Origin of the sequence: Paenibacillus sp. PvP094, from assembly GCF_040546835.1 — a bacterium.
GTDB classification, from domain to species: domain Bacteria; phylum Bacillota; class Bacilli; order Paenibacillales; family Paenibacillaceae; genus Paenibacillus; species Paenibacillus illinoisensis.
On record NZ_JBEPOM010000001.1, the window covers coordinates 6,002,129 to 6,059,799 of the forward strand.

A 57,671-nucleotide genomic window follows, 5' to 3' on the forward strand; every position below is an offset into this window, starting at 1 on the left:
GACAGGGATCTTTTCCCCCATACTTTCCAGGTGGAAGCATCGGCGGACAGCCACCGTTCTTTCCAGGAGGCGGTCAAGGTACGGTTCCAGGCGTTCCCGCACAGTTGTCGCAAGGCAATCTGCCTACCCTGTTAAGCGCCTATCCACGTCCGGTTGGGCAGCCACCAGCGGAGATGGTATTTCTCTACAATCTGATCAAAAGCAGCCCCGGGCTTCTGCCGTTGTTTATCCAGCAGCAACCACAGAATTTGACCCAGGCTTTGCAATTCGCCCAAACAGGCGTAGCTGCCCCAAGGGATCAGAATCAGCGTGTACTGCAGAACTTTTGTTACAACCGTTGGTCCCTTGTATTCACCTACAATGACGTTTTTCTCATGTGGCCTGTCACTAATATCTTTGGTTTTGTCATCGGTTACTTCTATCCGTTCCTGACCCCTGGCATTTTGCTCAATACGCAAATCTTGTTCGCTCTTTGCTAACACACAAGCGCCCCACCCGAAGTTTAGACCTTCGAATGGGGCGCTTAGATATTTATATAGGATTAACGGGTCTGCTGACGGTGCCCACGCTTACCGACCATAACCAGATAGAGCAGTAAAGCCCCAAGGTCGGCACATGCGATAACGATCCCCATTGGCACCGCGGTTCCCTCTCCTCCCAAGCCTACGAGCGGAGCTACAATCCCGCCAAACAGGAATGTCATGACCCCTATAAGTGCAGAGGCACTGCCAGCTGACTTCTCCTGGTTGGCCATGGCCAGCGCGAAGGAAGCCGTGTTGACGAGACCCACACTGGAAACGACAAGAAATAACGGAACCAGGATGGAGAACAGATTTCCTCCCAATAGGATCGCAATGAGCAGAGATGTGCCTCCCACAGCTGCCGCAACGAGGCCAGCTATGAGCAAACGCGTTTCGGACACTTTACCCGCCAATCTCCCGGCAATCTGGCTTGCCAGAATGATTCCGAGTCCATTAACGGCAAAGCAGATACTGAACATTTGCGGAGAGACGCCGTAAATCTTTTGCAGTACAAATGGGGAACCCGATATATACGCGAACATTCCCGCTGCCACAAATCCTTGAGTCAATGCATAGCCCATGAACAGACGGTCGGCTGCGATTTGCCGGAATGTGACCAAGGTCTGCTTCAACCCTCCGCTGGATCGTCGTTCGGACGGCAGGGTCTCTCCAAGTCCAAATATAACGGCCAGTAACGTAAGCACCCCAATAATACTCAATAAGATAAAGACACCACGCCAGGAAGTATAAGCGAGCAGCTGCCCACCGATAATCGGTGCTGCGATAGGCGCTACCCCGTTAATAAGCATCAGCAGGGAGAAGAACCGGGTTAACTCCGGACCCGAATACACATCTCTTACCACTGCACGGGAAATAACAATTCCGGCTGCGCCCGCAGCCCCCTGAATAAAACGCAGCACAACAAAAGAACCCATTGTCGGACTCACCAGACATAGTATGGAAGCAATCGTATATAGCACAAGTCCTGCAATAAGCGGCGTACGTCGTCCTCGTACATCACTAAGGGGACCTGCCAGCAGTTGCCCTGCAGCAAGCCCGACCATACAGGCTGTTAAGCTGAGCTGTGCATACGAAGGAGAGGAACTGAAATCCTCAGCCAGTGTAGGCAGTGCGGGCAGATACATATCCAGAGACAACGGACCGAAGGCAGACAGTGTCCCCAATATTAAGGCCATACGCACACGTGATGATGATTGATTATTTAAGGATGCTGATGAACTATTCATAGGGATTAAACTTGTTCCTTTCCTTACGATGTTTCCTGTTTACTTAGTGTTCTCCGTCACCAAGCAGACGAAGCAGGTTGGATGGCAGTGTAAACTGCTGATTGTTAATGATAATGCGGCGCAGCTCCTCCTCATCCCGTTCATTCTCTGCATCCTTGATCTCTTGAATCTCCCGATGAAGCCTCTCCATCTGTTGATCAAGGGCATTGGCGGAATCTGCTGCACTTTTTAATTCCTTGGTCAGATGTTCAGGAACGTCCTTATTGTATTTATAAAAGATTTTATGTTCAAGGCTCGCCCAGAAATCCATGGCAATGGTACGGATCTGAATCTCAACGCAGGCACGCTCTTCACCATTGGACATATAAACAGGTACATCTACCAAAAGGTGCAAGCTTTGATATCCATTGGGCTTCGGATTCTGGATATAGTCCTTCACTTCAAGCACACGCAGATCGCTCTGATTGCACAGCATATCCTTGATCCGATAGATGTCCGAGATAAAGGAGCATGTGATACGAACGCCGGCAATGTCCTTGATATTTTTCTTGATGCTTTCGAAGGTCAGCTCGTGATTTTTGCGAAACATCTTATTCATGATGCTTTCAGGAGACTTCAATCTGGATTTCGTATGCTCAATCGGGCTGTAATCATGCAAGGACTGAAACTCTTCCTTTAAAACTTCAATTTTGGTTTCCATCTGATCGAGAGCAAATTTATAAATCATCATGAATCTGGTAATTTCGTATTTGAATTTCTTGAATTGGTCAATCGGATGTGGAGCGTTCATCATGGTTTTCTTCCTTTCTTTTATGCGCACTTGAGTATTTTACAGGTATAAGAATTCAGGCTGTCGCACCTGTCTCTGATTCATTATAAAACATATGGAGCCAATAAACGAATTTGTGACACGTGGACAGTTAGCAAGAACGAGAGGTATGGGATCAGATTTTTGACACATGCTACATGGTATTCCATGTTCTACATCTTGTCATATTCACATCTATTGACCATGAAAGAGGCTGATTTTTTCTTGCTGTATCAAGTGACCTATTCCTCTAATGAATTCCGGGTTAAAGCGTATATGTATCTGCCCGAAGGCTGTATAATCTCTTCTCCTTGCCCCAAGCAAGAAACGGAAGAACGTATTGGAACTTATAACACGAGCTCATTACATGATGTGAAATTCCGGCTGCTGGCAAGTCGTTATCCTCCAACGCAAATCGATAACCATAAGCAAGAAAGTTGGCCTGTTCTTATCTACTGTCGCGGAGGCCTTGGCAGCTATGGCGGCGTAAAAACGGCCTGGGTGGAGCAGTTTGCGCACAAAGGCTACATCGTGTTCGCTCCCTCCTATCGCGGCAATGAGGGCAGCGAAGGCCGGGACGAGTATGGTGGACATGATATTGAAGACGTGCGAGCCGCATACCGGCTAGTACAAGCACTTCCATATGCCGATTCTTCGCGTATTTCGCTTATGGGATTCTCCCGCGGGGCCATCAATGCTGTGCATACAGCTACCTTTTTCAACGAAGGCCCCTACCATGTACATAAACTTGTGCTTTGGAGCGGTGTTGCCGATGTCGAACGGACATATCAAGAGCGAACCGACCTGAGACGCACATTGAAACGTATTCTGGGCGGATCGCCCCGTGCTGTTCCCGAAGCCTATCTTGCCCGTTCTCCGCTGGCTGCCGTCTCCAAGCTCCGCTGCCCAGTGTTGATCATGCACGGTACAGAAGATACTCAAGTCAACTATAGTCATGGAACCCGTATGTATCATTGGTTGAAACGAAGAGGAATCGAAGTAACCTTTCATGCCTATGGGGGACAGAATCACTGGTTCCATGACAGTATCCATGCAGCCGCGGTAAACAACATGTTTGATTGGCTTGCTTCACCTTAGTTCCACACCATAAGTGAACGTACCGTCTTTATTTTATGAGATGATGCTGTATACTTGAGGGGTTGAGCATTTCTTGAAAGGACGGATTCACCATGCAGCAACCTCTGCAAAAGTATTCACTTCTGCTTCTATGTCTAGCGGCCGGAATGGTCGATGTCATTGGATATCTGGGACTGGGGCATGTACTTACTGCGAATATGACCGGTAATATCGTACTGCTGGGAATCGCGATTGCCCGTGCGCAGGAATTCATTGTGCTGCGTTCCCTTATTGCTCTGGCGGGCTTCATTGCCGGCAATGCCATTGCCGCACGCATGATCGGTACCCAACAGACCAAAAACGGATGGTCACCCCGTGTAACCCGTGTTTTTGTTGTCGAAAGCATCCTGCTTCTGATATTCGCGATCGTTATGATTAGCCCTTATTCAGAACAGTTTGCCTATCTGTTAATCGCCATACTGGCTGCTGCTATGGGAATGCAGACTACAGCTGCGCGGCGGATCGGCATCGCCGGGATCTCCACCACCGTACTGACAAACAATCTTGCCGCAGTCATCGAAGATGCCGTAAGCATTATGCAGCGTCTCCGGCACACGAGTATAGGTTCATTGATGAAGGCTTCATCCAATGATTCGTACTTGCGGGTGTTTGCCGTAATCATTTATCTGATTGGTGTCATTGTCGCGGCACTTATGTTTCATAACATTCCTATGATTGCGGTCTGGATACCTGTTGTCGTGGTTGGAGGCGTGACTTTGCTTGCCCTATACCGGTTTAACGATCAGCAAGGTGGTACAGCAGAACGTTAACATTCGGGTTTGATATGCCATGTCAATCTTCATACGAAACATTCTGGGAGGCATGTCGTGTTCGTTTCCATTTCAGATATCCTCCATTCGTTTATCGGATATCATCTCCGATTATCCGGGATGCCTCCTGCCGAATTAGCTGTACCAGATGCTGCGCTGCAGGTGATAACACTTCACCAGCTCGGGTACACACGGCAATCTTATTTTTCAGATGAATTCCTCGGACATATACACGTGAAAGACGGCCCTCACGAACATCCTCCTTCACGACCAATGAGGATATAAAATTGGCTCCGTAACCGGCCTTTACCGCACTAATCGTTTCATTCAACCCGTTGAACTGCAGCGCAATTCGAGGGGCAGCCACGTTGTTCATACTGCATAGTGAGATTAGCCGCTCACGCGTCGCACTGCCTTCTTCACGCATGATGAAGGGTTCTGCTACCATCTGGGCCAAGTCCACTTCCCGATCAGCATACGGATGCGCTGGATGCACGACAAACCACATGTCATCCTCAAACAATTCATCCCAATGTACGCCTTGATGTGTAACCCCGCTCCCACCGTATACGGCAATCTCAGCCTCATATCGCAGCAGTTGATCAAAGGCCATCCGGGTATTGGTTGTACTGACCACAAGTTCCACATCTTCGTGTGATTGCTTGAACTTCGCAATCCATCCAGGCAGCAAAAAATTAGAAGGCAAGTACGTTGCCGTTAATCGAATGATGCCTTTTTTCCCTTCCCGCATATCCTGCACAAAGTTCTCCACATCCTGTTCAAGCAAAAACAGACGTTCTGCGTATTCTTTTAACTGCACACCTACATCAGTAAGAACCAGTCGTCTACCCTCTGTAACAAATAAACGAATGCCCAGTTCATGTTCAAATTTCTTCACCTGTGACGAGACCGCAGGCTGGCTAATATTCAGTTCTTCTGCGGCGCGCGTAACGCCACCATATCTTACAATGGCATGGAACAATCGTAGTCCGTGCAAATTCATTTCCGTCACTCCTATGTCCGCAATATATAACTTTAATTTATGATTTTATACATAATATATATTTTATTTATGCATCTGTAATCATTATAGTTGAATTATGAAATTCAAACTATCGTTTTTGGAAAGGACGAAACCTTTATGAAAAACAATGATTATTCTTCTCTTGAGCACACTTGGAGTCAGGTCGACGACTATTTGAATCAGTTGCTTATTCCCTCGGATCCTCTGCTGGAACAAACGCTTAGTAGGAACACGGAAGCCGGATTGCCAGCCCATGATGTTGCTCCTAACCAAGGGAAATTCCTTCAGCTCCTGCTTCAAATCCACGGATCAGCACGTGTGCTTGAAATAGGTACGCTGGGTGCTTACAGCACGATCTGGATGGCAAGAGCACTGCCTGAGCACGGAAAAATCGTAACGCTTGAAGCTGATCCACATCATGCGGAAATCGCACGCACCAATCTGGTGCAGGCTGGGCTAATCGACAAGGTTGATCTGAGGATTGGACCTGCATTAACAACCCTTCCTGACGTTCAAGAAGACTACAGGGAGCCTTTTGATCTGATCTTCATTGATGCAGACAAACCGAGTAATCCCGATTACCTCCGATGGGCGCTCCGTCTGTCCCGGCCGGGAAGTCTGATTATCGGGGATAACATCGTCAGAGACGGTGAAGTGATCCATGCTGAGAGTACGGACCCCAGAGTTCAGGGCGTACGTCAATTTCTGAAGCTGATCGCCGATCACCCTCGTCTTGAAGCAACTGCACTGCAAACGGTAGGCAGCAAAGGGTATGATGGATTGGTGATCGCTCGTGTAATTGCGTAATTCAGCCTTATGACAAAATAAACAGTGGTCAATTCTTCCGCAAATCCCCCTTTCCTGTTACACTGGAATCACTGCACTGGTACGACTGGGGGATTACACTTGAGAGTTTTACGACAGATTCATGCTGAGATTCGGGGTTGGTCCCGAAATATTCAACTCTTTTTTCTGGCAAGCATCCTGTATCAGATCGGAAATGGCATGTTCTCGGTTTTGTACAATCTGTACATTCAGGGTCTGGGCTACAATGATACAATGAACGGCCAGATCGTAAGTATACAATCGTTAGCCACAGCGATCATGTTTGTACCTATCGGGCTTGGTGGTGATCGTTTCAGCCGAAAGAGACTGCTAATCGCAGGCGCTTTATTCAGCGGAATCTTCCTGATCGGCCGGTCGTTTGATTATTCGGCGAGTGGCCTGATCTGGTTTGCTGTATTTTCAGGGCTATTCGCAGGCGTCTTTCAGGTCCTGGCCATTCCTTTTCTGGCCGAAAATGTGAAGAAGAGTCAGCGGTTGAAGATGTTCAGCTACTACTCCTCCCTTGTGCTCGCCTCACAGGTGCTTGGAAGTCTAGGCGGCGGAGTGTTTGCCGACCTTCTGCACACACTGGGAATCGCCAAGGTTACTGGACTGCAAACCGTATTGTTCATTGGGGGTGCAGCAACTTTGGCAGCATTTATTCCGATGCTGTTTGTATCCGATGATAAGACTCCCGCACAGACTGTCACTACTGGTGCTGTTCCTGCGGTGGTTGCCTCTGAGGATAAGAATCTGTCTGCTACCGAACAGCCTGGGAATTTACAGGACAAAAAGAATGACTCCCGACTGATTGGTCAGTTTGTTATTACTCAATTACTGATTGGGTTCGGTTCCGGGCTGGTCGTCCCTTACCTGAATTTGTATTTTACCAACCGGTTTTCCGTTTCGCTAAGTGCGATGAGCTTACTTATTTCGCTTGGACAAATTATGACAATCGTCTCCATGCTGATCGGGCCGACGCTTGCCGCCAAAGTTGGAAGTGTCCGAGCTGTAGTCATATTTCAGGTGTTTTCCCTTCCATTTTTGTTGTTGACCGGCTTCACTAACGTACTTTTCATTGCTTCGGTCAGCTTTTTGTTCAGACAAGCTTTGATGAATGCAGCGAATCCGATTCAATCTGCCATTCTGGTAGACAGAGTTTCCGACAAGCGTCGCGGAATCGCCAATTCGCTGATGCAAACTGCATTTATGATTGGGTGGGCAACGATGGGACCTGTTCAATCCTACCTCGTAACCACATACGGCACGTACTGGGGATACGCCATTACGTTTAGTATAACGGGCGGTTTATACGTGATTTCCTCGCTGATGTACTATATGATGTTTAAAGAACCCAAACCTTCAGCACGTGTTCAGTTAAACGAATCAAGCACGCTGTAGCAAGTTCGCTTAACATGTCGTAGTTCGGGATGGCGAATCTTACAGGGGACGTATTTTATCATCAGGAGTGATCACACTTGGTTTATACTCTTAATTCAGACTCATACTTACTGTCGATACAACCTGATCCAGCAGAAAGACCAAGCGGATGGAACTGATGCATAAGCTCAGTCCCTCCGCCTTTTTCCGATTCATTCTCAGTCTGTGCGTCTCGGTACTCGGCGGACTTCTGTTCACAGCCATCCACACCCCGATTCCCTGGCTGCTCGGCCCCATGGTATTTATGCTGCTTGGGTCTCAGGTCGTTAAACTGCCGCTCCTGTGGCCTACGTCCATCCGGGATTATGGAATTCTGATCGTCGGTTATTCTATCGGGTTGTCACTGACAGCAGATGCATTGCAGGGCATTCTCCACCAGCTTCCCGTGATGCTGCTCATGACCCTGCTGTTGATTGGATTATGTACGTTAACCGCATACATCGCATCCAAGCTGACTGATTTTGACTTCCCTTCTCTCCTGGTCGGTAGTATTCCAGGCGGGTTGTCCCAAATGGTTTCGCTTGCGGAAGAAATGAAGTCCATTAATCTGACGCTGGTCACCTTCCTGCAAGTGACTCGGTTGATCTTGATTGTATTCTGTGTGCCTTTCCTGGTGTTCAGTCCATGGATTGGCGGTGCGGCGGGCGCTGCAGCTGATCCGCAAGCGGCCCAGGCGGCGTCATGGATGAATCTCTTTCCGGAGATCCTGCTCTATGGTCCGCTCTGTGTAGCTGGTGCCTGGGTTGCTCGTAAGCTTCGTTTTCCTACAGCGTTTATGCTTGGGCCAATGATTGTTATGTGTGTCATTCATCTGACTACAACAATGCAAACATCACCCTTGCCTTCCTCCTTGCTGAATATTTCGCAGCTGATGATTGGCAGTCATGTGGGTCTCATGCTAAGGCCTCAGCATCTGCAGCGCAAAACACAGACCATTTCCCTCGCTGTGCTCAGCAGTGTTCTCCTCATTGCCGGCTCGCTTGGGTTAAGTTATGTACTCATGCAGCTGTTCTCTCTTTCAGCCGCTACCTCCCTGCTCAGCATGGCGCCAGGTGGAATGGATCAGATGAGTATCATGGCTCATGAAGTAAATGCCAACTTGTCCGTGGTGTCAGGGTATCAGCTGTTCCGGATCCTTTTTATTTTCTTCATAGTATCCTCTGTGTTAAAGCTGCTTCTCACACACATGCTGAAGAAAAAGGAAGAGCGTGTTCATTCCTCCAGACCCTGAGGGACAAGCACACCAAAAAAAGAGTATCCCTTGGTTGTTATCCATGGATACTCTTGGGTTTGATTTTACACGTTGAGCTTGTTTCGTGCAGGGTTCATTCTTCTTAGACACTTATGAGTACATACGATTATACATCCAGCTGACAATACCTACTGCAACCACCGCAGCAGTAATTACAAAAACATAATAGCCCGTTTTACTCTTCGATCCAGAAGTTTGCTTATCATAGAAGTCCGAGTTTCGTCGATAGAATCCCATCCACAGTTCAGCGATCATATTCGCTGTCACGACCAGAAATTGTTTGACCAGATGCATTAATCCCATGCTCCTCTCTACTCATACAACTTCTATAATAAGTGTAATTACCCTTTTTCAATAAAACAACTTCACGTTAGAATCCGGGTTTCGTTTCTTCCTCCAACCAGTTCAGAATATTAAAAGCCTCCTGATCCGAATCTCCACACATATCAACCGAAGCCTGTAATCCACTGCAAACAGCCGGACGATCCGGATGACCAAAGATGCTGCATCGATTATCGGCTGTCAGTTGTACGCAGCGTACACCTGCCGGTTTACCATCTTCCATGCCTGGTATCGGTGAAGAGATGGATATGGCGATACAACATGCGGCACAGCCTGTCCTGCATTCCAAAGTAACTCCCCCTTCCAACAGTTGTATCCTAATACATAGATATCATTCACGATTCACCCAAGTCCAGGTACGTGCCAGTCCTTGGGCAATCCTGCGGTTCATGGCACGATTGACGAAGTATCCCCCATGACTGAGCGGATTCCAGCTCCCAATCAAACCACCTGAGTTAAGTTCTATATCTTCCTTGACCGCGGCTTCATAAGCCGGATCGATAGGTCGTAATGGATATCCAAGAATATCGTCCCGATCATAAAAATTAACCCATTCCCCCTCCAGCCCGGGAAAGTACTGCTGTGCAGCCATGGAGGATGGCACCTGAATCGGACTGCTAAAGTCATGATAACGTAGACTCCAAAGTGGCAGCGTCGTTCCGAACGAATAGAAATTGGTTAACGTATCTCCCCGCTCCAATGCAGAGGTTACATCCACGATCGATGGAACGCGGCTCGATGGAAACTGGAGATCATAAAAAAAATTGCTAGCAATGACAGCACCCAGGCTATGAGCAATCACGCAGAGCGGAGTTTCGGGACCGTTGCGCTGTGCGAGTACGTGCATGGCTCGGTTGAGGGTGCTGTGTACAGCGTCATAATTATGGCCTTGATGCTCAACAGGCTGATAGGCGACGGCATCCGCCAGATAGTGGATCACAAATCTGCGCAGCACCTGATAATTCAACCTCTGAGAGCTTACCAGCTGTTGGAACAGCGCCTCTTCCCTCTCTTCAAAGACATCCGCCCAGAAGACCGGCTCAATGTCCAAATATTTCTCCGCTGCACCACGCATGACCATCACTTGGTCAAATTCCTTATGCAAACGTGAAATCAATTTATCCGCATAATCATCCTTTTGCATACCCAGTCCATGTATAACCATCACTGCTACACGCGTCATGGCTCTCCTCCTATCGTTCTTAGCACTAGGAACTCTCCTCAGAACCATATGAATAATTCATCCGTAACATGCATACACGCGGAGATCAACGATAGTCTATTTCAAATTTTAGTTATACATAGTGTATCATGACCCCAAAGAAAAACGAACCAGTTCCAGGCTCGCAGACCTGTACTGGTTCGTTTTGAATAGAAGAAAGCGAATATTTTTATAAGCTCAGGTGGGTAATTATCCCTTCAAATGAACGGTTAGTATACCATTGCGATTCGATGTAACGTCACCTGTAGTAACTTCCACCCGATCAACCATATCCTGCCCATCCGGAATAATGATTGGTGTAATGAGCGGATGTCCAGCAGCTTCAATGACATTACGATCAAATTCGAGCAGCGTCTGTCCGGCTCTAACATGTTCACCAGCTTCGACGTGCATGTTGAAGCCCTCGCCTTTCAGCGATACCGTGTTGATCCCAACATGGATCAAAATTTGCAAGCCGCTTGCATGCTCCAGAATGACCGCATGTTTGCTTTTGATAACATGTGCAACCTGGGCATCAAACGGGGCAACCACTCGATTGCCTGAAGGTTCAATGGCTACCCCTTCACCCATCTGTTTCTCGGCAAAAGCTGGATCCGGTACCTGGTCCAGCGGAACCGCTGTTCCTGTTAATGGGGCCATGACTTCCAGCGTGTTCACCGGTTCGTCTCCCACTTGTGCGTTTGTGCGTGTCCGTTCGGCTGCGGCTGCTTCCTCACCCGAAACCGCTGTATTGCTCGCGGAAACTGCGGTTGTTTTACTTTCGGTTACCGCTTCAGCATGGGTACTGCGATCTTGCTTTCTCAACTTCGCTCTGCCGAAAATCACCGTCAGGACGAATGGAACGATGAGCACAATTGCCATGCCGATAAAGAATACTCCCCATTTGTTAGGGAAGATCGACAGGAATCCGGGAACCCCACCTACACCGATGGAGGTCGCCTGGACATTATTCATGGTCAACAGCACGCCACCTATGGCAGAACCAACCATACCGAAGATAAACGGATAACGATAACGGATGTTTACCCCGAAGATTGCAGGCTCCGTAACACCAAGGAAAGCTGATACGGATGAAGTAGCCGCAAGTCCGCGCATCTTCTGTTCGCGCAGAACGAGCATCATTGCAAGTGCCGCAGAACCTTGGGCGATATTGGACAGCGCCAGCATCGGCCACAAGAAGGTACCTCCCTGACTACCAATCAATTGCACGTCTACCGCCAGGAACGTATGGTGCATACCGGTAATAACCAGCAATGCATATAGACCACCATAGATTAGACCACCAAGTGCCGCATAGGATTCATAAATATAAATCAGGCCAGATGTAATCGCATTCGCAATGGCGAACGTAACAGGACCAATGATGGTAAATGCAAGGAATCCGGTAACAAGTAACGTTACAGGGGCAACGACAAGCAGCTTGACGGAGTCATGCACTCTTTTGTTCAGGAAAATCTCAAGTTTGGCCAGCAGATAGGCCGAAACCAATACGGGCAGAACCTGTCCTTGATAACCAATTTTCTCAATGTGCCAGCCGAAGAGATTCCAGGTTGGTACGGTGCCTTCATTTACTGCATTCGCATAGCTGTAGGCACTCAGCAGATCAGGGTGCACCAGGATCAGCCCAAGCACAATCCCCAGCAGCGGACTTCCGCCGAATCTTTTTACCGCTGACCAACCAATTAAGGCAGGAAGGAAGGTAAAGGCTGTGCTCGCAATGGTATTAATGATGGACGCAAGGTCCTTCCATGCCGGGTAGACATCAACCAGCGATTGTTCATCAAAGAATATGCCCGGCCCTGTCAAAATATTGTTGATTCCGAGCAGAAGACCGGCCGTAATTATGGCAGGCAGGATCGGAATAAAAATGTCTGACAGCGTTTTGATTGCGCGTTGGATCGGATTTTGCTTTTTGCCGGCAGCTGCCTTCACATCGTCCTTGGAGGCACGGTCACCGCCTGTTATCTGGATCATCTCATCGTATACCTTATCGACAAGTCCAGGTCCGATAACAACCTGGAATTGACCTTGCGATGAAAATTGCCCTTTGACCAGATCATTCTGGTCCAGACCTTCCGTATCCACTTTACTCTCATCATACAAGGCAAACCGGAGTCGTGTGACACAGTGCGTCGCAGCTTCGATGTTTTCTTTTCCACCGACAGCCCGTACGATCTCCTCAACCTGTTTTCTATCGATTGCCATGTTGTCACTTCCTATTTAGATAATGTAATTTAGTCCTGTTGTGGTACAAGCCACATATAAGAAGCATACGGACTAAGTGAGATGACTTGATCCAGAGCAGGTGCCACCTCTGTGTTGCCAATAAGCAGTTCAGCCGTTTTACCGGATACGTGATCGTTCCAGACCGCTGCTGGGAGTGAGAAGGATACCTCTCTCTTGCTGAAGTTGGACACAACGATCAATGTTGCATTGCCATTTGTCCGGGCATAAGCGAATACTTCGGGATGTGCATCATCCAGGCGCTCATACAGACCATCTGTCAGTACGGGGACCTGTTTGCGCAGTGCAATGAGCTTACGATAGTGATAGTAGATCGAATTCGGATCAGCCAATTGTTCAGCTACGTTTATCGAAGGATAACGTTCATCTACTTTGATCCAAGGTGTGCCTGTTGTGAATCCGGCGTTCTTGCTGTCATCCCATTGCATCGGCGTACGGGAGTTGTCTCGGGAGCGCTCTTTCACGATGGCAAAGGCTTCTTCCGCTGACTTTCCGCGTTCTTCCTGAAGCAAACGATACATATTCGTGGACTCAATGTCACGGAATTCGCTTACGTCATTCCAGACGGGATTCGGCATTCCGATCTCTTCACCTTGATAGACATAAGGCGTGCCCTGCATGCCGTGAATGGTTGTTGCCAGCATTTTGGCACTCTCAGCGCGGTAGTCCCCATCATCTGCGAAACGGGACAGCGCTCTCGGCTGATCATGGTTGTTAAGGAAGAGTGCGTTCCAGCCTCCACCTGCCTGCATTCCTGCCTGCCATTCACTGAACAAGCGTTTCATCGCTTCAAAATCATAAGGCATCAATTCCCACTTCTGCCCATTCGGATAATCCACCTTCAGGTGATGGAAATTGAACGTCATTGAAAATTCACGGGAAGCCGGGTTCGAGTAGCGGATGCAATGTTCCAGAGTTGTGGAAGACATCTCTCCAACCGTTACCATGTTGTAAGGACCGAATACTTCCTCATACATCTCGGTGATATATTCATGAACACGTGGTCCGTCCGTATAGAATTTGCGTCCATCGCCTGGTCCTTCGCTGCCGTCATCATTCGGAAAACGCTGATCCTTGGAGATTAGGTTAATGACGTCCATCCGGAAACCATCTACACCCTTTTCTGCCCAAAACTTGATCATGTCCCTTACCGACTTGCGAACCTGTTCGTTTTCCCAGTTCAGATCGGCCTGGGTTTTGTCAAACAAAGTCAGGAAGTACTGCCCTGTCTGCTCGTCGTACTGCCAAGCGGGTCCGCCGAATTTGGACTGCCAGTTGTTTGGTACGCCGCCGTCCGACGCCGGATCTTTCCAAATATAAATAATCCCGGTACGGATTATCCTTGGATGAACGCGCTTGCTTGAACCATTCATGTTCGGTTGACGAGTGATTCACCACAATATCGATCATCAGTTTCATATCACGAGCCTTCAGACCCTTCAATAATTCATCAAAATCTTCCATCGTACCAAAGTCCGGATTAATCTCGTAATAGTCCGCTACGTCGTAACCATTATCATTCTGCGGAGATACATATACCGGCTGCAGCCACACAATATCAATTCCGAGGTGCTGCAAATAATCAAGCTTCTCGGTCAGCCCCCGAATATCCCCGGTACCTGAACCCGTGGTGTCGTTGAAGCTCTTGGGATATACCTGATACACCGTGGAGGTTCTCCACCACGATGAGGAAGTTGTATCGTTTGAACTCATGTTAACGCCTCCAATAAGTTGTATTGCACATGATCAAGATCTCAGTTAACTACATTTCTATATTACATAAGTAAACATGTATATACAAGTTGAAACTACAATATACCTAGAATATTCCTCTTCTACACATTCCCCATTAATAATCGCTCTGTAACATAAATTTGCAGGTTTGCTTTTGGCAACTCCCTGATACATGTAGTGGTGAAGTAGTGGTGAACGCAAATAAACGTCTGCTTTCGCAGTGATAACACTGCAAAAACAGACGTCTTTATGGGTTGGTAGGTTCCCCTTGTAAGGGGGGATACTCGCGAATCAAGACTCTGGCCTTTCTAAAGCATTTCGGGTGATACGGCTCTTTTCCCTTGTTCAGACCTATTTACTGGCATTGATGATATCGAGGCCTGTTCTTCACGTTCCAGTTCTGCAGCGCTGATCTCACCGGAAAGAACGGCGCGCATGCGCTTCTGATCCAGTAAACCTTCCCACTTGGCTACGACGAATGCGGCCACGCAATTGCCCATCAGATTCGTGAAGACACGCATCGTGTCCATGAAACGATCTGCTCCAAGCAGCAGCGCAACCGCAGCAACCGGGAATGCATTGAGCGCAGCCGCGGTAGCCGATAATGCAAGAAAGGCAGAACCGGGAACACCAGCCATCCCCTTAGAGCTTAGCATTAACACGAGCAGGATTGTGATCTCTTGTCCGAGCGTCAGGTCGATGCCTACCGCCTGAGCCAGAAATACGGTTGCAAGGGAAAGATAGATTGAAGCACCATCCAGATTGAACGAGTACCCTGTCGGAACAACGAGACCAACGACTGCTCGGTCACATCCCGCTTTCGTCAGCTTATCCATCATACGGGGCATAACCACTTCGGATGAACCTGTTCCAATCGCCAGCATGACTTCAGAACGGGTATATTTTACAAATTGTAAAAAGTTAAGACCGGTGATCCACCAAGCCGCAAGTGCAAGCATCACCAGGAACAACAAGGCAGCTCCATAGCAGGCAATGATAAGCATCCCGAATGAGGAGAGCGTCGAGGCTCCATACGCTCCAACCGTGTAGGCCATGGCACCAAACGCACCAATTGGAGCAAGTTTCATGATGTACCCAATAATCCGGAACAGAATTCCCAGTATATTCTCAATCAATGTGAGCACATTTTCCTTTGCTTTGTTCTCGGTTGCCGCCAGTGCCACTCCAAACAGACAGGCTACAAGTAATACTTGCAATAATGCATTTTGTGCGAAAGCGTCCACAACACTGGTCGGAATGATGTTCATGATAAAATCGACCACATGCGGCAGCTCGGATCCGTTCGTTTTGGCTTCAATGCCACTTGCATCAAGTGTTGAAGGATCAACATTCATGCTTGCACCGGGACGGAGCAGGTTGGCTGTACCGAGACCAAGGACGAGAGCAATCGTCGTTGCAATTTCAAACCATATAATCGCTTTGAGTCCAATTCGCCCGACCGACTTCAGATCACCGATTTTGGCAATACCTGTAACGATCACCATGAAAATAAGAGGTGCAATAATCATTTTAATTAATTTGATGAAGCCTGTTCCAAGCGGTTGCAGTAAGCTGCCCAAATCAGGCCACAAGATACCTACACCTATCCCGATGATCACCGCCACAATAATTTGGAAAAACAATGATTTCATAAATGACATGAACGTTCCCCCTATTTTCCGTTCCATTCGGAACGTTGTTTACGTGTAGTTTTTTATAACATCCCCAACCAGCCTGCAACAATGAAAATTCAATATTTTTGTTATATGTACCAACTTCAAGCCCACTTTTTGAACCTAAAACCGAAAAAAAGCGAATATCACGTCAGTTATCATAACGTGATATTCGCCTTTGGCCGTATATTCGAATGTTATAAAATAGTGTTCATGTACAAAAAAAACGATTACGTAAATGAACATTACGTGCTAACCATAATAATCATTTAATTCAATTAAAGCGTGATGGATTCGCCTGGTGCAAGGACCTGACCTTTCAGTCCTTTGGCAGCAAGTTGCTGTACAAAGTTCTCAGAATCCTGACGGATCACCGGGAATGTATCATAGTGCACCGGAATGGTCAGTTCTGCGTTAAACCACTCCGCAGCTTGCAGTGCGTCTTCTGGGCCCATTGTGAAATGCCCGCCAATCGGCAGAAAAGCTACGTCGATCTGATGACGGTCACCAATCATTTTCATATCGCTGAACAAGCTTGTATCTCCGGCATGCAGAATGGTTTTACCACCTATGTTAATGATGAATCCTGCAGGCATTCCTGCATACATGATTCGCTGCTCCTCTTCAAGCACAATCCCCGAAGAATGGAACGCCTGAATCATTTTGGCCTGAGCAAAATCCAGATCTACTGTTCCGCCCATATTCATGCCAATGGTGTCCAGCCCTTTCCAGGACATGTATGTAGCCAGCTCCACGATGGCGACGACTTTGGCATTATTCGCCTTGGCAATCGGTTCGGCGTCGAGAATATGATCCATATGTGCATGCGTCAGCAAAACGGCATCGGTTTTGATGTCTTCCGGCTTGGTCACGGCCAGTTCATTGCCACGCAGGAACGGATCGATAATTAAAGACTTCTCCCCAGTACCCAATTGTACGCTGGAGTGTCCATGGTACGTCATTTTCAACATTTTAAGTCCTCCTGACGATTGGATGTGAGCAACCTCATTTCTCAAGTTCCGCTGCGTTCACATCCATCATAATGGCATTTACCTACTTTATTATAAATCAAACCGTTTGCGGGAAGCAAAATGTCGCCTTCAGGATTGCAAACGGTAGACTCTGGCTTCATAGGGTTGCAGCAGAATGGTACCTTCATCCGTTGAATACCGTCTTTTCACATTGCTGATGACCAGCTTCGCACGTTCCTCTGTCCAGCCTTCTGGCCAGTGCATCTCCGGTTCATGCCCTCGAAAATTAAGGATGATGAGCATCTTCTCGTCATCCAGCGTACGTGTATAGGCATAAATGTCCGGATCATCTGGCAAGAGCAGTTCATACTCACCGTAGATCAGCACTTTGCTCTTCTTCCGAAGGGCAATTAGCTTACGATAATAATGCAATACGGATCCAGGGTCATTTTCAGCAGAAGCCACATTGATCTCTGTGTAGTTATCGTTGACCTGAATCCATGGCTCGCCTTCCGTAAACCCTGCATGCTCCGTGTCGTCCCATTGCATGGGTGTACGTGCGTTATCCCGGCTTTTCAGCCAGATCGCCTTCATAATGTCATTTTTGTCCCGCCCTTGGGCGATATAATGCCTGTAATAATTCATCGTTTCAATGTCTCGATACTGCTCGATATTCGGAAATGCAACGTTCGTCATGCCGATCTCCTCACCCTGATAGATGTAAGGTGTTCCTTCAAGGGTAAGCATCCAGGTAGCCAGCATCTGGGCAGACCGAACCCTGTAACGGCCATCGTCTCCGAAACGGGAAACCGGGCGCGGCTGATCATGATTGCCCATATAGTTGGCATTCCAGCCTCTACCGTGCAGGACAGTCTGCCAGCGGCTCATGATTTCCTTCAGTTCAGTCAGCTTCCACTCCCTGTAATTCCACTTCCCTATCCCCGAAGATTTGGCGTCCACAAACATATGCTCAAACTGAAACACCATATTCAGCTCGTTGCGATCTGTTCCCACGTAAGCAAGAGCCTGCTCCGGGCCCAGACCTGACGTCTCTCCGACGGTCATGGGACCATATGGCTTCAGAATCATGTCGTTTAACTTGTTCAATATGGAATGTACTTGTTCCAGGTTGGAGAACAGCTGATATGCTGGGACAACCGGCAGATTGTCAGGATTATGTGCACTGGGCAGTCCTTCAGCCTTGGCAATATGGGCTACCGCATCAAAACGGAACCCGTCCACCCCTTTTTGCAGCCACCAATGCACCATTTCGTACATCTCCTCGGCCATTTGTGGATTGTTCCAATTCAGATCAGGCTGATGCTCGGAGTACAAATGCAGATAGTATTCGTTCGTTTCGGGATCATGCTTCCACACGGACCCGCCGAAATAGGATTCCCAGTTATTTGGAACCTGACCGTTTTTACCTGATCGCCATATGTAATAATCCCGTTTGGGATTGACCTTGGAGGAGCGGGATTCGGCAAACCAGGCATGCTCATCCGATGTGTGATTCAGCACCAGATCCATCATGATTTTGAGCCCTCTGCTGTGAGCCGCTGTGAGTAACCGGTCAAAATCCTCCATCGTGCCGAATTTGCGCATAATGGCATAGTAATCGCTGATATCATAACCGTTATCATGTCCGGGAGATTCATAAATGGGACAGATCCAGATGACGTCGATCCCCAGATCCGTTAAATAATCAAGCTTTTCATAAATGCCCTGCAAGTCACCGTGACCATCCCCATCCGAATCCTTGAAACTAATGGGATAGATCTGATATACAACACTCTCTTTCCACCACACGATGTGGATCACCCCGTTTCCGCTCTTCACTAATTTTTGTCCGCACATTCGCATTATTCCGATATCTGTCATGAACATAGGTCATTTAGGTACAGAACAACCCGTTAATATGTTTTATCCGAAATGCCGACTGTATAAACACAAACGTGTCCCGAAGCACACAAAAAAAGACCAAAATGAATCCCGCCTGAGTGGCAGACTTCTATTCCGATCTCCTTGTCTATATGAATTGTATGAACAGACGAAATGCAATATAACCGATCCAGGCACCAAGGGTATTGAGGATGATGTCATCCACGTCAAACGAACCCACACGCAAAACCAGCTGCGCCAATTCAACGGCAAGCAGCAGCAAAATAACGGTCCATGTAAATTTCATCCCCGTTCGGCATGAACGGAACAACCAGGGAATCCATATGCCCAGTGGAATAAACAATACAATATTACCGAACAGATTTTTAACCCAAGCCTCCGTACTGTATCTTTCCCTCTCTAGTAACAAGGGTCCGATCGTCTCAAGCGGAACAAAATTGTATTGATAACGCTCCCCTGAGACCCTTCCATGGATAAATAACAAATTCCCCATAATCCATAGGTATGCTATTGCAAAAACGGCAACCAAGACCACGATCCTGGGCTTGTATATTCCCCTACCTTTTTGCATGTACCAGTATCCTCCGGGAATGATTTCCGCAGTGCGGCTCCCTTATTTTACCGGAATATAGATCTTCATGTCCAATTGCTCAGGGGTGGATTTCCACACATCGGTTATCTCAAAATCAGGACCTTCCCTGCGTTCATAATTGGATTGGGGCAGCCAGCTGCCATAAATCATCTTGCGGATATCCTGTCCGGAACCGTCCACGGTGAATTCGGCGTACAATCCCCCCGGGATCTCAAATGCTGTATAACCTGGTTGAAGTTGTACCTTGTCAGATGAAGTTTCCTCACCAACAAGAAATGTGAATGCACCATCATCCTCAAATTGACAGGCGACACCATAGGCCAAATCAGGACGTGCTCGTTCAGGGATATTCATAAATTTCTGTTCTGAACCAAAATCATGATAGAATCCCGGAATTTCGTTATAGTGCTGGTCGTTATTCAAATTCGTGTGGTAAGCGTAACCTATGATTTGGATGGCCTGCATGGTAACAAGGCGTGGTTTGTTCATAATAAACTCTCCTCCCAGCCGGGTACGATAGTCGTTAAAGTCAATACTCTGCTGAATCTTTGCAGAAGCGGGCAGCTCATTCAGCTTGCGAAAGCGGGCCGGTGTCGTCCCCCAATGGGCAGTGAATGCTCTGGTGAAAGCTTCCTGCGAATGATATCCCCACTTCAGGGCCACATGAAGGATGCCATCTGCCGAGTCCAGCAATTGCCTAGCTGCTTCTGTCAGCCTGCGCTTGCGCACATATTCAAGTACGGTAAACCCGGTGATTGCCTGGAATAAACGCTGAAAATGAAACGCGGAAAAACCCGCTGCTGCCGCTGCCTGCCTCATGTTGAATTCATCTTGCAAATGCTCCTCGAGATACCCAATAGCCCGTTGTATTTGCGAGTAATGATCCATAACGAATAATTTCCCTTTCTTCATAGAAATAGAGATGAATGCTTTCCTCTTGATTTGATTATCACTTAACGGAAGTTTATTTTTTTGATATTGCGTGCGGTATTCAACTCTTTTCCAATAAAAATAACACAACAAAGTCCCCTTGCATCAAGGGGACTTCATCTCCTGACTTATTTACCTCAGCCTTTCCAGTGTCCCGAAACCGGATGAATTCCCCAGATATCAGTAGCATATTCGCTAATAGTACGGTCACTGGAGAAGATACCGGATTGAGCCGTATTCAGAATCGTTTTATGTGACCAGCCGGGCACATCCCGATAAGCCTTATCAATGGCCGCGTGGGCATCGGCATAGGCAGCAAAGTCACGCAATACAAAATACTCATCTCCATGTGCCAGCAAGGAATCATAGATATCCCAAAATTCGCCTTCCCGACAACAGAACGGTCCTGGATGAACGAGCTGTTCTACCACTTCGCGAATGCGTTCATCCTGCTGTACAATTTCGTTAGGACGATAGCTGCCTGAACGATAATAATCCAGCACTTCATCCGCTCGCAGACCGAAGATAAACATATTCTCTTCTCCAACCTGCTCAGCCATTTCCACATTAGCCCCATCCATCGTACCAATGGTTAACGCGCCGTTCATCATAAACTTCATATTGCCCGTACCTGAAGCTTCCTTCCCTGCAGTGGAGATCTGTTCACTGACGTCCGCGGCCGGAATAATTTTTTCTGCCAGAGAGACGGAATAATTTTCGAGGAAAAATACCTTCAGCCGGTCATTTACCGCCTTATCCTTGTTCACGGTATCCGCGACCGTGTTGATCAGCTTGATGATTTTCTTCGCAAAATAATAACTTGGTGCAGCCTTCGCTCCAAAGATGAATGTACGTGGAACGATATCGAATGACGAGTCATTCTTAAGACGGTTATATAGGTGCATGACATGTAAAATGTTCAGAAGCTGGCGCTTGTAGCCATGCAGCCTTTTCACCTGTACATCAAAAATCGAATCCGGGTTAACCGCCGTTCCGGTATGATCCAAAATGTATGCCGCGAGCCGTTCCTTATTTTCGTGTTTAATGGACCTTAACTGCTGCTGGAATGATGCGTCGCCTGCAAATTCGGCGAGTTCATTCAATCTGCCTGGCTCTGTCATCCATTCACTACCGATCGTATCGGTAATCAGATTGGACAGTTTGGGATTCGCATGCATTAACCAGCGACGATGTGTTATCCCGTTCGTTTTGTTGTTAAAACGCTCTGGATACAAGGCATAGAACGGCGCCATCTCCCGCTCCTTCAAGATTTCGGTATGCAATGCAGCGACACCATTAATGCTGTGACTGCCGACAATCGCCAGATGTGCCATACGAACCTGATCGTTCGCAATGATAGCTAAATGCTGAATACGCTCCTGTTCTCCCGGATAACGATCCAGAAGCATGCCGCAGAATCGCTTGTTTATCTCTTCAATGATCATATAAATGCGTGGCAGCAGCTTGCTGATCATGGACACCGGCCATTTCTCCAGCGCCTCACTCAGCGTCGTATGATTGGTATAAGAAACGGTACGCGTTGTAATATCCCATGCTTCATCCCAACCATAACCCTTCACATCAATGAGAATGCGCATCAATTCCGGAATGACCAGCGTCGGGTGGGTATCATTGATGTGGAATGCCACCTTGTCTGGTAACCGGTCATATGAGAGTTCCAGCTTGTTAAACGTACGCAATGCACTCTGCACGCCAGCAGAGCACATGAAGTATTGCTGTTTCAAGCGAAGCAGCTTGCCCTCGTACTGGGAATCGTCCGGGTACAGAAATTCGGAGATCGACTCCACCGACCGGCTGTAATCCAGGTAACCGTAATAGTTCGAAGGGGTATCCATCGAGGTTTCTCTCTTCGGCTCTGCACTCCACAGGCGAAGCGTATTCACATGCGGCTGACCGTATCCAAGAACCGGAATATCGTAGGGTACCGCAACGACGGATTCCGCATCCTTGGTCACAAAATGATAATGTCCGTCCTGCTCGTAGGCCTCTACCCGGCCCCAGAACTGAACCTCGACCTTTTTGTCCGGGCGTCTTACTTCCCATTCATTACCTTTATCGAGCCAGTTATCCGGAAGCTCTACCTGATTGCCACCGATGATTTTTTGCTCAAACAATCCGTATTTGTACCGGATACCACAGCCATGGCCAGCGTAGCCGAGGGATGCGAGCGAGTCCAGAAAGCACGCAGCCAAACGGCCCAATCCGCCATTTCCCAGGCCGGCATCCGATTCCTGTTCCTCAATGTCCTCCAATGAGAAGCCCAGCTCGGCGAGACTGTCGCGTACCAGTTCCAGTTCATTTACATTCAACAAATTGTTGCCCAGCAGACGTCCAATCAGGAATTCCAGCGAGAAGTAATATACCTGTTTATCCTGGCGCTGCTTGAATCCCTGATTCGACGCTGCCCAGTCCTGGCCCGCATACTCGCGAATCATGCTGCCCAGAACGTGATAGACGTCTTCGTTCGTGGCTTCTTCAAGTGGTTTGCCCAATTTGCTGACCAGATTCCGCCCAAATATACTCTTGAATGTTTCCTTGTTGTCAAACAAAAGCAGGTTCCTCCCGGTGAAATTCTGTAGGATGGTTTATTTCATACGCTTCACTGCTCAAATCCAGCAAGTGCCCGTTCCGGTTACGAATCGTTCTTTCGATCGCCGTTATCCCTGGATTTTTTCAACTTTTTAATAAGGTGAAAATCCAGGGATAAATGCGAACGCTTTGCTTCTCCAGAATCGACTTCGTCCCCTTCACTACTTCTGCTCTTCCTGCTTGAGCATTGCAATTTCGCGTATAACCATCCTTCAGAATTTTTATTTTATTTATAGATGATATCGGTTAACAGCAGGTATTAGATAATAGTACTCTTCGCCAAGATATACGGGTTCGACGGGTCCCCGATGAGCGTCTGTCCACCAGTCAGTTTCACGTCTTTGTCCAGAATGACATTCTCCAGTACCGCATCTTCACCGATGTAACATTTCTGCATGATAATTGAGCCTTTAATTCTGGCTCCCTTCGCTACCTGCACTCCCCTGAACAAAATGCTGTTCTCCACTTCTCCGCCCACAATACATCCATTGGCAAGCAGGGAATGTTTGACCTCGGCCGTGTCGAGGTATTTCGCAGGTGCCTCGTATTTAATCTTGGTCTGCACGGGTTCTTCTCTGAAAAGTTGATCATACAGCCCCGTATTCAACAGCTCCATACTGTTGCGATAATAACTGTCAATGGAATTAATCACGGCATGATAGCCCTCATAAGCATAGGCCGCAATGTTTAAACCATCCGGATTTTTCTGTATGACATCACGGAAGAAATGGCTCTCGCCATGATCAATGCAGCGCTGGACCTGACGCAGGAACAACTCCTTTTTCATGATGAAAATTTCTGTATATATATTCGGGTGATCGGCGCTTTGGTGAATGTCCACCACATTACCGTTCCCGTCATGTTCAACTTTGACACAGGCATCGTGCTCAGGCAGCAGTTGGTCCACTTTTTTGCAAATCAGCGTCACGTCTGCTCCCTTATTCACATGATATTGATAGGCATCCTGCAGATCTACTTTGGTCACATGCCGACTGCCGGCATGAACCACATATTCACCCGAACCGCGGTGAAAGAAATCGAGATTGTTGTGAAAATGCTGCAAATCCCCCTGTGACGTATCCGTTGGATCATTCCAGTCCGGCGGCAAGATGAACATGCCTCCATGTTTGCGATCCAGATCCCAGGGTTTGCCGTCACTCAGGTGATCCATTAACGAACGGTATTTGCGGCGGACAAACACCCCAATACTCTCGATGCCCGCATTCATCATATTGGATAATACAAAATCGATTAGACGGTAACGCCCGGCGTAAGGAACCGCGGCTCCGCAGCGAAAGTACGTCAATTCCTTCAATTCCTCAAGTTCATGATCAAGGTTAATAACACCGATTAATGGTTTCATCGCATGCACCGTCCTTTGGGCTCAGATTAGACTTTAGTTGTCATTCCCTGTTGAAGCTGACGTTCCAATTCTTCATGGTCCACAAGCAATACGTCACTTTCATCCTCAGGCGCAGGGGATAGGTAGGTTCCATCCGGAATGACCAGCCCTTCCGCAATGATCGCTCTGTGAATGTGCACATTCTTCCCGATCTTCACCCGTGGCATGACGACAGAATCAATGACGGAACTGTGCTCTCCAACCTCCACCCCGTAGAACAGTATGGAGTGGTTAACCTCTCCATGTACGATACTGCCTTCACTTATAATGCAATTCCGCACCTTGGCTGCAGGTGAAATATACTGTGCCGGCTGATTCGGATTACGGGTGTAGATGCGCCAATTGGGATCATTCAGGTTGAGCGGTGTCTCCTCATCCAGCAGATCCATGTTGGACTCCCACAAACTGCGGATGGTACCTACGTCTTTCCAATAGCCTTCAAAAGGATAAGCGTATAAGGATTTTTCATTTTCAAGCAATAAGGGAATGATGTCTTTGCCAAAGTCGTATGAGGTGGATGCCTGTTGTTCGTCCTGAATCAGGAAACGTTTCAGTACATCCCACTTGAAGAGATAGATACCCATGGAAGCAAGTGTGCTTTTGGGTTCAGGAGGCTTTTCTTCGAATTCGTAGATGCGGTAATCATCGTGGGTGTTAAGTAGCCCAAACCGGCTGGCTTCTTCGAGCGGAACATCAATGACCGATATGGTGCAATCCGCGTCTTTTTCCTTGTGATACCTGAGCATTTTTTCATAATCCATTTTGTAAATGTGGTCCCCTGAAAGGATAAGTACATGCTCTGGATCGAATTGTTCAATAAAATTCAGGTTGCGGTAAATCGCATCTGCTGTGCCTCGGTACCAGTTACTACCGTCTTCACGTTCATGCGGTGGAAGGACGTATACCCCGCCATTTTTGCGGTCCAGATCCCAATCGCTGCCGATGCCGATGTAGGAGTGCAGTACCAGAGGTTCATATTGTGTCAGTACACCAACGGTATCAATGCCTGAATTGGAGCAGTTGCTTAGAGGAAAATCAATAATCCGGTATGTCCCGCCAAAATATACAGCTGGCTTCGCCAGTGATTTGGTCAACCCTTTTAACCTTTTGCCTTGCCCTCCTGCGAGCAGCATCGCTACAACTTCTTTTTTTGCCATCATTACAGCCTCCTCCACGCGCATTCTTTCTGGTACATTTCAGAGCCCATAATCCATATTCTGTTGTTTGGACGCTGTTGTCATGATTAGGAGCACGCTGTACAGACAAACCATATCCATTGATATCGCAATCTCGCCCGAGACTGTAGCGGAACGTAATTCATTGTATGTCTGAGTAGGATGATCATTACAGAGTAGCCTTGACTTGCCGTGCAGAGGTGATTGGTGGAATTGAAATTAAGATGTACCCCGTGAGAAATGCAATCCATTATCCCTAATTAACATTAAACACGAAACGGGCTGGGGAATCTTGCTGGGAAACGTAAGACAAAAGTTCAGGCTGAAATCACTCCTTTTTGATGCTGCTGTGATTAGATTATTGTATTCGCTGTAGGGATTCAAAATCCTTTTGCTTTTGTACGATTGATTAAAATGGAAAAATAAGTAACTTCCCACCTTGGGACATAACAAAAAGCCAGGACTGTGCCCGGCTCATCGCCAGCTCCTTTATCGTTTGTGAAAAAATACTGTTCATCGTGTTGTACTCGTATCTATATAATTTTGCGAAAAAGCTCCATCACTTCTTCTCTCGAAGGCTGATACGGATTGCCGGGGGCACAGGCGTCTTTCATCGCATTATCTGCAAGCAGCTCGAGATCAGGATCCGTCACCCCCAGCTCGGACAATTTCTCGGGAATGCCCACTTCCCTGGAGAGCTGGCGAATAGCGTCAATGACATACATGGAGCACTCTTCATCACTCTTATCCTTCACATTCATGCCAATGGCTTTGGCGATATGTCGGAATTTGCCGGGCACATGCTTCGCGTTCATCTCCTCCACATAAGGGAGCAGCATGGCGTTACATACGCCGTGCGGCAGATCGTACACACCTCCAAGTTGATGTGCCATGGCATGCACATAGCCGAGACCCGCATTATTAAAAGCCATTCCTCCCAAGAAGCAGGCATAGGTCATGTGCTCCCTGGCTTCAAGGTCGCTCCCGTCTCTGACCGCTCGTGGCAAATACTCAAAAATCAGTTCAACCGCTGCTGCAGCTGTCGCACTGGTCACTGTGAATCCGCCAGGCGTCACCATCGCTTCCACCGCATGGGTCAGAGCATCCATGCCTGTTGCAGCTGTCAGACTGGCTGGCTTGCTGAGCATCAATTCTGGATCGTTCACTGACAGAGAGACCAGACTGTTTCGATCCACCATTACCATTTTCACCTTGCGTTCCTCATCCGTAATCACGTAATTAATGGTCACCTCACTCGATGTACCGGCAGTCGTATTAATCGCTACAAGCGGTACAGACTTATGATGCGATTGATGCAATCCTTCGTAGTCCCGAATATGTCCACCATTGGTAGCAACAATGCCGATGGCTTTCGCTGCGTCCTGAGGTGAACCTCCGCCGATTGATATAATGGCATCACAGTCATGTTCCTGATACACTTTGAGACCTTCATGCACATTTTGACACGTAGGATTTGGTTGTACTTCATCATATACCACGTAGTCTAGCCCTGATTTTCTTAATATAGACAGTACTTGCTCAGCTACACCGGAAGAGATCAGCTGCCGATCGCTAACAACCAGTGCTTTGCGAATATCCATGTCCTGAATCATCTTGCCTGCTTCCTGTAAACATCCCCTGCCCATCAAGTTCACGGGCGGAACATAATAAGCATGTGTTGCCATCTGAACCAGCCTCCTGTAACCCCTGATTTACTGTCTTTATTGTAACTGAATCCGTTTTCAGATATAGTGAAATTAATCACATTAAGTGCAAAAATGTTACACTTCCGTACACCTTATGCTTGCCTTGCCCTTGGCCCGTTCCTTCCTTTTTACTTTCACAAGTTATAGCTGCACGCAAAAAAACGGCCTGAAACCAGAGGTTTCAAAGCCGCTTTTTATGAATGTTGTCATCCTATCATTTATCATCAACATGGTATGGAACGATTGGTATCTGTTTGCAGAAAACTTGCTTACAGAGCTTTATCGTCTACCCCATCCAGCCACGCTTCAATATCACCGATTACAGAAGAGACACAGCCATCCTCAAACGGGGAATTAAGACCAGCCAGTTCAACCAATCCTGTGAAGGAGAGGCTTCCTCCCGCTTTGCACAGGGTCAGATAGTCGGCCCATGCAGACTTCATATCCTCGTTACTGCGTTTCCAGAACTGGAAGGCACAGATCTGAGCCAGCGTGTAGTCGATGTAATAGAACGGCGAGGAGAAAATGTGCCCCTGCTTATGCCAGAATCCACCTTGCTCCAGATAGGCATTATCCTTGTAGTTGATGTGTGGCAGGTACGTTTTCTCAATGTTGCGCCATGCCTGTTTACGCTCAGTCGGTGTTGCATCCGGGTTGGCATAGACGAAATGCTGGAATTCATCCACGGCAACGCCATAAGGAATAAAGAGCAGACCGGAGGAAAGGTGATCAAACTTGTATTTGTCCGTATCTTCCTTGAAGAACAATTCCATCCACGGCCATGTGAAAAATTCCATGCTCATGGAATGAATCTCTGCCGATTCATAAGTCGGCCAGTTGTATTCCGGCACCTCAAAATGACGGCTCTCATACACCTGGAACGCGTGACCAGCTTCGTGTGTCAGGACATCGATATCCCCGGATGTACCGTTAAAGTTCGAGAAAATAAACGGTACTTTATAATCATTCAGGAAGGTGCAATATCCGCCGCCCTGCTTGCCTTTTTTACTAACCAAATCCATCAGTTCGTTCTCTGTCATCATCTGGAAGAACGTATCCGTCTCAGGGGACAGTTCAGCGTACATTTTTTTACCATTCTCAATAATCCAGTCCGGATCCCCTTTAGGAGTCGGGTTACCTGTCTTGAAGCTGAAGCCCTGGTCATAAAAATAGAGCGTATCTACATCGATCCGGCTGCGCTGACGCTCTCTGAGCTTTGTAGCCACAGGCACAATATAATCACGAACCTGCGCTCTGAAATTGGCAACCATTTCCGCGTTATAATCGGTACGATTCATGCGATCATAACCAAGTTCCACATAGGATGGATAGCCTAATTTTTTGGCAATTTGCGTACGTACTTTTACAAGCTCATCGTAAATGCGGTCAAATTCCGCTTCGTGCTCAGCCATGAATGTATATCTTGCTTCCGAAGCGCGTTCCCGCATGGAACGATCTGTAGACAGTTCAAACGGATGCAGCTGTGGCAAGGTACGTTCTTCGCCTTCAAACGGAATTTTTGCGGAAGCAATCAATTGATTATATTCGGTGGATAGCTTGTTCTCTTTTTGAAGATCCTCGATAATTTCCGGGCTGAAGGTCTTCAAGGACTGTTCTGCCAGCTGGAACAGCTGAGTTCCCCATTTTTGCTCCAGTTCTGCACGGAATTTCGAATTCACCAGTGCCCGGTAATAATCGGTGATGTACTCTTGAATAATCGGGGAGCTTTCATCCAGAAATTCGTTTTCAGCTTTGTAGAACGTATCATTCGTGTCAATCGAGTGACGGATATAGACCAGTTGCGCCATAGTCTCAAAATCACTTCGCAATGCGTTAATCTGATCCATAAATCCGCTTTGCTCATCCACCGTAGCCGCAGCTTCGAAACCTTTCAACAGCTCACGGAAAGATGTTTTGATTTTTTCCAGATCGGGACGTGTATACGTATATTCACTAAATTTCATTTATGTACACCCTTTCCTGTTAGGCATATTTCGGGAAATATCCCGAGTTGGACTAATCCCTATTATACAAAAGAGCAGCCTAAAAATCCCATCTTTACGAAAAATATTTGTCCATCGGTCAAATTGTGCGACACCTTTCGTTATATATATTACGCGCTTATGTAAGGTACAAACTTCTATGTAAGTAACGTATTGTACAGAACAACAGGATAACATCTTGCCAAAACAAATAAACCTGCCTCGCAAACGCGCGAAGCAAGCTTATGGCTTGTCTCATGTCCATGTCATTTATGGTTTAGCTATTGTCTTTGTCAAGAATCTGAAAGAACCAGCCCATTCCGATCATTCCCACAACCATTACTGCAATTAGAATAATGATGTATGTCATGAATGTACCCCTCCCTGCATCCGATTGATCAACATACTATTTACAGTTTACACGGTGAAACGCCTTTTGAATTGTCCTAACATTGACAAAAATACGACATCTTTAATTTTAACATAAACTATTATTGCACAACCTTCGGATTGGCATCCAAAGTTCAAAGTGAACTTCCTGCAGACGGGCATGAGCTGCCAGAAGTTTCATCCGTAATATTTCCGGTGTATACTATAACTCTATGATTAATAAAAATGAATCTACTGCAGCATGCAGCATGAACTCATACCAATTGCTTACTTAGAAAGGTTGAACAGAATGTCGACTCGTATTCCCCTGCGCCATCTATTTCTTACCATTATGCTTAGCCTCATCCTGGTTATTCTATCCGCGTGTGCCGATGGAGAAGCTCATCTGACCGTCAACATGGATGGTTCAACCGATCTGGAACTGAACCTCGGCGTAACCGAATCCGCCCTCGGAAAGATTGGACAGGACAATCTGATGCCCATGCTCGAAGAAGCCCTGAAGAAAAATAACTTTCAAGCCGAGGTCGTGGACGACGGAGAACGGAAGCAGCTCTCAGCAACAACCCACTATGAGAAAAGCAATACCGCCGCCAGCTTCGATCTGTCCAGGCTTCCAAAAGGCATCCAGGTCGAGCAGTCCACGGAGCCAGGCTTCTTCACTTCCAGATTCCATGTTACTGCTACCGCTGACCTGATGGAATCCATGCCTGATGGGGAGATTAAGGATCAGATCAACAAGGTGCCCAGTTTCCTTAAAAATCTGCTGCTGAAAGATGTGAACTTCGATTTCAAATTGAGTCTGCCAATCAAAGCTGAAGATTCCAACGCGGACCTGGTTGAAGATCAGGGGAAGACATTAACCTGGCACGTTTCTCCCCTCAATTCGAATACACTGGATTTGACGGTACAGGTTCCCAACATTCGTAACATTATCATTACCGCAGTCATCGCTTTAATTGTCGTGGCTTCCCTGCTCATCTGGTTTTTCATCCGCCGCAAACGGACAAGACGCCGCCGCAAAGGATAACTTCAGCCGGTTAATGTGAAAACTGGAGCAGAATTGGATGTTTGACTTGCCAAACCGTGTTATGGATAGTAGAATACATCCGTACTGTGTGAACGGTTAACATTATGGAATAGCTAAAGAGGTGACAGGTTTCATGAATATCCGGGAATGCCCACTGCCTGGTATCGGAGTTAAGTACCAGTTTGATACAAAAAGCGGCAACCAACTGGTTCTTATTAAACACGAAGATGGACGCCGCGAATTGTTCTCTGTTGATCCTAGCGATCAGGAAGAACTTACATTGATCGCGGAACTGGAAGATGATGAATGCGTAACCCTCTCCGGGTTGATCGGAGGATGGTCCTGATCCTTTTTGGTCATGGACTATGGTTATAGACCTAAAAAAAACCTGCCCCTTTAACCGGGAGCAGGTTTTTTGGTTTCATCTCACTCTCTCATGTATCCAGCATTTTACCGATGAGCCCGGATATAAGGTACCCAAGTGCGCAGTACACGGGTAATTTCGGACGAACTGAACGGTTTACTGATAAAATCCTGCATTCCGCATTCCAGGCATGCTTCACGATCACTTGCCCCTGCAAATGCCGTTATAGCTGCGATGACCGGGATCTCAGGATGACTTTGTCTTATTTTGCAGGTTGCTTCAATTCCGTCCATGATAGGCATTTTGATATCCATGAATACGATATCGTAGGATTCCCTTTGCAGTGCACGCACTGCTTCCTCTCCATTCTCAACGATGTCACAGACCCCGCCAAGCTTACGGAGCAGCTCCTCCATCAGATGGCTGTTCACCGGTTGATCCTCAGCTATTAAAATGCGAATATTGGCTGCCAGTAGGGATTGATCATCTTCCCAAGTATCATCTGCAGCTTCCATTCCGTCACCGGACTCGTCCTGCCACTTCTCAAGCTGAAGTGTAAAATGGAACTCTGCTCCCTTGCCTATTTCACTATTCACCCCAATGGCACCATTCATGAGTTCAACCAGCTTTTTGCTGATCGCAAGTCCAAGACCGGTTCCACCATATTTACGATTAATGGCTGGATCAAGCTGGGAGAAGGACTGGAACAATTGATGCTGTTTGTCCACGGGGATGCCGATGCCCGTATCTTTCACGACAAAAGAAAGCAGAAGTTTGTCCGGATCGCCATCGTCCGCCACATTAGCATCCACACGAATCTGAATGCTGCCCTTCTCCGTAAATTTGACTGCATTGCCCACCAGATTGATCAGGATCTGACGAATCCGGGTCACGTCTCCTCTGACACGGTCAGGAATCCGGTCAGACATTTCACAAAACAGCTCTATATTTTTTTCGGCCGCTTTCAGGGCAAACAATTCCACAACACCCGCCAGCATCTCCTGGATATCCACTGCGTCACGTGACAGATCCATTTTACCTGCCTCAATTTTGCTGAAATCGAGTATTTCATTGAGAATATGGAGCAGCGATTCCCCACTATCGATGATGATCTCGGCGAATCCGGATTGCTCTCCATCAAGCTCTGTTTCCTTTAACAGATTAGCCATACCCATGATTCCATTCAGCGGTGTGCGCAGCTCATGACTCATAATCGCAAGAAATTCGGATTTGGCACGGTCTGCCTGTTCCGCTGCTTCCTTGGCACGAATGATGTCATTTACCGAAGTCATATCTCGGAACACCAGCACACCCCCGCGGGTATTTCCTTGATCCATAATCGGTTTCAGCTGGAATTCTGCAAGAAAACTGGAGCCGTCCTGTCTCCAGAAAACAGATTCCGAACGAGGCAGGCTGCGGCCTTCACGAACAGCCTTTACAATTGGTGTTTCATTGGAAGGATAAGGGATGGCCTCGTTTTGCATTTGCAGAATGATATGCTCGAAGTGCACACCATTCATTTCTGTTGGACAGAATCCCATCATCTCGGCTGCAGCGGGGTTGGCAAATATCAATTTCCCGTTCTGGTCCAGTCCAATGACGCCTTCAGACATCGCATTCAGAATCAGGGCACGTTCGTAGCTTAGATTCTCGATCTCCTCCACATATTTTTTGGACTCGGTGATATCACTTGTAATTCCATACACGCCAACGACTCGATCCTCGAGGATAATGGGAACATTGATGACTCTGGTTTCAATTCGGCGTCCGTCCTGATGAATCAGCCCAATCTCATAACTCTGGGCCTTTCCTTTGACAGACTCTTCAAAATGATAGCGGGTTTTGGCCAGATCCACCGGATCAATCAAATGATCAAAGGATTGGCTGAGCAGTTCCTCCTTGGAATGTCCCGTCAAATGTTCCTGGCCGGCATTTGCTTTCAGCAAATTTCCTTCCAGATCAAGGGATGCGACGCCTAGCGGGTTACAGTCAAAGAGTGACTGATACTCCTGCAGACTCTGCTCCTGTTTTTTGCTCTCCGTAATGTCCCGGGTCACTGCAATCATCTCCTGCAGGTTCCCGTCCTGGTCATAAATATAGTGAGTTATCGTATCTGCCCACACGACAGAACCATCCTTATGCAGCAGACGGTAGTTAATACGGTCTGGTGCCAGACCTTGGATCTGTCCTGAAACATATGCCTCTACGATTGGAATATCGCTCGGATGAATACAGAACAGTCCCGATTGACCAACGATTTCTTCTGGCTTGTAGCCCAGCATACCAAGGCTGGCGGGTGAAACATACTTGAAGGTCCGTTCCTGATCGGCGCAATGTATGGCAATAAGATCGAGAGAAGACTCTGTGAGTATGCGAGAGATTCGGGTGCTCTCCTCCAATTGCTTGCTCTGTTCAATCAAGTGCTGCTCCGCTTCCTTTTGTTTCGTGATATCAGCTGCCTGCACAAGCAAGTACAGCGGTTCATTGTTTTCTTCATCCCTTACGATACAAGCCCTAATCGTCGACCACAAAAGAGTACCGTCCTTGCGCTTTAACCGAACTTCCGTCTCATACATCTGGCTTACCCCATTCGTCATATCCCAGAAGTTGGACCTGAATCTCTCCATCTCCTGATCTACATCATGGATCATATGTACAATCGGTGAGTCGATTAGCTCATCTTCACTAAATCCCAGCATTTCACAAAACGCAGGATTCAGCTGGAGCCAACGTCCGTTCACATGCGAAGCAACAGCAATGCCGATTGGTGCATATTTGTATAATTGCTCAAACAGAGAGCGGCTCTCTGTAATTGGATTCGACACCGCTTATCCTCCTTTTTTTCAAATTATTCTCTATTCCATATTATTCGTAATTAACTGCCTGTGCTGTACATAACTTCATCTATAGAGTAGTACCCCAAATAGGATGATGATTAAACGATATCCACTGAATCTTTTGCATGAATCGACATTTTGTGTGCGCTTTTACACGGGGATTGTTCAAACAGAGTACAATCCGGGTACCAATCGTCATATAAATGAAAAGATACGCGTGAGGTTCCGTTCACACAAGCCCAAACATCTAACGAAACGGAGGTTGTCATGTATGATCATCGTTGCGAATCAACCGCTAGATTTGGTACCTTCTCAGTGGTCTGCTTTTGAATGGCATTGGTTGCAGCAGCTTCAGAACAGACCGACCCTATATTCCTATCAGACCATGGATCATCTGCAATTCGAATGGAAGCTTCGCGCCTCTCTGGTTCATGCAGCTGAGGGATTGAACGCCAGCGGGGTCAGCTTTGCTTCATTTGAGAAATCAAGATGTAATCCCGCCTACTGGAATCTCAACAATGAGGGAGGATTTGAACTCAAACCGAATGTAACTCCGGCTGAAGGCATTCGGGATATTTGGAGGAATGGTTCCCTATATGCATTTGAATGTGCAACGGCAACAGTCATTGTGCTGTACGGAGGGGTGCTCGAAAGTATTCGTGAAGAGGCCTTCAATTCACTCTTTCGCGACTTACTGCTCTTCGATTGGCACTATGACAGCGATCTGCGCTTAACCGAGAAGAACGGCAGCCATAACGCACTTCCCGGCGATGTACTTTATTTCAAAAACCCGGATGTCTCTTCCGAAACGCCAGAGTGGCAAGGGGAAAATACGATTATGCTCCGTGAAGATCTGTATTATGGTCATGGCATCGGGATTGCCTCTGGTGGACAGATTATTCGCACTTTGAATCAATTCCGCACTCCCGGAAGCCAAGTTTCGGCCTACTTGATGGATAATGTGATTTATCCCGATTTTTATTATCTATCCCGATTTGCCGAAAATAGTAATCTGAACGCACCTGCAGGAAGTACGCCTGTGTTACCCGGACAATTATATGTACGGATTGGCGGCAGTCGGTATCTCCGAACATGAAGCTGAACGTTGGGTTAACGAGGATTCAGAGAAAAGAAAAACGTTTGACCACAACATAAATAAAGCCCAAATGAAAACAGATTCACTGCCTTTTCATTGGGCTTCTTCGCATAAACTTATTGGGAAACCTCAACGGCTTTCCATTCTTCCGCATGCCAGGCACATAAATCACCTGTTATTATGTGTTTGGGTCCAACTGGATCACAACCTGCTTGCCACTGACCTGAATACCTGTTGTTTTAGTGCCATATTCAGCCAGCGACTTGCTTAGCTGCTCAGCCCACTCCTTACCTGCAGCGCCTTCTTTGCTTCCGTGAACCTGTATGACCAGCTTAACCGAGTCACCTTTTTTCAAGATACGTTCCGCCTGAGCTTGTTTCGTATCCCGGTCATGGTCTTCCATCTGCAAGTTGAGACGAATCTCCTTAACCTTGCGTTTGTCCGGCGATTTGCCGGATTTTTTCTTCTCCTGCTGAGCTTCCTGTATGGCTGCTCCGGCACGGATGAGTTTGCAAGGTGGCGGGCTTGTCATCAGGGACAGGCATACCAGATCCACCTTATGCTGCTTGGCAAGTGCCAAAGCTTCTTTTGTGGACATAATTCCGAGATCTTCGCCGTTCAGTCCGGTCAGCTCAATCTCGAGTGCTTTGATCTTTTCGTTCTTAATCATGGTGTGTCCTCCTTTACGGCAAAAGCCCGTCCTGACCTATGACAGATCAGAGCAGGCTTGGATCAGACTAATGCTATGTTCTTGCCCGATGGTTCAATTACAGGTTATTGAATGCTTCGGTCAGAACAGGGACGATTTGCGATTTGCGAGATACGACGCCTTTCAGCAATGCCTTACTATCGGAAAGTGTCACATTGTAAGCTTGTTCAACCGCTTTGGTAGACTGACCGTAAGCCAGTGCAACGGAATCATTATTCAGAATGTCCGTTACTACGAATAGGAACAGATCCAGACCCTTACTTGAAATAATCGCTTCGATAGCTGCTTCAAGTTCAGGTTGTTTCACAAGCACATCGTTAACGTCAACGGCGTTTACTTGTGCAATTTCCACTTTGGCTTGTCCCATGGCAAACTCTTTGGCATCCAGGGAGATCAGTTCTGCAATTGTTTTCTGGCTCAGATCCGCGCCGGCTTTCAGCATGTCCAAACCGTAGCTGTCAGCATCTACACCTGCAATGGCAGCCAGCTCACGTGCTGCTGCTACATCCTGCTCTGTGCAAGTTGGGGATTTGAACAACAGGGAATCCGAAATGATCGCGGACAGCATCAGTCCTGCAATCGGTGCGCTAATTTCAACGCCGTTTTCTTTGTACAATTTATTCAAAATGGTTGCTGTGCAGCCTACTGGTTCTGCACGGAAATACAGAGGCTGGCTTGTTTCGAAGTTAGCAATGCGGTGATGGTCAATAACCTCTGCTACAGTAACTTCCTCAATATCGCTTACACTTTGCTGACGCTCATTGTGATCGACCAGAATAACCTTGTTTACTTCGTTCGCAGCCGTTTTGATCAGGCGAGGAGCTTCTACCTTGAAATGATCCAGTGCAAACTGAGTTTCACCGTTCACTTCACCAAGACGCACAGCTTCAACGTCCTGTCCCAGTTTAGTTTTGAGATCCGCATACGCAATTGCAGAACAGATCGTATCCGTGTCGGGATTTTTGTGACCAAAGATTAATGCTTTTTCCATATTTATAGCCCTCCGTCAATTGTGATTAGAATAATCATATCATAATTCAAATCATACCTTACTGATTATAGCGTCAATAAGACTTAATTCCAAACCCTTAACAGCGAATGGATTGAAATTCGTTCTCAGGGTCTGCTTCATCACTGGAAAAGGGAGAAACCCTGCAGTTTTATTTGGAGGCCGTTTGAGCCACGTTCGCAATCAGGTGACTCTCCAGCTTCTCCCCATCACAGAGAGCCTGTACCAATGCCCGGCCAGATTCCGGGGTCATTTTGCCATACCAGTCTCCCTGCGGATACACGATCGTCACACAAGCATCGTCACACTGCCCGTTACAGCGTGTTCGTGTTGTATGAATAAATCCACCGGCCTGCTGCTTCAGAATTTCATCCCGTACAGCCTGAGTGACTTCCTCTCCTTCGTTCCGCATGCAAGTTCCACCGTTGCAGAGCAGGATGTGGTGCTGAAGTTGATCCAGATTATAAATAGCCAAAACTCGATTCATTCCCCTCGACTTCTATGATATGTATTGATTGATAATGAAGTATCTTTCATAAAAATATAAAGTAGCATACGGAACTTGGATAAGCAATGCAAATATTATTCTGCCGAGCCTTCTCCAGTCTCTCCCCTTTTCACATGAAACGTCTGTAAACTGCCATCCTCACCGATCTCAAGCAGGTTCAATTGCTCACCGTAAGCGCATCCGCCATCTATGCCGATCTTGTCACCACTAGGATCAAACCAGATATCTGCGTAATCATGCAGGTTTTTCACTGGTGTGTGTCCGAATACCACCGTATCCGGAATGGATGTGGGCCTGGAGTAAAAGGCCTCCCGAATCCAGATAAAGTCCCGTTCAGGCTGGCTGCGCCAGTCCTTTACATCCGGATTAATTCCGGCATGCACAAAGATATAACCGGGTACTTCATGAACAAGGGGGAGTTCGCTCAGAAAACGGAGGTGATGCTCGTATCGGCTGCGAATCCATTGCTTGGCTTCCGTGTAGGTAGTCCAATCGATCTGTTGTTCATCAAAATTAATCTCCACATAACTGCCCAGTGTCTGCAATCCGCCATTGCGAATCCAGTGCAGATCATACTCTTCCACGTCATTCATTAGGGCTTTGACCATCATCGCATCATGATTTCCCTTGATCACCACTACATCATGCTTCTCCCTCAGTTCCATGATCTGCTCAACCACCTGCCGACTTTTCGGTCCCCGGTCCACATAATCTCCAAGGAGAATCAGTTCATCCTGATTGAGGTCAACATGCACTTGACGAAGCAGCGCATTGAATTCATCATAACAGCCATGAATATCACTTATGATACATCTGCGAATGTGAATTCCTCCTCTCTGCTTACTCAAGAATACAATTGAAGCCCCGCATGGCGGGACTCCAACCTCTTAGAATATAAATTCCCGTTCAACCGGCTCTAATCCTTCTTGAGACCAAAAGCTTCAGCAATCAGGCTAAAAGAGCGCAGGCGTGCATCAAACGAATGAATAGCTGATGCTATAATGACCTCGTCTGCTTCATGACGTTCTGCCATAGCTGTAATTTTGTCCTTCACCTGATCTGGTGTTCCAATAATGGAGAAGGAGCGGCGCTGGCGAATCTGTTCCATTTCCATCGCTGTATAAGGATAATTATGGACTGTTTCCAACGAAGGAAATGAACTCTGCTCTAATCCTCTGCCCAGACGCAAAAAGAACAGCTCATTACTACGGGCTAGTTCCGCTGCTTCCTCCTCCGTCTCTGCACAGAAGGCCGCTACGGCAATCATGGAATGAGGTTTATCATTCAGAATCGATGGTTTGAAATGTCTGCGATAGTATTTCATTGCTTCTTCCCCGCCAGGTGTTCCGAAAAACTGTGCAAATGCATAGGATGTCCCCTGTGCTGCAGCAATCCGGGCACCTTCCGAACTGGAGCCCAGCAGCCATACTTCAGGCACCGTTGGTACAGATGGTCCGGCTACGAGGGATGCAAAACGGTGATCCTCTGGCAGCTGCTCGTGGAAATAACCGCCCAGGTCAGCAATTTGCTGCGGGAAAAATTGTACATTGGAAGCCTTGCCCTCATTCAGAGCCCGGCTCGCAATCGGCATGCCGCCTGGTGCTCTGCCAATGCCGAGGTCAATCCGTCCAGGGTGCAGTGCCTCCAGCAGACGGAAGTTCTCCGCGACTTTGTAGGCGCTGTAATGAGGCAGCATTACACCACCGGAACCAACCCGAATCTGATCGGTATGAGCTGCGACATGAGCGATCATAACCTCCGGACTGGAGAAGGACAATGCTCCGCCGCCATGATGCTCGGACATCCAGAACCTGGAGTACCCCAGTTCATCGGCATGCTTCGCTAACGTCACAGTCTCCTGAAGTGTGTCCTGCACACTGCGTCCTTCATTGATATGTCCATGTTCGAGTACACTAAGTTTCATCTATATTCATTCCTCTCGTCGAATGGGTTGCTGGCAATATTTTTCTAATGCAAAATTCACACTTACTCCATTGTAACATTATTAATTACAGTTTCAAAATCTCTTTATTCTTATCTGTGGAATTGCAATTAAAAACATGTTCCTCTTTCTTCCTTTGTATACATGTTCCTTAACACTGAATAAAAAAATGCCACCAGCAACCGCTGATGGCACTTCCTATTTGAATGAATACTTTTTGTTCTATTATGGTGCTCGTTTAGGCAGCAGCTTCACATACTCGTCAGATAGCCTCATGAGGCTGAGCACATGCTCGTAATCGGAACGATACGGCTCCAGATCGGTAACCGGTTCATATGTTTTAAGTGAATATGCTGTTCCGTCATCAAAACCTGCACCTGGTATAAACATAATGTCATTGTTGACGAACGAGCCTGTCGGCAAGTAATACCGTATACCGAATGCATTGTGGTCCATATTCAGCAGGTCATGCCCAAATGCAGTGAACTGTTCTTCTTTTAACGAAACACCCATTAGGTTCATGACTGTAGGCAGAATATCGAGCTGACCACCAGGCTGTTCAATCAATTGACCTTTAACCTGGTTTGGCGTGTGAATCAAGAGTGGGATATTAAAACGGCTCACCTTGCCATCATATGGGACATTCAGGCTCGCTTGAATCTGTTCGGTAATCTCGTCATTTGCGGGCAAGCCGAAGTGATCGCCATAGATAACGAGTGTTGTATTCTCCCATAACCCGTTCGCTTTCAACTCATCAATGAGCTGACCGACCGCATAATCGGTGTAATTAATGGCCTGCAAATAATCGTGAAGCAATGTGTTCGTGATCGTTGCAGGAATGGTAATGCGCGCCCGATCCGCTGGAACCGTAAACGGCGAGTGGCTCGATGCGGTAATGAACTGGGCATAGAACGGCTGATTTGCCGCTTGATGCGCAGCCATTTTTTCCACACCTACACGATATAACTCCTCATCCGAAGGACCAAAATCGTTAAAGCGGTCATTCTCGAAGCTCGGCTTATCGAAATATCGATCAAAACCGAGGGCCGGATACATCTTGTTCCGATTCCAGAACGTCACGTCATTGACGTGGAAAGTCTCTGACTGGTAGCCTTCATTGCGAAGCAGCTTTGGTAGACTTGGCAGCTCGCGGTCGCTATATCCGGCTGACATCGGAACAACCCCGGTTGGATAGATGGACGTATTGGACATAAACTCGGCATCCGAGGTATTTCCCTGACCAATCTGTTGGAAGAAATGAGAGAAATAATAGCTTTCTTTGGCTAAATCGTTCAGTACCGGTGTCAATACCTGACCATCCAGGGAAGCGTTAATCGGGAAATTCTGAAAGGATTCCAATTGCAGTACAATTAAATTGCTGCCTTTGGCCTCACCAAAATATTTGGCTTTGATTGCCGATCCCTGGTTAGTTTTTTCCTGATATGGATATTGACTCACCAGTTGATTTATCTTGTCAATCGTTTCATTGATATTGCCATTCGCTATAGCTTCGTTTTCTTTGCTGGTTAATATCGCCGAGGACACCTGATAATTCAGAAATCCGAGATTCTCAGCTCGCACCAGTTCGTTATCAATAGTTTCGCCTTTGACAATAAAACTGCCTGACAGCACGATACAGAATGCAGCCGTAAGAGCTACCCCCAGCTTGCCCCAGTATCTTCTGCGCATTTTTCCGAAATGCAAACCGCTGTCCCGGTAACTTCCGTTTCTGACACCCGACCGCCTGCGACGCATCATGAGCCAAACCGGCAGTGCAAGCACGATGTCAACAAAGAACAAAAAATGGGAAGGCCGTATCAGTGGTCCAATACTTCCCCGTACCTGTGCTACCTGCCCGATCTCGCTGAGCGCCGTATATGTGGGTACGGAGCTGAAATGCACGTTATACAGGGTTGCCGCAAACAGGACGAGGGAAAAGAGCAGGTTAAACCCGCCGTACACCATCCGCTTCCAGCGTTTCGGCACAATGAGATCCAGGATGCAGACGACAGTCAGAGCTCCTAATGCATCCGTCACCAGACCGATCCCGGACAGCCCTTGGAAAAAGAAATACCGCAAAAGCGACAGCTTCAGCAGCATAAGGATAAACAAGACGGCAAATAAAATCCGTGAGGAGGTCCGTTCGTTTTTGGAATTTAACATGGTCGCTTTCAACCCTTATCTGAAATTTTACGTTCGTTTTACAAAACGCATATTTCAGTATAACAGTTTTGCTATTTGTATTCCATGAACGGACCCAAATTCCTGTAACCAGCATCTTGCAGCATCCGGTCCCCGTTGTGATTAAGACAAGAACGCCTAATATAAATTATAATTCACCTATTGGAAGACATTCATTGACTCATGCCAATTGCCCTAGGTCAAGCTGTCGTCGATATATCATCATCCTGTACGTTACTATTCTGCATCCGTGCAATGAGTACGGCCTGTGCAGCGGCAATTCTGGCGAAAGCCACCTGTTCAGGTGGGCAACTTACGTAATCCATCCCCATACGCTGGCTGTAGGTAAAGGTACTCAGATCAACGTGTTCCTCCACGCAGAGACCTACTCTCAAATGAGGTTTACGGAGCCGAGCCTGAACGACAGCGCGTTCCAGTAGTTGTTCTCCCCCATCCAGATGCAGAATCTCTGCTCCAAATGACAGGAAATCAGCCTGCCTGGCTGTATGTGCCACGGTCAGTGCCATTTGAGCCCCTTCAATCAGCGAGCCTACCCTGTAATGGCAGTGACGTCTCTCCTCCCCCAGAATCTGTTCAGCCACTTGATCAATCAGTTCTCTGATTACTTGCAGCTCGCTACCAGGTCCTCTTGACGTTACGAGAATCTCGGGGCGAACCCACAATCCCTGGCGAATGCATTTGAGCGCTGCACGAAAGACGGCCTCTGCCTGCATTTCATGAATTTCCGGGAAAACGTTTCCAAGATGACATCCATACTGCCTGCTGATCGGATGCTGCTCGTGCAGCCGCTCTACAAGCCGGGCCATGCGACTAAGCTCCTCTTGATTTACATCAAGTCCTCTTGCATGCCCTGCCTGTAATCCTTCTTGACGTTCCACCAACTCATCCAAACCCGGGAGAAGTTCATATAATGGAGGATCGAATAGTCTTATCGTTACCGGAAATCCGTTCATTTCCTCGAAAATCTGCTCTACATCAGACTGCAGCATGGGCAGCAGCCGTTCCAGACCACGTTTGCGCTCAACGTCGGTTTCAGCCAGCACCATCTTTTGTACATAAGGCATCCGCGAGCTAGACAGTAACATATGATCGGTTCGGCAGATGCCAATTCCGTCGGCTCCAAACGTACGGGCCATGGCCGCATCACGAGGATGACTTGCATTTGCGAGTACCGTTATATTTTTCACATCATCGGCCCATTCAAGCAATTGCTGAAGTTCAGATGTGGGAATTACATTAGAAGACTCGACACGCAGCAGTGCCTCTTCCCTGGTTATCAGACCTTCATTTGCAAAATCCACTATCGTCCTGATCACAGCTTCAGGAGTTAAACGTGCATCCCGGGCTTGTAAAAGGTACAGCTTCCCCGACTCAATCACAAATTTAATTTCCTGAACAGCGGTGTTCACTCTCTCCAGCTCACAGCTCGCTTGCAACAGCTGGCCAACCAGCTCTGGTTCCGCATGTCTGATCTGTTCCAGTTCCTCCAGGTCATACCCTGAGCCTGCAAACGACATGTATTCGCCATAGATTCCTTGGGCCCCAGTCAACGGATGACGTGAGTAGATTGTACCGCTTCCGCAGCGGTCTCCGCACTCTCCATTCACCATCACTTGAATCAAAACGGGCATACCATAGACGATCGAAGTGGAGCTCAAGGTTTGGTTACGCAATCCTGGATCAGAAAGGGAGAATGCCTGGATGATCCTGTGTAGTTGAAACTGCACATCCTGAGGGAAAGAGGGATATCCCTGTTCTTCAATGACGTCTTTATATTGCGCAATAGCGTACTCTAATCTCGTTTCATCCAAACTCGTGATATCTCCCAATCGTTCATCGAAAACCTCAAGCGGGATGCCATGAACCAACCAGCCATAATTCTGCAGCAGCACCCGGTAGCAGTTGAGTGCATACGGGCGGTTGTTGATGCGCCGGGCAAGTCCCTCTACTGTAATGTCATTAAGTCCTACGCTTAGCAGCACCAAGGAGTTCGCATCCCGGGGAAGCACGTCACTGGATTGCACAGCAAGCAAAAGCGGGGCCTCCGGATCACCAAAGGCTGTGCCCGTATGCTGTTCCAGCTGACGGACTGCCCTGGCCAGATCTTCGGAACCTTCGGCAAAAGTTGTTTCTGAGCAGCTAGGGAACTCGTGACAGTGTTCCGTTGTAATGGTGAATCCTGCCGGAACAGGCCACCCCGCCTGACATAACTCCGCAAGCGCGGCTCCTTTACTGCCCAATAGTCCTTTCATCTCTGCCGTGCCTTCTTCCAACAGAACTACCCGTGTCGTCATTACAGCGCTCCCATCCGCCATTCCATGGCTATGCTTAGAGGTATTCAGTTGTTGCGAATCACCCTCTAGTTAATGGTATGATGCAAACGCGCAGTCAAGGACATCTGTGTACGCATTTTGTACTCGGAATGTAAACGTTGATCAAAAGAGTTTTATGGTATTATAAAACTGACTCATACGAATGAACTAAAGAATGGCGAATCCTAGCATTTCAAGGTTGGAACAATACGATAACTGGGGAGTGAGTATCATTGTTTAGCAAAGTTGGTCAAATCATGTTGTATGTCAACGATCAGGACAAGGCCCTTCAATTTTGGACAGAAAAAGCAGGCTTTCACGTGGTCTCCGAAGTCAACGGCGAGGGTATGCGCTGGATTGAAATTGCTCCTGAAGAAGGTGCCGAGACAACCATTATCCTTCACGACAAGGAATTCGTAGCCAAGATGTCCCCCGAGTTGAATCTGGGTACACCTTCGCTCATGTTTTTCACCAAAGATCTTGATGGGCTCTATGCGGATTTGGCCAGCAAGCAGGTTACGTTAGGTGAACTGGTTGCGATTCCGGGCGGAAGAGTCTTTAACTTTGCAGATGATGAAAACAACTACTTCGCTGTGATGGAAAGAGAGTAGAATCGTGCTCCCTACTTAGGCGGGCGCTATGATTGCCACCCTTCATATTTACACAATAAAGGCGTCTGACAAAGAGTCAGCCGCCTTTTTAACTGCTATTCATACATATGATCTAATTGATACAGCTCCAGCACATGCTCCGTTTCGAAGCCGGCTTTACGGTATAACGATAGTGCTCCAGAATTCATTTCATCTACACATAAACGGATTTCACTCACTTGGCTCTCCTGATTCAGCTCATATAACACCTTGTTCAGTAAAAGCAAACCCAGTCCCTGCCTGAAGTAATCCGGATTCACGGCAATATATTCAATACTGCCCTCACCAAATTCCGGATCAGCCTCGGCGTAGACATATCCATGAATCTCCCCTTCCGAGCCAGACAGAACGTATAAATGATGATGCTGCTTGCCTGAGCGCTGAATGAGTGTTTCACCATCGTAATACGTACCGGTAAAGGTGGAATCATGTAACTGGATAAAAGATGGATACTGATCTGGAGTAATGGTCTGAATCCTGTAATTTTCACCCTGATCCAGGCTTACTTCATTCAATGAGCGATTATGCAAAATAACCTGCCTGCTCTTGAGCTTAGCTCCCTTGTCCTTCATGAACGTGATGGCATTCGCATGATGTTCATTATAAAATCCGTAAACTTTCTGGATATGAATCCGGTTTTCTGCTAATTTGTTCATTCCCTGCTCCCACAAACGAGATGCTAATTCTTGCCACTGCTCTGGGGCACACTGATTAAATGGCCCCCACAATTCAGCAGTCCCTGTATCCGTATCTGTATCCATCCCAAGCACTCCTGTCAGCTGCCCATCCTCATTCAGGGTACTAATCCACAGGTCTGGTTGATCACCGAAAGCATCCATCATTGCCTGCTCAATTTCAAGCGCATCCTTGCCGCAATACCCAATATGATGCTCATGGTACTGATTCAACTCCGCAATAAATTTAGCGATCACTGACTTATCCACATTCTGAGTAATATTACGTTCCATGACTGCTCTCCTTCCAAGGTTGTCTAAGCCAGCACACGCAGGATATCATCGATTTTCTTCCCGTGGGAGATAACCCCGTAATTCATCCAAGTTAGAAAGTCCACTTCGTATACACATCCGTTTCTTACTGCTGAAAGTTGTCTCCATTCCCTGCTGTCCAGCAGCTTCCGTTCATCTCCGATCATTACAGAATCCAGACAGTCAAATGTAATAAATAAATAATCCGCCTGCAATAGCTTCAATTGATCAACGCTTATGCTAATTCTACGTTCTTTCAGTGCCCATTGCTGCACCAGAGGATGTGGCGTTAAACCCAAATCCTGATACATCACAGGTCCCACATAACCCTGCTGTACACCGTACAACACAATCTCAGAGGCAGTGATCCGCAAGAAAGCTACCGTTTTTCCTTGCGCAGATCGTGTTAGTCGAGCCTTGGCCTCACGAGCCTTTTCTTCATATGAACCTACGACGTCCCTAACCCGATTTCCTTTTCCCAATACATCCGCCGTCGACCTCAATATGGAGCGCCAGTCCTCTCCTCTATGATGTACATAAAAAGTAGGTGCAACCTGCTCGAAACGGTCCAGATTCCACCGCTTATAGCCATCGTTCAGCATAATAAAGTCCGGCTTATGGCTCTCTTGGAACATCGCATCCTGATGGGACACATCGAATTCAGGAACATCATCCATCCCCAAATAATCCTGTCTGCCCCACAAATGGTGAGCGTATTGAAGCACAGGCTCCACGCCAAGCGCTAGCACAAAATCCTCCAAATATGGTGCAAATACTCGCACGTCCTGACGATAGTGACGTCTGTATACTCCCGGTGAGATGCCTGCATATTGCTTAAACCGACGACTAAAATAGTACTCGTTACTGAATCCGACACTTTGGGCAATATCGTGCAGCCGATCATCTGTCTGCTGCAGCAGTTGTTTGGAACGTTCCAAGCGAATCGAATTCACATAATCCAGAGGAAGCTTGCCGGTCATCTCCTTGAATTGTCGCGTATAGCTGGACCTGGTAAGCCGGATACCTGCCGCCAGATCATCCACCGTAATGGGCTGGTTATAATGATCACGGATATAGCGAATGGACTGTTGTAAGCGAGTTCGATAATCCATGGAAGCATGGCTCGAATCATTTTGCAGAAGCAGCATCCGAAACCATTCCTGGAAACGAAGCTGCCAGTTCCATTGTTTCAGCCAATCCTCTGTCGCCTGTTGCTGTAACAGTTGATCCAATATATCCAGACAAGAGCTCCAGGGGGTGTAGGACAACTCAATAGGCGATGATGATTCCGTGATGACTTGCGACTGCGGAAAAGCAGGATTTGTCTCTTCGAGTGGAGTGGTGGATCCAATCTTGCTTGTCTCACCAGCGGTCAGATCAAGCTTATAATAATGCAGCTTGGATTCTGAACCATCTCCAGTTTGCAGTGGTAAGACGGGTATACCGGAAGCGAAAAAAAGAATCGTCCCTTTTTTTAACTTGAAGACGACATCTTGCGAAACCAGTTCTCCCTGTCCTTGGGTTACTACAACGATTGAATGGCCCTTCGACGATGTGCATTCTAAACCATTGTAAGGTTCCAAAACGGAGTTTTGAACGTATTGAATATGATGAAGTGAACACAGCCAGGGCATGGGAAGAATCTGTTCTATGGTATGAGACATTCGTCATCGTCCTTAATTGAGAATAGTTATCATTTAATTTAGTCTAAACGAAAAAAGAAAGCTCTTCAACCCTGGTTGAAGAACTTTCTTGTATACATTACCCTATCGATGTTCGTTATGGCGTCATTTTCTCCAGAAGATCATCCATTTTCATTGAGTTTGCTGTGATTGCCCCTGATTGCCAGTGAGATCTCTCCATCTTGTACACTTTATTGTTTTTCACGGCAGGCAGAGAATTCCACAACTTGCTATCCAATACCTTGATAGCTTCCTGATTCTCCGGTGAAGACCAATCTCCATCCGAAGGGAATATGATGATTCTATCTGCATCGATTTGCGGGACCGCTTCCTCGGACAGAACCTCTTGAAAGGCTTCCATGCTTTCGGCCAGGGCATGGGGTGTCAAGCCAAGTTCTGAATATATAAATCCGGTATAGCGGTTTTTCACTCCGAACAGTGCTAGGCTGTTATCATCCACATTAAGGCGGACAACCGCCACTGTCTCGTCTCCAACGCTTTCCGCAAGCTTGGCTTTGGTATCCCTGATTTTCTCATCGTAAGCCGCAGCCACTTCCGCACCTTTTTCCTGTTCCCCTACTACATCGGCAATCTTGGCAAGCATCTGCTTGGAATCCTGCAGGGTGCTCTCAGGTAAACGATATGTCGGTGCCACTTTGGAATACATTTCATATTTCTCTGCATCCGCGGCACCATCCACAATGATCAGATCCGGGTCATATTGCAGAAGAGCTTCGATATTCCCGGATATATCGAATTGTGGAACATCCAGGTTCAGATAGTCCTGTATTCCCCATGACGGGTGATACCATTGTACGACAGGTGTGATATCCAGAGCCTTCAGGTAATCTTCCACATAGATCCCGGCTATTCGCTGCGGATGCACCGGAATCGTTACATCTCCGAATTCATCCTGTACCACACGTGTTTCATTTTCTTGGCTCGACTCGGAAGAATTGCCGCTGCCAGCAGTTGTATTCTCCGTTACTGGCGACTGAGCCTGTTCCTCCGCTGCTCCTGAATTCGAACTGCATCCCGCTATGAATACTGCCAGGACCAGAATTGTAATTCCCCAACCTTTAATCCCTTTACTAAAACTTGCCATGCTACTCTCCACCCCTATGTAATCATCTTTATTAAAGAGAATGCTTATCTATAATGATTATCATTCTCATTTAATGTCTAAAGTGAATTGTACCTTATGCCTTACCGCACTCACAATACACATTTGAATCCATTTTTTTATACAAACGAAAGATACGGCCACCCCTACCCCTGCTAGAGCAGAGGCAATTTTCCATTATGGTAACTCTCAAGCAATTGACCTACGAAGGTATGCTCACTCTCACCTTGCAGCATTGCAGCCCCAATAAGGCCAATATCATCACTCACATAACCAGCCAATTCGGGATCCCCTGTATGGTGCAGCGTCTGTTTGAATGCCTGTTCCCTCGATGCACGCAGCAGTTCGTCTTCCGCGATAGAATCAGCATCTTGTACCCACCTCTGATAAGCCGACATCCATTCATCTGCAAAAACCGAATCATCGCGCTTGTCCAGGTAGCTGTCGATATCCAGCCCTTGAAACATCTCATTTGTAATGAGCCTGCCTTCATTAAGTTCTTTAAGAAGCTTCTCCGCCTCTCTTCTATTCATTAGGTATTCCCTCCATCTTCTGTGATACTGCTGTACATTTCAGGTATTTTGAATCTTCGTATGCTGCGGGTCGGATCGGCTGTAAAATGATCCAGCCCTCTCTTCTCATACTCCCGCAGAAGGTGATCAAGTATGCGAGCTATGACGCCGCAATCCGCCAAGGCATCGTGCCTTCGAATGCCGTCTGTATTGATGTTATAATACTGAATCAAAAAATCCGTAGATATAACTTCACGCACTTCAGGATGAATATACGTGAACATCGCTTTTGTATCCAGCACCTTATTGCTAAACATCTTCACGCCAAATTGCTCGCAGTGACGCTTCAGTATGGGCAGATCATATTCATATCCAGCATGGGTTACGAGAATCTTCTCCCCGATAAACCTGGAAAATGAACGATAGGCTTCAACAAACGCAGGAGCAGACATCATATCTGCATTCGATATGCCCGTTAACTCTGCTACAGCATCCGGTATCGGTTTGCTAGCTCGTGACAGCGTGGAGAATGTTGATTGGCCAACCTCTCCACGTTTGTATTCCATCGCGCCGAATTGGGTTATGCTCTCCCGATCCGGAAGAATGCCTGTTCCCTCCAGATCAAATATGCAGTACAGATGCTCATGCAGCTTAGGGACATGCAGATCGTCGATTACATAATGATCAGGGTTAAATGTGATTTTCATATGTTCTCTCCCCCTTGCCACAGACGGGTGACCTGTACCAATTCATGCTCCATGTTAAACTCCAGCTTATAGATATCCGGCATCGTCGTACTTTTCCAGAAATCATATCCGTAGGACGAGTCGTAATATTGGAAGATCAGGGTCATTACATCTCCATGTGTGCCAATCACTACTTTTTGTCCAGCGTGTGTGTCCAGAATTCGCTCAATTACGGCTACCGCTCGTGCACCTGCCTGCTCCCCCGACTCTCCGCCAGGGTATGCAAAGGAAGGCGCAAGGTATAATCGCCGTTTGGATTCAAGAAAATTGGCATGCTTTACACGTTCATCGGATAATTGGCGCTCACGCAAATCTTCCTCCATCAACACAGGGGCGCTCGACCTGTCAGCCAGTTCCTGAATGGTATCAACCGCTCGCCGGTATGGACTGGAATAATACCATTGAATCTTCTCCTGACTGAGAACTTCTGCAACAATCGCTGCATCTCGGCACCCACGCTCTGTGAGTCCTCGCTCTCGTTCCTGTCCTTCCACATAGGCGGATTCTGCATGCCGCACAAAATACAAGATGGTTCTGGACTCTTTACTCATCCGTCAGCCAGCCCCTTCTTCTTCTCAATCACAAGGAGGCAAGTACTGTCTGGCAAGGATGCAGGCTGTCCGTCTTCCTTCATGAACACAATGCGTCCCTCAAGTGCCTCGGTATATCCTTCCTGAAGAAAATGCTCCAGCTTAATAATCTCTGCCTGCTCACCAAGCGCTTCACGAATACAGTTCTCGTAAGCCGATGGCGTAAAGATGCCGAACTGTTCCTGAATCTCGTGAACGTAAGCTTCTTCGCCCCACGTATACGTATACAGGAATTCCATGGCATCATTAATGTTAAGAACCGCCTCATTCTCAGCAACACGTTCAAACGTAATCTTCCGGCCCTGGAAGTCCTGAGCATATCGTTCCAGCCACTGCATACCATCCGGCTCCAAAAACCGAATCCGTCTATTCTGCTCTTGAGGTTCTGTCATAATGCCATCACGGATTAATATTCTTCCACCCGGCGACAGAACATGAAACGAACTTTGAAGTGCTGCGACAACCGTATCCGTGTTAAATCTCCGTCCATCCCGCTCTATATAGGAGTACAATTCATGCAGAATAGACGAAAAGATTACCGTATCCACCGTGCCTGGCTGTACGTATTGATCCAGCCTCAAGGCGTCCCCCTTCATGACCTGCCAGCGGTGACCTTCTCGCTGTTTCTTGCGCTCCAGCGCTTCGATGACATTGGCAGAAATATCAATGCCTATCGGCTCCACTTCCGGCTTCTCCTGCTCAATAAGATCCAGCAGAACTCCGCCACCTGGACCGATATCGAGTACACGCTTGCCAACGATGTAGTCCAGCAGCAGTTTTTTATAATCCCCCGAGCTGTTCATGTCCGCTAAATACGTCTCTTCATTATGGAACCGGTCATACGCATCACGCCGCAGTCCGAACAAATCAAAGAGCAGCAATACGGCCTTCTCATATAGCGGTGATTTCTCGGCTTCAATACAGAACGCAATTAGCTTCTCGGCCGCCGGCGAGAACTCAAAGGTCACAAAAACCGTATCCGGCAGATCCGGTTGACGTACTACGCGATGGGTCAAATGCGGATAAACGACCGACTGTTCCTCTTCAATCTGCTTCCATGACCATTGCTCAAGGTACTTTTCAATCATTCGTTTTTTGTAGATGTTCAGCTTTTTGACACCTTTATAGTCGTAATACATCGTATTCATTAACGGTTCGAAACTGATATGACGTACATCATCTGAATTCGATTCCCTTTGAACCATGCCTTCACTATGCAGGGTGAGAAGGAACACTTTCACCATTTCCTGCAGGGAAAAATCCTGCAGGGCGGATTCCACATACCACAATGTACGACGAGACAGAGGAGCCAGCATGTTGTCTACATCAAGCTCTGTTTGCAGTTTAGCATACGCCTCATCCAGGGCCTCGCCTTCGCGAATGGACGAGCTTCGGAGCCGGGATAAACGTTCCTTCAAAGGCCAGTCTGCATGATTCGGTTCGCTGATAATCCACCCAACCATTCGCTCTACTTCCGCTTTAACCTGCCTCCATAGCTTCGGATCAACACCAGCAATGATGCACTGGTTGAGCGCCATCAGAACCGTGTGCAATTCTTCAGCTGACAGCCAGCCATGAGTGATAAAAGCATGCAGCGGAGCATTCTCGGCAAAAGGTATCTCCCCGCGTATGTATTGTCCAATCAGTCCATGCGTTCCAATGAGAGCATAGATCATTTCCTGTCTTGGCGTAGCTTCATTCTTCTGAATCGGATTCTCTTCATTGACCTCAACCACAGCTTTATTGTCATTACCGATGTTTACTTTACTGCGATTAATAACATACTCCCTGTATAACTGTGCAGAACCCCTATTGTGTACAAACAGATTCACCCCTGCGCGCTGCCATGCCTTCCTTTGCTGCACTGAGCCGGCCTTGGCTGTCTCCGACCAGACCAGTACTTCCTCCACGACCTCTCGTACCCAAAAGGAAACGTTCAGCTGATCCAGGACGTGCAAGGTCCGCTCGACGTAGTCCAGAACGGGATTGGTTCCCTCAAGGTCAGCCATGGAATAAATGCGTTCAAGATTAATATGGGGCTGCTCGGCCGCCGCCAGCAGCTGCAGCCATAATTGCTGCTTATCCTCTGGGATGTTGCCTGTTCTATAAGAATGTATGGCTTCTAATGAGTGCAGCATGTTGACATTCACCTCGTTATTTAGTTCAATTCATCTGTCTAGACGGTTCAATCGATCCTCCACAAGTTTCAGCACCCTTTCTGCTTCATTCCCTGGCAAACTCTCTTCCAGGCGAGCAGCTGCAACGGGCAGAATCCATCGTTCGATCTCCTGCCAGGTTACGCCTGATAGACGCATGTAATGGTTGATGTACCCGTCCACTATCGTATCACGAGACCTTTCAAACCCCAATCGTATCGCAGGATCAGCATCCTCCGGCAGCGATGCGCTCGTTAAGATGACCCAACTGCGTGCCACATCTCCTGCAGGATCGCCCGACATGCCTGTCATCCAATCGATAACATTGTAGGCGTTCTTCTTCTCGTTCATCATGATATTATCGGGATGATAATCACCGTGACAGATCTGTATTCGCTCAGGGAGACGGGTGAGATAATCAAGTATCCTGGCTTTATCCTCTGCAGACAGTAGCTGTGTTCTCTGAATCGCCCCTGACAAAACCTGCTTCTGTGAAGGCAGGACTCTCCCATCATCACTTTGGGCATGAAGCTCCTGATGACAGGCAGCCAGCTGATGTACCAGTTCTTGAAGGCTTGAAGACTGGTGGAACATCATGGAGAATATCGTATGACCTTCGATCCGTTCAAATACAATACCTGTACGATCTCCTTCAACCATAATTTTTCGTGCCTGAGGCACGGGTAGTTTCTTATCATTTAACAGCTGTGTAATTCTGAATTCATTCTGGATGGCTTCAAGCGGAAAGTTACGATGATACAGCTTCAAAATTTGAGCGGAAGCGTGGGCGTAGATGTCCGCAGTTCGACCTTGACCAATAAGCTTCATACTTTAGCCTCCAGCGTTTATTCGAATTCCTTGCCCCTGATTTTGCTAAACACCATGACATCGACCAGGGTACCGGTACTGTCCCGGCGCATACTTCGCAGTATGCCTTCCAGGGTGTAACCTGCACGCTCAGCGACCTTGGCACTGCGTACATTCCGAGAATCACAGCGAATCTCCAGACGGTTGGCGTTCAGATATGTTATTGCAAATTGTTCAATTCCCCGGACAGCTTCCGTCATTAATCCTTCACCTGCACGCGACGATCTGATCCAGTAGCCGATCTCGAAGCAGCGTGCATTCCAATCGATACGATGCAGGCCGCTGCTGCCTACAAAATCATCAGTATGCTTATCTCGCAAATGAAGAACGAGATCTGTCCGCTCCAAAAACTGTAATCTGGCTTTGCGGACATGTGCTTCAGATTCCTCAAGCGAAGGTACCTTTTCGGCAAATGGCAGCCATGGCCGCAGCTGCTCAACACTCTCCCGAATAGCCTCGTTGACATCTGAGCCATCTTCCCACTCCGGAGCTCGGATCGTGAGACGAGCTGTGTCGAAGCGCTCGGGAAAGGATAACATAATCGGATTCATTGGATTAGTGTTAGCCATACCTTCCTACTCCTCTACCTGGAATATGGAATCCACAATAAGCGGGAGATTATCCCGGACGGAAACAGCTCCAAAAACCGAACGTGCATGCACGCCCTTTTCCTCAAATACATCCATCATTAGATCTGAAAACCCGTTCAACACCTTGTGATGTTCCTGATAGGAAGCCGACGCGTTAACAAAACCCTGGACTTTGACCACACGTTTCACCAGGTCCAGTGAACCCAGCACATCCTGGACTACAGCGAGCACCTCAATCCCTGCATTGCGGGCAAATTCATATCCCTGTTCGGTCGTGAAGTCCTCTCCCAATTTGCCACGCTCCACCGTATCCGGACCTTTCCCTGATACATACATTAACCCATTTACAATAACTGCATTGGCATACTTCGCAGCTGGAGCGCTTGCCTCAGGCAAAATAATCCCCAGTTCATTCAATCTCGCTGCTATCATCGCTTCCCCTCCCAAGAGACAGATATCCAAACGCAAATCTATCAATATATTACTATTTTGGATAAACATTAATATACGCTCGATCTTACGCTTAAGCAATGATTCGCTTAGAACATGATGTACTCTAACCTTTCGGTTTCTATGAATGTCACTTTGATGATGGGAACATTATGCTCTAATCCCGTTACTTATAGTTTATCAGATCATCGGATCATCCAAAAACGCTTCTAAGATGTAATCCCCATTTCAGGATTAGTTTTTATATTAATTCTAATCTTTTGAAAACGTTATATTGTAATTCCTGTCATTCTCTATTACGATAGTTACAAACAAGTACAGCAATGATCTGTTTACTCAAAGGAGGACGTTATCTTGAATGCACCCTTATTTCGTGATCCCATCTTCGATGGAGCCGCTGATCCGGTTGTTGTATGGAACCGCGCTGAACAGACCTGGTGGATGATCTACACCAACCGCAGAGCTACCGCAGGAGGACCGAAATTTGCCTGGGTTCATGGCACGGATCTCGGCGTTGCCTCATCGTCCGATGGAGGAAAGACGTGGACCTATCGTGGTACGTTAACCGGTTTGGAACATGAATGGGGACATAATACGTTCTGGGCGCCGGAAATTTTCTGGCATGATAACAGGTATCACATGTATGTCAGTTATATTCAAGGTGTGCCCCATGACTGGCCGGATCATGACCACCACATATTGCATTACACAAGCCCCGATCTGCTGAACTGGACATATCATGGCAAACTGGAGCTCAGCTCGGACCGTGTCATTGATGCCTGTATTTATCCGCTGCCGGATGGTCGTTTTCGGATGTGGTACAAGGATGAGACTAACGCTTCTCATACCTATGCCGCAGACAGCACAGATCTTTACCATTGGGATGTTATCGGTCCCGTCATTACAGGTCGCGCCCACGAAGGTCCCAACGTTTTTCGCTTTCATAATAGCTACTGGATGATCGTGGATGAATGGAGAGGACAGGCTGTATACCAATCGGATGATCTGGAGAATTGGGTATGGAACAGCATGATTCTCGATCAGCCGGGGACACGTGAAGACGATGGCGTTATCGGTTTGCATGCAGATGTAGTGGTCCAGGATGATACAGCTTATATTTTCTACTTCACCCATCCCGATCGCATTGAAGGAGTAGATCATGCCAGTGAGCCTGCTCGTCGTTCCTCCATTCAAGCTGCACGCCTGGATGTTGTGGATGGGGTTATGGTCTGTAATCGGGATGAAGAGCTGCAATTACAGCTACGTCCAGAGACGGAAGAAAGTCATATTTCTGTTTGAACCACATGAGGTAGATGATTAGCATCCTTTATATTGTGAAACAAACCCGAAAAGACCTGAACAAGTTCCTGCTGCTGCAGGCTTAATCAGGTCTTTTTGTATGAACAATGCATGATCCTGTAATCGCTGCATCGATTATGATGGACGCGACTTCCCATCCCCCTGCCTGTATGTTCGTGGAGACATCTGTACGGTTCGCTTGAACACTTTGCCAAAATGAGAAAAGTTACTGAAGCCTGCCCGCCAGGCGATCTCCGTAATGGAATCCTCGCTCTCGCGCAGCAGTCGCTGCGCTTCCTTCACGCGAAGCAAATTCAAATAATCAATGAAGGTAAAACCCGTGGTTTGTTTAAACAATCGACTGAGGTAATGCGGACTGATTCGGAATTCTGCCGCAACTTCTGGCAGGGTAAGAGGGTTCCGATAATTATCATTCAAGTAGCGAACAACGGCTTGTGTCTTGGGATGAAGGACCGGCTCGCTCTCTACTGGATATACCCTCCCCTGCTCCTGATTGCGATACGCGATCAGCAGCAATTCAATGGAGCGGTGGCGCAGCAGCAGGCTGCTTCCAACCTTAGGCTGAATCATCTCATCGATCATTTCATGAATGATCCGTTCTATGGTTTCGCTAATAGGTGATGGAAACCTTAACATCGGAACTTCCCATTCAAAGGGCTCCTTTAATCCCTCCATCAACGCAGGGGCAATACTCATTTCTTTAAAAAGCTCCTGCTTCAGGTACAACACAATTCGTTCATGATCAGGCCTTCCGCTTTCCAGCGTCTTATGTACGGCATTTCGGTCAACGAATACAAAATCCCCTGCTTTTACATGGTAGGAACGGTCTTTAATAAAATAGATGCGTTCACCCTTCAGAAGATAATAGAGCTCATAATGATCGTGGAGATGATCCGCGGTCATGGAATAATAGCCCACCCTGCGATCATATTCAATGTCCAAATATCCGGTGGAATCGTGGTAATCCGCTCGAAACGGTTGTGACATGAAGCAGCCCCCCTTTCAAGGATTATAGCAAAATAAGCGGGGTTTGAAAGCGATTACGCAAAAAATGCGGCGAAAGAAGTATTCCCTTGTTATAGGCTAGAGCTATATTCAAGGAGGCGATAGATATGGGTAGCAAAAAACGCTATGTACTGGTCGGCACCGGTGGCCGTGCAGAATTTTTTTATGGAGCACTAGCGAAAAATTTCCGTGAACAATCCGAGCTGGCAGCTTTTTGTGATATTAATCAAACGCGGATGAATTATGCGAATCAACTGCTGCGAGAACGATATCAATACAATGAGGTTCCTACCTATACAGCAGACCAGTTTGACCAGATGATTGAGAACGAGAAACCCGATGCCGTCATTGTGACCAGCGTTGACCGTACGCATCACAAGTACATTATTCGGGCGATGGAGCTTGGATGTGATGTCGTGACCGAGAAACCCATGACCATCGATGAGCACAAATGCCAGGATATCCTCGATGCTGCCAAACGAACCGGGCGAAATATCCGCGTTACCTTCAACTACCGATATGCTCCCCATCATACCAAGATTCGTGAGCTGATCATGAACGATACCATCGGTAAAGTAACCTCCGTTCATTTTGAATGGCTGCTCAATACCCGTCACGGTGCAGACTACTTCCGTCGCTGGCACCGCGACAAACGTAACAGCGGCGGATTACTCGTCCATAAATCCACCCATCATTTTGATCTCGTCAATTTCTGGATTGGCTCCCAGCCGGAAACGGTCTTTGCCTTCGGCGATCTCATGTATTATGGGCGTGAGAATGCTGAAGAACGAGGCGTTACCCAATTTTACAACCGCGCCACCGGCAACCCGCTCGCTAAAGAAGATCCTTTTGCCCTCCATCTGGATTCGGATGCTCACCTCAAAGCGATGTATCTGGATGCGGAGCCCGAGGACGGCTACCAGCGCGATCAGAGCGTATTCGGGGATGGCATTAACATTGAGGATACGATGGGCGTGCTCGTCCAGTATCAGAACAAAGCCATTTTGACGTATTCGCTTGTCGCCTATCAGCCGTGGGAAGGATACCGTATAGCCATTAACGGCACCAAAGGCCGGATCGAGATGTCCA

General features: G+C 47.4%; 48 protein-coding genes and 1 pseudogene (2 of these 49 running past the window's edge). 12 read left to right on the forward strand and 37 right to left on the reverse strand.

Annotated features, from left to right (window positions below):
* Positions 1-479, forward strand: partial view of a hypothetical protein gene (locus ABIC22_RS27055; RefSeq protein WP_354485148.1) — the 3' portion only. The gene continues 118 nt to the left of window position 1, outside the view; the window shows 479 of its 597 coding nt (coding positions 119-597); its start codon lies beyond the left edge, outside the window; it ends in the stop codon at positions 477-479.
* Positions 480-541: 62 nt separating this feature from the next.
* Here ABIC22_RS27055 and ABIC22_RS27060 read toward each other — a convergent pair whose 3' ends face one another.
* Both ABIC22_RS27060 and ABIC22_RS27065 read right to left on the reverse strand, forming a co-directional pair.
* Complete coding sequence (locus ABIC22_RS27060; protein WP_354485150.1) at positions 542-1,768, reverse strand: multidrug effflux MFS transporter; 1,227 nt, start codon at positions 1,766-1,768, stop codon at positions 542-544.
* Positions 1,769-1,811: 43 nt separating this feature from the next.
* The gene (locus ABIC22_RS27065) at positions 1,812-2,558 is read right to left on the reverse strand and encodes a GTP pyrophosphokinase (RefSeq protein WP_127536599.1); all 747 of its coding nucleotides are present in this window, start codon (positions 2,556-2,558) and stop codon (positions 1,812-1,814) included.
* 243 nt (positions 2,559-2,801) lie between these two features.
* Between ABIC22_RS27065 and ABIC22_RS27070 the strand changes: the two genes are divergently transcribed.
* Both ABIC22_RS27070 and ABIC22_RS27075 read left to right on the forward strand, forming a co-directional pair.
* Complete coding sequence (locus ABIC22_RS27070; RefSeq protein ID WP_354485152.1) at positions 2,802-3,674, forward strand: alpha/beta hydrolase family protein; 873 nt, start codon at positions 2,802-2,804, stop codon at positions 3,672-3,674.
* Between the two features lie 92 nt (positions 3,675-3,766).
* Positions 3,767-4,483 (forward strand): YoaK family protein, encoded by a 717-nt coding sequence (locus ABIC22_RS27075; RefSeq protein ID WP_354485154.1) that lies wholly within the window; start codon positions 3,767-3,769, stop codon positions 4,481-4,483.
* A gap of 91 nt (positions 4,484-4,574) precedes the next feature.
* On the opposite strand, the gene ABIC22_RS27080 is transcribed toward ABIC22_RS27075, so the two are convergent.
* Positions 4,575-5,486 carry a LysR family transcriptional regulator gene (locus ABIC22_RS27080; protein ID WP_354485156.1) on the reverse strand — a complete coding sequence of 304 codons (912 nt, stop codon included), beginning with the start codon at positions 5,484-5,486 and terminating at the stop codon, positions 4,575-4,577.
* Positions 5,487-5,624: 138 nt separating this feature from the next.
* Between ABIC22_RS27080 and ABIC22_RS27085 the strand changes: the two genes are divergently transcribed.
* From ABIC22_RS27085 to ABIC22_RS27095, 3 genes are all read left to right on the forward strand, one after another.
* Complete coding sequence (locus ABIC22_RS27085; protein WP_354485158.1) at positions 5,625-6,314, forward strand: O-methyltransferase; 690 nt, start codon at positions 5,625-5,627, stop codon at positions 6,312-6,314.
* A gap of 99 nt (positions 6,315-6,413) precedes the next feature.
* Complete coding sequence (locus ABIC22_RS27090; RefSeq protein ID WP_127536096.1) at positions 6,414-7,733, forward strand: MFS transporter; 1,320 nt, start codon at positions 6,414-6,416, stop codon at positions 7,731-7,733.
* Between the two features lie 148 nt (positions 7,734-7,881).
* Positions 7,882-9,003 carry an AbrB family transcriptional regulator gene (locus ABIC22_RS27095; protein ID WP_246058068.1) on the forward strand — a complete coding sequence of 374 codons (1,122 nt, stop codon included), beginning with the start codon at positions 7,882-7,884 and terminating at the stop codon, positions 9,001-9,003.
* A 111-nt stretch (positions 9,004-9,114) separates the two neighbouring features.
* On the opposite strand, the gene ABIC22_RS27100 is transcribed toward ABIC22_RS27095, so the two are convergent.
* From ABIC22_RS27100 to ABIC22_RS27170, 15 genes and pseudogenes are all read right to left on the reverse strand, one after another.
* A complete protein-coding gene (locus ABIC22_RS27100; protein ID WP_127536097.1) occupies positions 9,115-9,318 on the reverse strand; it encodes a hypothetical protein in 204 nt (67 codons plus the stop codon).
* A gap of 76 nt (positions 9,319-9,394) precedes the next feature.
* Positions 9,395-9,655: a YkgJ family cysteine cluster protein gene (locus ABIC22_RS27105; protein ID WP_127536098.1), complete on the reverse strand. Its 261-nt coding sequence runs from the start codon at positions 9,653-9,655 to the stop codon at positions 9,395-9,397.
* A gap of 42 nt (positions 9,656-9,697) precedes the next feature.
* The gene (locus ABIC22_RS27110) at positions 9,698-10,549 is read right to left on the reverse strand and encodes a chemotaxis protein (protein WP_354485161.1); all 852 of its coding nucleotides are present in this window, start codon (positions 10,547-10,549) and stop codon (positions 9,698-9,700) included.
* A gap of 228 nt (positions 10,550-10,777) precedes the next feature.
* Positions 10,778-12,793, reverse strand: a complete 2,016-nt coding sequence (treP, locus tag ABIC22_RS27115) for a PTS system trehalose-specific EIIBC component (RefSeq protein ID WP_354485163.1) — start codon at positions 12,791-12,793, stop codon at positions 10,778-10,780.
* A 29-nt stretch (positions 12,794-12,822) separates the two neighbouring features.
* Positions 12,823-14,545: pseudogene (treC, locus tag ABIC22_RS27120) on the reverse strand (alpha,alpha-phosphotrehalase).
* 329 nt (positions 14,546-14,874) lie between these two features.
* A complete protein-coding gene (dctA, locus tag ABIC22_RS27125) occupies positions 14,875-16,227 on the reverse strand; it encodes a C4-dicarboxylate transporter DctA (protein WP_354485165.1) in 1,353 nt (450 codons plus the stop codon).
* Positions 16,228-16,517: 290 nt separating this feature from the next.
* Entirely contained in the window at positions 16,518-17,210 is a 693-nt protein-coding gene (locus ABIC22_RS27130; protein WP_127536103.1) for a metal-dependent hydrolase, read from the reverse strand.
* 129 nt (positions 17,211-17,339) lie between these two features.
* Positions 17,340-19,067 (reverse strand): glycoside hydrolase family 13 protein, encoded by a 1,728-nt coding sequence (locus tag ABIC22_RS27135; RefSeq protein ID WP_354485168.1) that lies wholly within the window; start codon positions 19,065-19,067, stop codon positions 17,340-17,342.
* A 172-nt stretch (positions 19,068-19,239) separates the two neighbouring features.
* The gene (locus ABIC22_RS27140; RefSeq protein WP_354485170.1) at positions 19,240-19,683 is read right to left on the reverse strand and encodes a VanZ family protein; all 444 of its coding nucleotides are present in this window, start codon (positions 19,681-19,683) and stop codon (positions 19,240-19,242) included.
* A 42-nt stretch (positions 19,684-19,725) separates the two neighbouring features.
* The gene (locus tag ABIC22_RS27145; RefSeq protein ID WP_354485172.1) at positions 19,726-20,592 is read right to left on the reverse strand and encodes an AraC family transcriptional regulator; all 867 of its coding nucleotides are present in this window, start codon (positions 20,590-20,592) and stop codon (positions 19,726-19,728) included.
* A gap of 179 nt (positions 20,593-20,771) precedes the next feature.
* Positions 20,772-23,204 carry a glycogen/starch/alpha-glucan phosphorylase gene (locus ABIC22_RS27150; RefSeq protein ID WP_127536106.1) on the reverse strand — a complete coding sequence of 811 codons (2,433 nt, stop codon included), beginning with the start codon at positions 23,202-23,204 and terminating at the stop codon, positions 20,772-20,774.
* Between the two features lie 299 nt (positions 23,205-23,503).
* Positions 23,504-24,607: a glucose-1-phosphate adenylyltransferase subunit GlgD gene (gene glgD, locus ABIC22_RS27155; RefSeq protein ID WP_354485174.1), complete on the reverse strand. Its 1,104-nt coding sequence runs from the start codon at positions 24,605-24,607 to the stop codon at positions 23,504-23,506.
* Between the two features lie 26 nt (positions 24,608-24,633).
* Complete coding sequence (locus ABIC22_RS27160; RefSeq protein WP_127536108.1) at positions 24,634-25,803, reverse strand: glucose-1-phosphate adenylyltransferase; 1,170 nt, start codon at positions 25,801-25,803, stop codon at positions 24,634-24,636.
* A 551-nt stretch (positions 25,804-26,354) separates the two neighbouring features.
* On the reverse strand, positions 26,355-27,506 hold the full coding sequence (locus ABIC22_RS27165; RefSeq protein WP_354485176.1) for an iron-containing alcohol dehydrogenase: 1,152 nt from the start codon (positions 27,504-27,506) through the stop codon (positions 26,355-26,357).
* Positions 27,507-27,796: 290 nt separating this feature from the next.
* The gene (locus ABIC22_RS27170) at positions 27,797-29,491 is read right to left on the reverse strand and encodes a M3 family oligoendopeptidase (protein ID WP_127536110.1); all 1,695 of its coding nucleotides are present in this window, start codon (positions 29,489-29,491) and stop codon (positions 27,797-27,799) included.
* Positions 29,492-30,188: 697 nt separating this feature from the next.
* Between ABIC22_RS27170 and ABIC22_RS27175 the strand changes: the two genes are divergently transcribed.
* Complete coding sequence (locus ABIC22_RS27175; protein WP_354485179.1) at positions 30,189-30,926, forward strand: hypothetical protein; 738 nt, start codon at positions 30,189-30,191, stop codon at positions 30,924-30,926.
* A 133-nt stretch (positions 30,927-31,059) separates the two neighbouring features.
* Complete coding sequence (locus tag ABIC22_RS27180) at positions 31,060-31,272, forward strand: cation:proton antiporter regulatory subunit (protein WP_127536112.1); 213 nt, start codon at positions 31,060-31,062, stop codon at positions 31,270-31,272.
* 104 nt (positions 31,273-31,376) lie between these two features.
* Here the strand turns inward: ABIC22_RS27180 and ABIC22_RS27185 are convergent, their stop codons facing one another.
* Positions 31,377-34,115, reverse strand: a complete 2,739-nt coding sequence (locus ABIC22_RS27185) for a PAS domain-containing hybrid sensor histidine kinase/response regulator (RefSeq protein WP_354485181.1) — start codon at positions 34,113-34,115, stop codon at positions 31,377-31,379.
* A 283-nt stretch (positions 34,116-34,398) separates the two neighbouring features.
* Between ABIC22_RS27185 and ABIC22_RS27190 the strand changes: the two genes are divergently transcribed.
* Positions 34,399-35,223 carry a protein-glutamine gamma-glutamyltransferase gene (locus tag ABIC22_RS27190; RefSeq protein WP_354485183.1) on the forward strand — a complete coding sequence of 275 codons (825 nt, stop codon included), beginning with the start codon at positions 34,399-34,401 and terminating at the stop codon, positions 35,221-35,223.
* Positions 35,224-35,401: 178 nt separating this feature from the next.
* Here the strand turns inward: ABIC22_RS27190 and infC are convergent, their stop codons facing one another.
* The 7 genes from infC to ABIC22_RS27225 form a co-directional block, all read right to left on the reverse strand.
* Positions 35,402-35,893 (reverse strand): translation initiation factor IF-3, encoded by a 492-nt coding sequence (gene infC, locus ABIC22_RS27195; protein ID WP_354485185.1) that lies wholly within the window; start codon positions 35,891-35,893, stop codon positions 35,402-35,404.
* A gap of 97 nt (positions 35,894-35,990) precedes the next feature.
* The gene (locus ABIC22_RS27200) at positions 35,991-36,923 is read right to left on the reverse strand and encodes a manganese-dependent inorganic pyrophosphatase (RefSeq protein WP_354485187.1); all 933 of its coding nucleotides are present in this window, start codon (positions 36,921-36,923) and stop codon (positions 35,991-35,993) included.
* Positions 36,924-37,092: 169 nt separating this feature from the next.
* Positions 37,093-37,416, reverse strand: a complete 324-nt coding sequence (locus ABIC22_RS27205; protein ID WP_354486122.1) for a (2Fe-2S) ferredoxin domain-containing protein — start codon at positions 37,414-37,416, stop codon at positions 37,093-37,095.
* 107 nt (positions 37,417-37,523) lie between these two features.
* Positions 37,524-38,297 (reverse strand): metallophosphoesterase family protein, encoded by a 774-nt coding sequence (locus ABIC22_RS27210; RefSeq protein WP_354485189.1) that lies wholly within the window; start codon positions 38,295-38,297, stop codon positions 37,524-37,526.
* Positions 38,298-38,365: 68 nt separating this feature from the next.
* On the reverse strand, positions 38,366-39,373 hold the full coding sequence (locus ABIC22_RS27215) for an LLM class flavin-dependent oxidoreductase (RefSeq protein WP_354485191.1): 1,008 nt from the start codon (positions 39,371-39,373) through the stop codon (positions 38,366-38,368).
* A 243-nt stretch (positions 39,374-39,616) separates the two neighbouring features.
* Positions 39,617-41,554: an LTA synthase family protein gene (locus ABIC22_RS27220; protein ID WP_127536118.1), complete on the reverse strand. Its 1,938-nt coding sequence runs from the start codon at positions 41,552-41,554 to the stop codon at positions 39,617-39,619.
* 218 nt (positions 41,555-41,772) lie between these two features.
* The gene (locus tag ABIC22_RS27225) at positions 41,773-43,887 is read right to left on the reverse strand and encodes a putative PEP-binding protein (protein WP_354485194.1); all 2,115 of its coding nucleotides are present in this window, start codon (positions 43,885-43,887) and stop codon (positions 41,773-41,775) included.
* Between the two features lie 251 nt (positions 43,888-44,138).
* On the opposite strand from ABIC22_RS27225, the gene ABIC22_RS27230 reads away from it, so the two are divergent.
* Positions 44,139-44,516: a VOC family protein gene (locus ABIC22_RS27230; RefSeq protein ID WP_354485196.1), complete on the forward strand. Its 378-nt coding sequence runs from the start codon at positions 44,139-44,141 to the stop codon at positions 44,514-44,516.
* A 95-nt stretch (positions 44,517-44,611) separates the two neighbouring features.
* Here ABIC22_RS27230 and ABIC22_RS27235 read toward each other — a convergent pair whose 3' ends face one another.
* The 10 genes from ABIC22_RS27235 to ABIC22_RS27280 form a co-directional block, all read right to left on the reverse strand.
* Positions 44,612-45,523: a GNAT family N-acetyltransferase gene (locus tag ABIC22_RS27235; protein ID WP_354485197.1), complete on the reverse strand. Its 912-nt coding sequence runs from the start codon at positions 45,521-45,523 to the stop codon at positions 44,612-44,614.
* Between the two features lie 23 nt (positions 45,524-45,546).
* Positions 45,547-47,205, reverse strand: coding sequence for a helix-turn-helix domain-containing protein (locus ABIC22_RS27240; protein ID WP_246058071.1), 1,659 nt, complete (start codon positions 47,203-47,205; stop codon positions 45,547-45,549).
* A 115-nt stretch (positions 47,206-47,320) separates the two neighbouring features.
* Complete coding sequence (locus tag ABIC22_RS27245) at positions 47,321-48,328, reverse strand: ABC transporter substrate-binding protein (protein WP_354485199.1); 1,008 nt, start codon at positions 48,326-48,328, stop codon at positions 47,321-47,323.
* 173 nt (positions 48,329-48,501) lie between these two features.
* Positions 48,502-48,879, reverse strand: a complete 378-nt coding sequence (locus ABIC22_RS27250; protein WP_354485201.1) for a hypothetical protein — start codon at positions 48,877-48,879, stop codon at positions 48,502-48,504.
* On the reverse strand, positions 48,879-49,565 hold the full coding sequence (locus tag ABIC22_RS27255; RefSeq protein ID WP_354485203.1) for a 3'-5' exonuclease: 687 nt from the start codon (positions 49,563-49,565) through the stop codon (positions 48,879-48,881). Before ABIC22_RS27255 ends, ABIC22_RS27250 begins: the two co-directional genes overlap by 1 nt.
* A complete protein-coding gene (locus ABIC22_RS27260; protein ID WP_354485205.1) occupies positions 49,562-50,155 on the reverse strand; it encodes a histidine phosphatase family protein in 594 nt (197 codons plus the stop codon). The genes ABIC22_RS27255 and ABIC22_RS27260 overlap by 4 nt, the downstream gene beginning before the upstream one ends.
* On the reverse strand, positions 50,152-52,332 hold the full coding sequence (locus ABIC22_RS27265) for a class I SAM-dependent methyltransferase (RefSeq protein WP_354485207.1): 2,181 nt from the start codon (positions 52,330-52,332) through the stop codon (positions 50,152-50,154). The genes ABIC22_RS27260 and ABIC22_RS27265 overlap by 4 nt, the downstream gene beginning before the upstream one ends.
* Before the next feature lie 30 nt (positions 52,333-52,362).
* On the reverse strand, positions 52,363-53,178 hold the full coding sequence (locus ABIC22_RS27270) for an aminoglycoside phosphotransferase family protein (RefSeq protein WP_354485209.1): 816 nt from the start codon (positions 53,176-53,178) through the stop codon (positions 52,363-52,365).
* 17 nt (positions 53,179-53,195) lie between these two features.
* Complete coding sequence (locus tag ABIC22_RS27275) at positions 53,196-53,786, reverse strand: GNAT family N-acetyltransferase (protein WP_483312568.1); 591 nt, start codon at positions 53,784-53,786, stop codon at positions 53,196-53,198.
* Between the two features lie 6 nt (positions 53,787-53,792).
* On the reverse strand, positions 53,793-54,239 hold the full coding sequence (locus tag ABIC22_RS27280) for a RidA family protein (RefSeq protein ID WP_154893482.1): 447 nt from the start codon (positions 54,237-54,239) through the stop codon (positions 53,793-53,795).
* Between the two features lie 372 nt (positions 54,240-54,611).
* Here ABIC22_RS27280 and ABIC22_RS27285 point away from each other — a divergent pair, with 372 nt between their 5' ends.
* A complete protein-coding gene (locus ABIC22_RS27285) occupies positions 54,612-55,556 on the forward strand; it encodes a glycoside hydrolase family protein (protein WP_354485211.1) in 945 nt (314 codons plus the stop codon).
* 135 nt (positions 55,557-55,691) lie between these two features.
* Here ABIC22_RS27285 and ABIC22_RS27290 read toward each other — a convergent pair whose 3' ends face one another.
* Positions 55,692-56,564, reverse strand: a complete 873-nt coding sequence (locus ABIC22_RS27290; RefSeq protein WP_354485213.1) for an AraC family transcriptional regulator — start codon at positions 56,562-56,564, stop codon at positions 55,692-55,694.
* Between the two features lie 125 nt (positions 56,565-56,689).
* On the opposite strand from ABIC22_RS27290, the gene ABIC22_RS27295 reads away from it, so the two are divergent.
* Positions 56,690-57,671: the 5' portion of a Gfo/Idh/MocA family oxidoreductase gene (locus ABIC22_RS27295; protein WP_354485215.1), read on the forward strand. Its footprint extends 308 nt past the window's final position; the window shows 982 of its 1,290 coding nt (coding positions 1-982); its start codon is at positions 56,690-56,692; its stop codon lies beyond the right edge, outside the window.

Excerpts from the sequence above, each read along its gene's own strand:
- ABIC22_RS27060 (WP_354485150.1), bottom strand. The coding sequence starts at position 1,768 with ATGAATAGTTCATCAGCATCCTTAAATAATCAATCATCATCACGTGTG.
- ABIC22_RS27065 (WP_127536599.1), bottom strand. The coding sequence starts at position 2,558 with ATGAACGCTCCACATCCGATTGACCAATTCAAGAAATTCAAATACGAA.
- ABIC22_RS27075 (WP_354485154.1), top strand. The coding sequence starts at position 3,767 with ATGCAGCAACCTCTGCAAAAGTATTCACTTCTGCTTCTATGTCTAGCG.
- ABIC22_RS27080 (WP_354485156.1), bottom strand. The coding sequence starts at position 5,486 with ATGAATTTGCACGGACTACGATTGTTCCATGCCATTGTAAGATATGGT.
- ABIC22_RS27085 (WP_354485158.1), top strand. The coding sequence starts at position 5,625 with ATGAAAAACAATGATTATTCTTCTCTTGAGCACACTTGGAGTCAGGTC.
- ABIC22_RS27095 (WP_246058068.1), top strand. The coding sequence starts at position 7,882 with ATGGAACTGATGCATAAGCTCAGTCCCTCCGCCTTTTTCCGATTCATT.
- ABIC22_RS27100 (WP_127536097.1), bottom strand. The coding sequence starts at position 9,318 with ATGCATCTGGTCAAACAATTTCTGGTCGTGACAGCGAATATGATCGCT.
- ABIC22_RS27110 (WP_354485161.1), bottom strand. The coding sequence starts at position 10,549 with ATGACGCGTGTAGCAGTGATGGTTATACATGGACTGGGTATGCAAAAG.
- treP (WP_354485163.1), bottom strand. The coding sequence starts at position 12,793 with ATGGCAATCGATAGAAAACAGGTTGAGGAGATCGTACGGGCTGTCGGT.
- dctA (WP_354485165.1), bottom strand. The coding sequence starts at position 16,227 with ATGTCATTTATGAAATCATTGTTTTTCCAAATTATTGTGGCGGTGATC.
- ABIC22_RS27130 (WP_127536103.1), bottom strand. The coding sequence starts at position 17,210 with ATGTTGAAAATGACGTACCATGGACACTCCAGCGTACAATTGGGTACT.
- ABIC22_RS27135 (WP_354485168.1), bottom strand. The coding sequence starts at position 19,067 with ATGTGCGGACAAAAATTAGTGAAGAGCGGAAACGGGGTGATCCACATC.
- ABIC22_RS27140 (WP_354485170.1), bottom strand. The coding sequence starts at position 19,683 with ATGCAAAAAGGTAGGGGAATATACAAGCCCAGGATCGTGGTCTTGGTT.
- ABIC22_RS27145 (WP_354485172.1), bottom strand. The coding sequence starts at position 20,592 with ATGGATCATTACTCGCAAATACAACGGGCTATTGGGTATCTCGAGGAG.
- glgD (WP_354485174.1), bottom strand. The coding sequence starts at position 24,607 with ATGAAACCATTAATCGGTGTTATTAACCTTGATCATGAACTTGAGGAA.
- ABIC22_RS27160 (WP_127536108.1), bottom strand. The coding sequence starts at position 25,803 with ATGGCAAAAAAAGAAGTTGTAGCGATGCTGCTCGCAGGAGGGCAAGGC.
- ABIC22_RS27165 (WP_354485176.1), bottom strand. The coding sequence starts at position 27,506 with ATGGCAACACATGCTTATTATGTTCCGCCCGTGAACTTGATGGGCAGG.
- ABIC22_RS27170 (WP_127536110.1), bottom strand. The coding sequence starts at position 29,491 with ATGAAATTTAGTGAATATACGTATACACGTCCCGATCTGGAAAAAATC.
- ABIC22_RS27175 (WP_354485179.1), top strand. The coding sequence starts at position 30,189 with ATGTCGACTCGTATTCCCCTGCGCCATCTATTTCTTACCATTATGCTT.
- ABIC22_RS27180 (WP_127536112.1), top strand. The coding sequence starts at position 31,060 with ATGAATATCCGGGAATGCCCACTGCCTGGTATCGGAGTTAAGTACCAG.
- ABIC22_RS27190 (WP_354485183.1), top strand. The coding sequence starts at position 34,399 with ATGATCATCGTTGCGAATCAACCGCTAGATTTGGTACCTTCTCAGTGG.
- infC (WP_354485185.1), bottom strand. The coding sequence starts at position 35,893 with ATGATTAAGAACGAAAAGATCAAAGCACTCGAGATTGAGCTGACCGGA.
- ABIC22_RS27200 (WP_354485187.1), bottom strand. The coding sequence starts at position 36,923 with ATGGAAAAAGCATTAATCTTTGGTCACAAAAATCCCGACACGGATACG.
- ABIC22_RS27215 (WP_354485191.1), bottom strand. The coding sequence starts at position 39,373 with ATGAAACTTAGTGTACTCGAACATGGACATATCAATGAAGGACGCAGT.
- ABIC22_RS27220 (WP_127536118.1), bottom strand. The coding sequence starts at position 41,554 with ATGTTAAATTCCAAAAACGAACGGACCTCCTCACGGATTTTATTTGCC.
- ABIC22_RS27225 (WP_354485194.1), bottom strand. The coding sequence starts at position 43,887 with ATGACGACACGGGTAGTTCTGTTGGAAGAAGGCACGGCAGAGATGAAA.
- ABIC22_RS27235 (WP_354485197.1), bottom strand. The coding sequence starts at position 45,523 with ATGGAACGTAATATTACTCAGAATGTGGATAAGTCAGTGATCGCTAAA.
- ABIC22_RS27240 (WP_246058071.1), bottom strand. The coding sequence starts at position 47,205 with ATGTCTCATACCATAGAACAGATTCTTCCCATGCCCTGGCTGTGTTCA.
- ABIC22_RS27245 (WP_354485199.1), bottom strand. The coding sequence starts at position 48,328 with ATGGCAAGTTTTAGTAAAGGGATTAAAGGTTGGGGAATTACAATTCTG.
- ABIC22_RS27250 (WP_354485201.1), bottom strand. The coding sequence starts at position 48,879 with ATGAATAGAAGAGAGGCGGAGAAGCTTCTTAAAGAACTTAATGAAGGC.
- ABIC22_RS27255 (WP_354485203.1), bottom strand. The coding sequence starts at position 49,565 with ATGAAAATCACATTTAACCCTGATCATTATGTAATCGACGATCTGCAT.
- ABIC22_RS27260 (WP_354485205.1), bottom strand. The coding sequence starts at position 50,155 with ATGAGTAAAGAGTCCAGAACCATCTTGTATTTTGTGCGGCATGCAGAA.
- ABIC22_RS27265 (WP_354485207.1), bottom strand. The coding sequence starts at position 52,332 with ATGCTGCACTCATTAGAAGCCATACATTCTTATAGAACAGGCAACATC.
- ABIC22_RS27270 (WP_354485209.1), bottom strand. The coding sequence starts at position 53,178 with ATGAAGCTTATTGGTCAAGGTCGAACTGCGGACATCTACGCCCACGCT.
- ABIC22_RS27275 (WP_483312568.1), bottom strand. The coding sequence starts at position 53,786 with ATGGCTAACACTAATCCAATGAATCCGATTATGTTATCCTTTCCCGAG.
- ABIC22_RS27280 (WP_154893482.1), bottom strand. The coding sequence starts at position 54,239 with ATGATAGCAGCGAGATTGAATGAACTGGGGATTATTTTGCCTGAGGCA.
- ABIC22_RS27290 (WP_354485213.1), bottom strand. The coding sequence starts at position 56,564 with ATGTCACAACCGTTTCGAGCGGATTACCACGATTCCACCGGATATTTG.